Source organism: Chryseobacterium gotjawalense (assembly GCF_030012525.1).
In the GTDB taxonomy this organism is placed as follows: domain Bacteria; phylum Bacteroidota; class Bacteroidia; order Flavobacteriales; family Weeksellaceae; genus Kaistella; species Kaistella gotjawalense.
In genome coordinates this window covers 1,787,471-1,845,141 of the sequence record NZ_CP124855.1, presented here as the reverse complement: position 1 = coordinate 1,845,141, position 57,671 = coordinate 1,787,471, and the positions used below count along the sequence as shown (strand labels likewise).

The window sequence follows — 57,671 nt, the reverse complement described above, 5'->3', positions numbered from 1 at the left end:
GGAAAGTACAGACTGTAATTACTTTCGTAGTTGAACGGGATGGTTCAATTACCGATGTTAAAGCTGACGGCTCTAATAAAACATTTAACGCTGAAGCAGTGAGAACTGTGAAGTCTGTGAAAAATAAATGGTCTCCTGCAAAAATTAATGGTCAAGCTGTAAGATATCGTTACAGATTACCTCTAACAATGCAGTTCGAATAAGATTTTTAATTATACGAATAGAAAAGAGAAGTGAAAGCTTCTCTTTTTTATTTTTTTTGTAGTTTTGTGGGATATGATATTTAATTGGCTTTCCATAGTTGCCGGATTTTTCTATATTTTGTTAGGAATCGTGGTAATAGTTTATAAATTCTTCGTCATCTTTTTAGAACCGAATGTTGCTTATCCATTAGGAGGCTTGTTCGTGCTGTATGGCGCCTTTAGAATAATTCGAGCAATCTATAGAATCAGAGAACAGCGAAATGAAGAATAGACTTGTATTAATGATAAGTATTTTTGTACTGTTAATATCGTGCAAAAAGAAACCGGGTGTTGTTGTAGGTAGTCCGCAGGAAGGTGAAATCACTATGGAAGTAGACGAATCTTTTGCCAGTGTTTCCGAAGCATTGACTGAGCGATATATGGCACTTTATCCCAACACCAAAATTAATTTAAAAATTAAAAAGGAAGATTTTTCTTTTTTAGATTTATTGGAAGCAAAAGTTGACGTGATTGTAATGTCACGGGAATTAAGCAAGGTTGAAAAAAACGCTTACAATAAAGAAACCGGTCTGGATTGGCTTCCGGCAAAATTTGCCGCTGACGCTGTTGTTTTTGTCGTCCCAAAAGATTCTCCCAGAGAATCAATTACCGTGGAAGAAATTAAGCAGGAGCTGACCAATGACAAAAAAAATATTATTTTTGATGGAACCAATTCGAGTAACCTTAATTTCGTTGCTCAGAAATTAAATACTAAACCGGATTTAATAAAGTTTTCTATTATTAATGGTAATAAAAATATAATAGAACAATTGAATAAATTTCCAGATAAAATAGGAGCTATTGGCTTAAATACGATCAGCAGACCTTACGATTCAGAATCCGAGAAATTAAAACAGTCAGTTAAGATTTTGAAGGTTGTTCAGGATAATAAGTCTTTTGAACCGCGGGTAGAAAACCTGATAGACATGTCTTACCCTTTTGCGCGCGTTTTATATTTTCTGACCAATGAAAAGTATTTTGGTTTAGCAAATGGTTTTATTCGGTTCTCCTGTACCCAACTCGGCCAGATTGTAGTTTCAAAAGAGGGTTTACAACCTTACTATATTTTTAAAAGAGAGGTTCAGATGCGTTAAATTTTTTTAAAATTAGCGCTCGCTATCATCACCTGCAGTTTTGGTATAAAAATTGGGTGTTATTGATAGAAGTTTTTACAAACATATTAAACAATTTAAAATGAAAGATATAATGAATTTAACGAAGAAGATTGCTTTCGGGGTTTCAGTTGGTTTTTTGTCCAATTTTGCTTTTGGTCAAACTTTGCAGGAAGGGATTAATAGTGCAGACAGTCACAAGTATGCGCATGCCAGACAGATTTTTACAGAAATGGTTGCAAAATCTGCCACTGCAGACAATTATTTTTATTTAGGAAATTCCTATTTAACCCAGTTTGAACCCAACTTTGAAAAAGCAAAAGAAGATTTCGATAAAGGTTTACAAATAGATAAAAAAAGTAATCTTAATAAAATTGGGTTGGCATCTATTAAATTAGGAAAAGGAGATAAAGCGGCAATAGGCGAAATTCAGAATATTGTGAAGGATTCTAAAGAAAAAGATCCGGAAGTTCTTTACAGGGCAGCAGAAGCACTCACCCTTTTCGGCGGTACGGCCAACGCTGACATGGCAATTGATTATTTAAATAAAGCCATAGAGAAATCAGCTAAGAACGGAACCCCTGCTCATTATTATTATACGCTTGGTGATGCATACCGTTTGAAATTGACAAACAGTCCACAGGTTGCAGGTTCCGCAATGACTGCTTATGAGAAAGCTTTGCCAAGTGCAAAAAATAAAGCTTCTGTATTTACAAGAATCGGAACACTTTGGATGCAAGCCCAGCAGTGGAAACCTGCCAAAGAAAATATTGATAAAGCAATTCTGGCAGATCCAACGTATGCTCCTGCTTATAAAGCAAAAGCTGCTTATGACATCAGATACCAGGAAAATGCATTGGCAACTCAGGATTTGATTAATTATGCAAAATATGCAGATGAAGATCCAGATACCCAATTAGAAATTTCTAAACTTTTCTTTACTAATGAAGATTACGGAAACTCGAAAATGTATTTGGATAAAGTATTCGATAAAGTAGATGATGCTATTAAATATAAATTAAGAGCTTATCTGCAGTATGCTGATGGAGATTATGCCGGTGCAAAAAGCAGCATGGATTCTTTCACTAGCAAAGCGGACAAGTCCAGAGTTAAAACATCTGATGAAGGATTAATAGGTCTTATCGCGGCAGGATTAGCACAGAAAGAAACAGATCCTGTTAAGAAAGCAGCTTTGAATGCAGAAGCGCAACAAAAAATAGCGATTGCAAAAGCAGCTAAAGATGAAACCATGAAGTGGGATGATGAATTAGTGAAAATCAAAGGCGGCGGTGGAGTCAATCAAGCTGCAGTAGATGCAGGCGCGACCAGTCCGGAAATCGAAGCATTGAAAAAACAAGTTGCCGCAAATCCTCAGGATACTGATGCATTGTTCAAGTTGGCAAACGCGTACCAGGAAGTTAAGAACTGGAACGGCGCGATTCTCTCTTGGCAAAAAATGAGCGGATTGTTGCCGGATTGGGCTCCAGCTTATTATAGTCAAGGCTACGCGCAGCAGCAAGCTGGCCATAAAGAATTGGCTAAAATCGCCTACGAGAAATTTATTGCAACTGTGAAGCCTGCAGAAGTTGAAAGCAGCAAAGAGATTCTTTCTTACGCATATTTTGCAGTAGCTTATTTAGATAAGGATAGTAACCCGGCAAAAGCCAAAGATTACGTAAGTAAATCATTGCAGTTAAATCCTACTTATCAGGATGCAATTAATCTGAACAAGCAGTTGAATAAGTAAAATTTAATTGATAATTATACAAATCCCATTCGAAAGAGTGGGATTTTTGTTTTAAACGGTTTTTAGCAAATTCTAAAAAGGGTTATAGATATTATGTTCTTGTTAATGGAAGTTATCTCTTTATCATGTTTAATGACGGTAGAACTTGCGGGTTCCGAATTGCTACTGAAATAATTATTAAAAAAGCACAGGGAATAATGAAGAGACATCACTATTAGAAGTTTATTCGGCTTCTTTTGATTCCAAATCATGGAATACCTATTTTAATAGATTTTTTTTTCTTAAAGACAATCTAATCTTTATATATATATAGTATCTTTTTTTTTTAGGATGTTTCCCAACATTTCCTTGAAACATGGATTGAAATTTTGCCGTATTTAGGTTTTAAGTTGTTATGATGCAAATATCAACGGTCAGACAAGACCGGTCAGCATCTACAATGCTTACTAATGTTAGGATTATCGTGCATTTGCTGCTGTAAAAGTGCTGTCTCAGATAAAGTGGATAACTTTGTGAAGTTGTAGCGTTCTGTCAATCATAGCATTGTAAAAATATTTTCTTCAATATTAATAAAAGTTCACAAAAGAGTTGCGAGATCGTTTAAGTGTGTTTACATTTGCACCACTCTAAAAAACAGAGTAGCGAAGTAGATAGGACAGGTAATATATAGAAAGAATAAGAGGATTAGCTTTCTTTTATTTAATTTAAAAAAAGCTTGTGGATTAACAAAAACTTCTTATCTTTGCAATCCCAAATCGAAAGAGTGGGGAGCGAAGTAGAAGCGGATTGAATGAGGATGAGAGGGTATTAATGGTTACTTAAAAAACTTTTAAATTTCTTCGATAAACATTTGGTCATTAATAAAAAACTTTATACTTTTGCACTCGCAATTCGGAACCAACGACAGAAAGAGTTTCCGGATATAAGCGAAAAGAACAATAGATCATTGACATACAAATAACAACCAAAAAAGTAAGGAAAAACTAAAGCGATAATAACTTTGAGTGAGTCAGACAAACATACAATGGAGAGTTTGATCCTGGCTCAGGATGAACGCTAGCGGGAGGCCTAACACATGCAAGCCGAGCGGTATTTCTTCTTCGGGAGAGAGAGAGCGGCGTACGGGTGCGTAACACGTGTGCAACCTACCTTTATCAGGGGAATAGCCTTTCGAAAGGAAGATTAATACTCCATAATATATGAACAGGCATCTGCTTATATTGAAAACTCCGGTGGATAGAGATGGGCACGCGCAAGATTAGATAGTTGGTGAGGTAACGGCTCACCAAGTCGATGATCTTTAGGGGTCCTGAGAGGGAGATCCCCCACACTGGTACTGAGACACGGACCAGACTCCTACGGGAGGCAGCAGTGAGGAATATTGGACAATGGGTGAGAGCCTGATCCAGCCATCCCGCGTGAAGGATGACGGTCCTACGGATTGTAAACTTCTTTTGTATAGGGATAAACCTTTCCACGTGTGGAAAGCTGAAGGTACTATACGAATAAGCACCGGCTAACTCCGTGCCAGCAGCCGCGGTAATACGGAGGGTGCAAGCGTTATCCGGATTTATTGGGTTTAAAGGGTCCGCAGGCGGACCGATAAGTCAGTGGTGAAATCTCATAGCTTAACTATGAAACTGCCGTTGATACTGTCGGTCTTGAGTAAATTAGAGGTAGCTGGAATAAGTAGTGTAGCGGTGAAATGCATAGATATTACTTAGAACACCAATTGCGAAGGCAGGTTACCATAATTTAACTGACGCTGAGGGACGAAAGCGTGGGGAGCGAACAGGATTAGATACCCTGGTAGTCCACGCCGTAAACGATGCTAACTCGTTTTTGGGGCGCAAGCTTCAGAGACCAAGCGAAAGTGATAAGTTAGCCACCTGGGGAGTACGTTCGCAAGAATGAAACTCAAAGGAATTGACGGGGGCCCGCACAAGCGGTGGATTATGTGGTTTAATTCGATGATACGCGAGGAACCTTACCAAGACTTAAATGGGAAATGACCGGTTTAGAAATAGACCTTTCGCAAGACATTTTTCAAGGTGCTGCATGGTTGTCGTCAGCTCGTGCCGTGAGGTGTTAGGTTAAGTCCTGCAACGAGCGCAACCCCTGTCACTAGTTGCTAACATTCAGTTGAGGACTCTAGTGAGACTGCCTACGCAAGTAGAGAGGAAGGTGGGGATGACGTCAAATCATCACGGCCCTTACGTCTTGGGCCACACACGTAATACAATGGCCGGTACAGAGGGCAGCTACACAGCGATGTGATGCAAATCTCGAAAGCCGGTCTCAGTTCGGATTGGAGTCTGCAACTCGACTCTATGAAGCTGGAATCGCTAGTAATCGCGCATCAGCCATGGCGCGGTGAATACGTTCCCGGGCCTTGTACACACCGCCCGTCAAGCCATGGAAGTCTGGGGTACCTGAAGTCGGTGACCGTAAAAGGAGCTGCCTAGGGTAAAACAGGTAACTAGGGCTAAGTCGTAACAAGGTAGCCGTACCGGAAGGTGCGGCTGGAACATCTCATTTTTGAGACTCTTCGTTAGGAGAGTATAAACAAACAACACGATACGCAAGTATCAGAGCACTTGCTCAAAGTTAGCTTCAGTTTTTTCTTATTTGGACGGTTGATTATTTAAAAATATACCCACTAGGATTAGTAATCAGGGAAAGAGAGACCAGAGATGGGTAGATAATAGATGAGAGACATAAAGTCTAATATCTAAAGTCTAAAAATCTCAAATCTAAATGAAGTCTCGTAGCTCAGCTGGTTAGAGCGCTACACTGATAATGTAGAGGTCGGCAGTTCGAGCCTGCCCGAGACTACTAATAATAAGACGGGAAGGTAAAAGAAGCAAGATAAAAGACGATTTATTAGTCTTTACTCTTTATTCTTTACTCTTCAAAGTCTCATACTAGCGGGGAATTAGCTCAGTTGGCTAGAGCGCCTGCCTTGCACGCAGGAGGTCAAGGGTTCGACTCCCTTATTCTCCACAAGTTATAGGAATATAACGGGAATAGTTACAGAAATGTAACGAAAAGCTTCAAAAAAGAAGCAAGCATAGAAGATAATTACATTACAGATTTAAGAATTATGCCAGGAGGCAGAGCGGACTAAGTAATTAGTAAGTTTGATAGGATCGATACCTATATTATTCACATATTATGACTTTGATTTAAAAGTTACGGAAAGAGCCAAAAACAATTTCTGTTCATCAGGGAAGTAATAAGATACAAGATCATTGACATTAACGATAAGAACATCACAAAGAGAAAACCGAGCACTTTCGAGTGCCGAGTTTAAATAAAACTAGTCTAACAGCAATGTTAGACAACAAAACTGAACTAATATATTATTAGGAAAGAAATCGTTAAGGGCGTATGGCGGATGCCTAGGCTTTCAGAGGCGACGAAGGACGTGGTAAGCTGCGAAAAGCTGCGGGGATCGGCACACACGAATTGATCCGCAGATGTCCGAATGGGGCAACCCGGCTGGTTGAAGACCAGTCACTCTAATTTATTAGAGAGCAAACCCGGAGAACTGAAACATCTAAGTACCCGGAGGAAAAGAAATCGAAGAGATTCCGTAAGTAGTGGCGAGCGAACGCGGATTAGCCCAAAAGTCTTTATATGTTTAGAAGAATGTTCTGGAAAGAACAGCCATAGACGGTGATAGCCCGGTATTTAAAAGGCATACATAGATGATAAATGAGTAGGGCGGGACACGTGAAATCCTGTCTGAATATGGGGGGACCATCCTCCAAGGCTAAATACTCCTGAAAGACCGATAGTGAACAAGTACTGTGAAGGAAAGGTGAAAAGCACTTCGAATAGAAGGGTGAAAGAGAACCTGAAACCGTACGCCTACAAGCGGTCGGAGCCCACAAGTTGGGTGACGGCGTGCCTTTTGCATAATGAGCCTACGAGTTAATTTTACTAGCGAGCTTAAGTACTTCAGGTACGGAGGCGGAGCGAAAGCGAGTCTGAATAGGGCGCTTAGTTAGTAGTATTAGACGCGAAACCTTGTGATCTACCCATGGGCAGGTTGAAGCTTTGGTAACACAAAGTGGAGGACCGAACCGGTTGACGTTGAAAAGTCTTCGGATGACTTGTGGGTAGGGGTGAAAGGCCAATCAAACTGGGAGATAGCTCGTACTCCCCGAAATGCATTTAGGTGCAGCGTTGCGACAAGTTTATTAGAGGTAGAGCTACTGATTGGATGCGGGGGAGTCAAATCCTACCAATTCCTGACAAACTCCGAATGCTAATAAATGTTTCGCAGCAGTGAGGGCATGGGTGCTAAGGTCCATGTCCGAGAGGGAAAGAACCCGGACCAACAGCTAAGGTCCCCAAATCTATACTAAGTTGAAATAACGCGGTTGAACTGCATTGACAGCTAGGATGTTGGCTTGGAAGCAGCCATTCATTTAAAGAGTGCGTAACAGCTCACTAGTCGAGCGGTTCGGCATGGATAATAATCGGGCATAAGTATAGTACCGAAGCTATGGATTTATAATTTTTGAATTATATCTGGTAGGGGAGCATTCTGTTTGCGCCGAAGCAGTGTCGTGAGATGTTGTGGAGCGGACAGAAAAGAAAATGTAGGCATAAGTAACGATAAAGGGGGCGAGAAACCCCCTCACCGAAAGACTAAGGTTTCCTCAGCCATGCTAATCAGCTGAGGGTTAGTCGGGACCTAACGCGAACCCGAAAGGGGAAGTGGATGGATAATGGGTTAATATTCCCATACTTGCTCACACTAAAAAGGGGACGGAGTGCCGTACTTACTGGAGACTGACGGAATAGTCAAGACCTAGCCTTCGGGCGAAGTTGTTGTAGGGAAAGTGCTTCCAAGAAAAGCCGAAGTGAAGCAACTCGTACCAAAACCGACACAGGTAGTCGAGGAGAGAATCCTAAGGTGCTAGAGTGAATCATGGTTAAGGAACTAGGCAAAATAGTCTCGTAACTTCGGAAGAAGGGACGCCAGCAGCAATGCTGGCCTCAGTAAAGAGGCCCAGGCGACTGTTTATCAAAAACACAGGACTCTGCTAAATCGAAAGATGCTGTATAGGGTCTGACACCTGCCCGGTGCTGGAAGGTTAAGGAAGGTTGTTAGCAGCAATGCGAAGCAATTAACTGAAGCCCCAGTAAACGGCGGCCGTAACTATAACGGTCCTAAGGTAGCGAAATTCCTTGTCGGGTAAGTTCCGACCTGCACGAATGGTGTAACGATCTGGGCACTGTCTCAACCATGAGCTCTGTGAAATTGTAGTCTCGGTGAAGATGCCGAGTACCCGCAATGGGACGAAAAGACCCTGTGAACCTTTACTATAACTTCGTATTGACTTTGAATAAACAATGTGTAGGATAGGTGGGAGACTTTGAAGCTGGCACGCTAGTGTCGGTGGAGTCAACGTTGAAATACCACCCTTTGTTTATTTGGAGCCTAACTTCCTAACGGAAGGACATTGCGTGGTGGGTAGTTTGACTGGGGTGGTCGCCTCCAAAAGAGTAACGGAGGCTTTCAAAGGTACCCTCAGCACGCTTGGTAACCGTGCGTAGAGTGTAATGGCATAAGGGTGCTTGACTGTGAGACCTACAAGTCGATCAGGTGCGAAAGCAGGACATAGTGATCCGGTGGTTCCGTATGGAAGGGCCATCGCTCATAGGATAAAAGGTACTCCGGGGATAACAGGCTAGTCTCCCCCAAGAGCTCATATCGACGGGGAGGTTCGGCACCTCGATGTCGGCTCGTCACATCCTGGGGCTGGAGAAGGTCCCAAGGGTTGGGCTGTTCGCCCATTAAAGTGGCACGCGAGCTGGGTTCAGAACGTCGTGAGACAGTTCGGTCTCTATCTATTGCGGGCGTTAGATGTTTGAGAGGGCTTGAATCTAGTACGAGAGGACCGATTTGAACAAACCTCTGGTGTATCAGTTGTTCCGCCAGGAGCACCGCTGAGTAGCTACGTTTGGAAAGGATAAGCACTGAAAGCATATAAGTGCGAAACCTGCCTCAAGATGAGACATCTTTTAAGGGTCGTTGGAGATGACAACGTTGATAGGCTATAGGTGTAAAGGCAGTAATGTCATAGCCGAGTAGTACTAATTACCCGTAGATTTATTGCCTAATTAAGGTACTTGGAAGTGCAACAAGGTTTGCTCTTTGTGAACGTTTTTATCGATTTTTTAGTTAGACTGAAAGAACCAAGATTAAAGAAGCAAGACTGTAATGTCTTTTATCTTTCTTCTATCATCTTTTATCTACTAATAACATATACTGTACATCCTTTTGTACAAAACAACCTTTAGGGTGGTTTTAGCAGAGGGGCTCACCTGTTCCCATTCCGAACACAGAAGTTAAGCCCTCTAGCGCCGATGGTACTGCTAACGCGGGAGAGTAGGTCGCCGCCAGTTTTTTTAAAGCTCATCAATTTATTTTGATGGGCTTTTTTTATGACTTAAACTCATGGAAAAAGTGAAATGAAAGTAGGATGAGCCGTTGTAATCTTAAATTTTTTTATTTTGGCATTGAAAGATTCGGATCAGTATCAAACTTAGGGACTAAGCAAAAATTTTGGATAATCTGAAAAGGAAAAATGATTTGTCTTTTACCCCTCGAAGTTGTAATCTGAAGTTTTTTATTTTCGCATTAAAAGATTCTGCCGACGCATTGGTGCTTCTTTGGTCAAAATAATTGAGAATGTCATTGTAATGATTCATAATGGTCTTCATGAGTACTAAAAATGATTTAAACCCACATTCCTCTACTTCTTTGAACCAATGTGCTAATTTTAGGATTGCTACAGACTTTTGCATATTTTGATTGTAAATTTTCCTCAGCCCGATAAATTATATGCTTCTTCTAAATCAGGATAGTGAGATAACAGTATTTGCGCTCTTTCATTTCGTGTTGATGTCCACTTTTCCCTGATCTTGTAGAGTAAATATCGGCTTCTTGCCAAGAGTTGCTTTCTGGTATCACCATTTTCAAAAATTTCAATTTCAGGAGTTGTATCGGCTGATTTTTTTTAAAGACTCGGCAAAATCCTGTGTTATGAAAGTTCTTTTGGCGATGAGATTCCAATCTCTTAGAATAAAGTTTGCGAATTTTACATCCGTCCATCTTCGGCGTTTATTATTCAGTTTTACGGACTTCCTATGCAAGTGGAAAATTATCCACCGTTATTTCAGGTAGAAAACTTTTTGATTGCAAAGCAATAGAAGAAAACTCTTCAGGAATCTTGTTTTTTTTCTTCAAAATAAAGATGCAATACCTTCTTTATATTATAAAGCCGCAATATCCATGCGTAGTTTCTAGCTTAAAACTCCATCGTTATGTTCTATTATAAAAACTTTTCAAATACCATTCTTTTTGATGGTATTTTAATTTGTTTATAGAGAAAAGTGGTCCATAATTTATTTATGTCTCCAGCACAAATGTGCTTTTTATCCCCTCTCCGGGCTTACACAACTTGTATATACTTTCGGTCGGGGTATCCGTTCCAATTCCTTTCGTGTTAGCTTATCCGATGCTTGCTGCTGTATTTCCAGTTCGATCCCTACCGCAAGAAGTTCCCGGGCTATGCCTTTGCTGCTTAAAAAATTATGTTTTAAGATAAAGTGGATAACTCCATTGAGTTCGTATTTCACTATTAATTAATAAGTTGCATTATTAGTTATTCACATTTTCGAATTAGGTCCGAAATAAGTTGCAAGATATAGATAGTAAGCCTACATTTGCACCACTCTAAAAAACAGAGTAGCGAAGTAGACAGGACAGGTAATATATAGAAAGAATAAGAGGATTAGCTTTCTTTTATTTAATTTAAAAAAAGCTTGTGAATTAACAAAAACTTCTTATCTTTGCAATCCCAAATCGAAAGAGTGGGGAGCGAAGTAGAAGCGGATTGAATGAGGATGAGAGGATTTTAATGGTTACTTAAAAAACTTTTAAATTTCTTCGATAAACATTTGGTCATTAATAAAAAACTTTATACTTTTGCACTCGCAATTCGGAACCAACGACAGAAAGAGTTTCCGGATATACGCGAAAAGAACAATAGATCATTGACATACAAATAACAACCAAAAAAGTAAGGAAAAACTAAAGCGATAATAACTTTGAGTGAGTCAGACAAACATACAATGGAGAGTTTGATCCTGGCTCAGGATGAACGCTAGCGGGAGGCCTAACACATGCAAGCCGAGCGGTATTTCTTCTTCGGGAGAGAGAGAGCGGCGTACGGGTGCGTAACACGTGTGCAACCTACCTTTATCAGGGGAATAGCCTTTCGAAAGGAAGATTAATACTCCATAATATATGAACAGGCATCTGCTTATATTGAAAACTCCGGTGGATAGAGATGGGCACGCGCAAGATTAGATAGTTGGTGAGGTAACGGCTCACCAAGTCGATGATCTTTAGGGGTCCTGAGAGGGAGATCCCCCACACTGGTACTGAGACACGGACCAGACTCCTACGGGAGGCAGCAGTGAGGAATATTGGACAATGGGTGAGAGCCTGATCCAGCCATCCCGCGTGAAGGATGACGGTCCTACGGATTGTAAACTTCTTTTGTATAGGGATAAACCTTTCCACGTGTGGAAAGCTGAAGGTACTATACGAATAAGCACCGGCTAACTCCGTGCCAGCAGCCGCGGTAATACGGAGGGTGCAAGCGTTATCCGGATTTATTGGGTTTAAAGGGTCCGCAGGCGGACCGATAAGTCAGTGGTGAAATCTCATAGCTTAACTATGAAACTGCCGTTGATACTGTCGGTCTTGAGTAAATTAGAGGTAGCTGGAATAAGTAGTGTAGCGGTGAAATGCATAGATATTACTTAGAACACCAATTGCGAAGGCAGGTTACCATAATTTAACTGACGCTGAGGGACGAAAGCGTGGGGAGCGAACAGGATTAGATACCCTGGTAGTCCACGCCGTAAACGATGCTAACTCGTTTTTGGGGCGCAAGCTTCAGAGACCAAGCGAAAGTGATAAGTTAGCCACCTGGGGAGTACGTTCGCAAGAATGAAACTCAAAGGAATTGACGGGGGCCCGCACAAGCGGTGGATTATGTGGTTTAATTCGATGATACGCGAGGAACCTTACCAAGACTTAAATGGGAAATGACCGGTTTAGAAATAGACCTTTCGCAAGACATTTTTCAAGGTGCTGCATGGTTGTCGTCAGCTCGTGCCGTGAGGTGTTAGGTTAAGTCCTGCAACGAGCGCAACCCCTGTCACTAGTTGCTAACATTCAGTTGAGGACTCTAGTGAGACTGCCTACGCAAGTAGAGAGGAAGGTGGGGATGACGTCAAATCATCACGGCCCTTACGTCTTGGGCCACACACGTAATACAATGGCCGGTACAGAGGGCAGCTACACAGCGATGTGATGCAAATCTCGAAAGCCGGTCTCAGTTCGGATTGGAGTCTGCAACTCGACTCTATGAAGCTGGAATCGCTAGTAATCGCGCATCAGCCATGGCGCGGTGAATACGTTCCCGGGCCTTGTACACACCGCCCGTCAAGCCATGGAAGTCTGGGGTACCTGAAGTCGGTGACCGTAAAAGGAGCTGCCTAGGGTAAAACAGGTAACTAGGGCTAAGTCGTAACAAGGTAGCCGTACCGGAAGGTGCGGCTGGAACATCTCATTTTTGAGACTCTTCGTTAGGAGAGTATAAACAAACAACACGATACGCAAGTATCAGAGCACTTGCTCAAAGTTAGCTTCAGTTTTTTCTTATTTGGACGGTTGATTATTTAAAAATATACCCACTAGGATTAGTAATCAGGGAAAGAGAGACCAGAGATGGGTAGATAATAGATGAGAGACATAAAGTCTAATATCTAAAGTCTAAAAATCTCAAATCTAAATGAAGTCTCGTAGCTCAGCTGGTTAGAGCGCTACACTGATAATGTAGAGGTCGGCAGTTCGAGCCTGCCCGAGACTACTAATAATAAGACGGGAAGGTAAAAGAAGCAAGATAAAAGACGATTTATTAGTCTTTACTCTTTATTCTTTACTCTTCAAAGTCTCATACTAGCGGGGAATTAGCTCAGTTGGCTAGAGCGCCTGCCTTGCACGCAGGAGGTCAAGGGTTCGACTCCCTTATTCTCCACAAGTTATAGGAATATAACGGGAATAGTTACAGAAATGTAACGAAAAGCTTCAAAAAAGAAGCAAGCATAGAAGATAATTACATTACAGATTTAAGAATTATGCCAGGAGGCAGAGCGGACTAAGTAATTAGTAAGTTTGATAGGATCGATACCTATATTATTCACATATTATGACTTTGATTTAAAAGTTACGGAAAGAGCCAAAAACAATTTCTGTTCATCAGGGAAGTAATAAGATACAAGATCATTGACATTAACGATAAGAACATCACAAAGAGAAAACCGAGCACTTTCGAGTGCCGAGTTTAAATAAAACTAGTCTAACAGCAATGTTAGACAACAAAACTGAACTAATATATTATTAGGAAAGAAATCGTTAAGGGCGTATGGCGGATGCCTAGGCTTTCAGAGGCGACGAAGGACGTGGTAAGCTGCGAAAAGCTGCGGGGATCGGCACACACGAATTGATCCGCAGATGTCCGAATGGGGCAACCCGGCTGGTTGAAGACCAGTCACTCTAATTTATTAGAGAGCAAACCCGGAGAACTGAAACATCTAAGTACCCGGAGGAAAAGAAATCGAAGAGATTCCGTAAGTAGTGGCGAGCGAACGCGGATTAGCCCAAAAGTCTTTATATGTTTAGAAGAATGTTCTGGAAAGAACAGCCATAGACGGTGATAGCCCGGTATTTAAAAGGCATACATAGATGATAAATGAGTAGGGCGGGACACGTGAAATCCTGTCTGAATATGGGGGGACCATCCTCCAAGGCTAAATACTCCTGAAAGACCGATAGTGAACAAGTACTGTGAAGGAAAGGTGAAAAGCACTTCGAATAGAAGGGTGAAAGAGAACCTGAAACCGTACGCCTACAAGCGGTCGGAGCCCACAAGTTGGGTGACGGCGTGCCTTTTGCATAATGAGCCTACGAGTTAATTTTACTAGCGAGCTTAAGTACTTCAGGTACGGAGGCGGAGCGAAAGCGAGTCTGAATAGGGCGCTTAGTTAGTAGTATTAGACGCGAAACCTTGTGATCTACCCATGGGCAGGTTGAAGCTTTGGTAACACAAAGTGGAGGACCGAACCGGTTGACGTTGAAAAGTCTTCGGATGACTTGTGGGTAGGGGTGAAAGGCCAATCAAACTGGGAGATAGCTCGTACTCCCCGAAATGCATTTAGGTGCAGCGTTGCGACAAGTTTATTAGAGGTAGAGCTACTGATTGGATGCGGGGGAGTCAAATCCTACCAATTCCTGACAAACTCCGAATGCTAATAAATGTTTCGCAGCAGTGAGGGCATGGGTGCTAAGGTCCATGTCCGAGAGGGAAAGAACCCGGACCAACAGCTAAGGTCCCCAAATCTATACTAAGTTGAAATAACGCGGTTGAACTGCATTGACAGCTAGGATGTTGGCTTGGAAGCAGCCATTCATTTAAAGAGTGCGTAACAGCTCACTAGTCGAGCGGTTCGGCATGGATAATAATCGGGCATAAGTATAGTACCGAAGCTATGGATTTATAATTTTTGAATTATATCTGGTAGGGGAGCATTCTGTTTGCGCCGAAGCAGTGTCGTGAGATGTTGTGGAGCGGACAGAAAAGAAAATGTAGGCATAAGTAACGATAAAGGGGGCGAGAAACCCCCTCACCGAAAGACTAAGGTTTCCTCAGCCATGCTAATCAGCTGAGGGTTAGTCGGGACCTAACGCGAACCCGAAAGGGGAAGTGGATGGATAATGGGTTAATATTCCCATACTTGCTCACACTAAAAAGGGGACGGAGTGCCGTACTTACTGGAGACTGACGGAATAGTCAAGACCTAGCCTTCGGGCGAAGTTGTTGTAGGGAAAGTGCTTCCAAGAAAAGCCGAAGTGAAGCAACTCGTACCAAAACCGACACAGGTAGTCGAGGAGAGAATCCTAAGGTGCTAGAGTGAATCATGGTTAAGGAACTAGGCAAAATAGTCTCGTAACTTCGGAAGAAGGGACGCCAGCAGCAATGCTGGCCTCAGTAAAGAGGCCCAGGCGACTGTTTATCAAAAACACAGGACTCTGCTAAATCGAAAGATGCTGTATAGGGTCTGACACCTGCCCGGTGCTGGAAGGTTAAGGAAGGTTGTTAGCAGCAATGCGAAGCAATTAACTGAAGCCCCAGTAAACGGCGGCCGTAACTATAACGGTCCTAAGGTAGCGAAATTCCTTGTCGGGTAAGTTCCGACCTGCACGAATGGTGTAACGATCTGGGCACTGTCTCAACCATGAGCTCTGTGAAATTGTAGTCTCGGTGAAGATGCCGAGTACCCGCAATGGGACGAAAAGACCCTGTGAACCTTTACTATAACTTCGTATTGACTTTGAATAAACAATGTGTAGGATAGGTGGGAGACTTTGAAGCTGGCACGCTAGTGTCGGTGGAGTCAACGTTGAAATACCACCCTTTGTTTATTTGGAGCCTAACTTCCTAACGGAAGGACATTGCGTGGTGGGTAGTTTGACTGGGGTGGTCGCCTCCAAAAGAGTAACGGAGGCTTTCAAAGGTACCCTCAGCACGCTTGGTAACCGTGCGTAGAGTGTAATGGCATAAGGGTGCTTGACTGTGAGACCTACAAGTCGATCAGGTGCGAAAGCAGGACATAGTGATCCGGTGGTTCCGTATGGAAGGGCCATCGCTCATAGGATAAAAGGTACTCCGGGGATAACAGGCTAGTCTCCCCCAAGAGCTCATATCGACGGGGAGGTTCGGCACCTCGATGTCGGCTCGTCACATCCTGGGGCTGGAGAAGGTCCCAAGGGTTGGGCTGTTCGCCCATTAAAGTGGCACGCGAGCTGGGTTCAGAACGTCGTGAGACAGTTCGGTCTCTATCTATTGCGGGCGTTAGATGTTTGAGAGGGCTTGAATCTAGTACGAGAGGACCGATTTGAACAAACCTCTGGTGTATCAGTTGTTCCGCCAGGAGCACCGCTGAGTAGCTACGTTTGGAAAGGATAAGCACTGAAAGCATATAAGTGCGAAACCTGCCTCAAGATGAGACATCTTTTAAGGGTCGTTGGAGATGACAACGTTGATAGGCTATAGGTGTAAAGGCAGTAATGTCATAGCCGAGTAGTACTAATTACCCGTAGATTTATTGCCTAATTAAGGTACTTGGAAGTGCAACAAGGTTTGCTCTTTGTGAACGTTTTTATCGATTTTTTAGTTAGACTGAAAGAACCAAGATTAAAGAAGCAAGACTGTAATGTCTTTTATCTTTCTTCTATCATCTTTTATCTACTAATAACATATACTGTACATCCTTTTGTACAAAACAACCTTTAGGGTGGTTTTAGCAGAGGGGCTCACCTGTTCCCATTCCGAACACAGAAGTTAAGCCCTCTAGCGCCGATGGTACTGCTAACGCGGGAGAGTAGGTCGCCGCCAGTTTTTTTAAAGCTCATCAATTTATTTTGATGGGCTTTTTTTGTGACCTAAACGCAGGAGAATGACTGAATTAGTCGCCAGTTTATCCCGTCGTAAAAGTCGAGATCAGTTTTTTATGTTTTTCTTTTGTAAATCGGTGCTGTGGACGATCTGCTATGTAACTGTTCCAAAAGACATGAAATTATAAAACAGTATTTTTAAAATCTATGTTGAAATTATACTTTGTTATTTTATATTTGTCATGATCTAAATTAATTGATGATGAATGAATTAGGGATCAGTATCAAAACTTGGGGACTACGCAAAAATTTTGGATAATCTGAAAAGGAAAAATGATTTGTCTCTTACCCCTCGAAGTTGTAATCTGAAGTTTTTTATTTTCGCATTAAAAGATTCGGCCGACGCATTGGTGCTTCTTTGGTCAAAATAATTGAGAATGTCATTGTAATGATTCATAATGGTCTTCATGAGTACTGAAAATGATTTAAACCCACATTCCTCTACTTCTTTGAACCAATGTGCTAATTTTAGGATTGCTACAGACTTTTGAATATTTTGATTGTAAATTTTCCTCAGCCCGTCTGATAAATTATACGCTTTTTCTAAATCAGGATAGTGAGAGAACAGTATTTGCGCTCTTTCATTTTGTGTTGATGTCCACTTTTCCCTGGTCTTGTAGAGTAGGTATCGGCTTCTTGCCAAGAGTTGCTTTCTGGTATCACCATTTTCAAAAATTTCAATTTCAGGAGTTTTCTTCTTTTCTTTTGCTTCTGTCAAACAGTTGTTTTCCAATTCAATGGCTTGCCACCGATGTTGTATCCTGAGGTCTTGCAATGCTTCTGTGGCGAGCTTCTGAACATGAAAACGGTCGATGACCTGAATGGCATTGGGAAAACATCTTTTGGCAATGAGTTTCATTGAACCTGCCATGTCGAGCGTGATCTCTTTAACTTTCTGTCGGAATTTTCTGCTGATTTTCAGAATCTGTTCAATGACTTTATCGCTTTGAGTACCTTTAATAATGGCTACGATGCTTCCTTTTTTGCCTTTCGCTTTCTTGGAAGTAAGAACGGTGTATAATTCCCCGTCTGAAAGAGCGACTTCATCTAAAGAAAGCTGGTCAGAGAGGTTTTCAGTATATAAGATCCAGTCTTCAGCGTGTTGTTTTTGATCCCAGTCTTTAAAATCGCTGATGCTTTTTTTATATTGTCTTTGAAATTTCTTTCCATTTACGCCATACATTTCTGCTATGGTCTTACAGGGAAGCGCTTTAGTATCGGCTGATTTTTTTTAAGAACTCCGCAAAATCATGTGTCATGCGAGTTCCTTTGGCGATGAGATTCCAGTCTCTTTGAATAATGTTTGCGGATTTTACATCCGTCCATCTTCGGCGTTTGATATGCAGTTTCACGGACTTTCCGCGCAGTGGAAAATCATCTACCATTATTTCCGGCAGAAAACCCTTTGACTGCAAAGTAAGAGAAGAAAACTCCTTTGGAATCGTATTTTTTTCTTCAAAATAAAGATGTAGCACTTTACTTACTTCTTCGAATTTCACAATCTCAAAATGGTCAATTAAAAATTCAGGTAATAAAAATTTGAGGACTTCTGTTTCATTTAGCATCTAACAAAATTATTAAATTTATCTTTTCTCCCCAAGTTTTGGGATTGATCCTGAATTAGCCACTCTTTTGATTACTGATATCAATAACGCGCATAGATTAGAAAGTGATCCTGCAGAAAAAACTGAGCAAACAATTGAAGACCACTTCGCAGAGATAGAAAATTACGTTAATGGGTTTGCTTCCGGTCCTACCTTTAGCGATCATTGCGGACTGGAATCTCAATTTTTTCCGCCTGCCAATTTTTTTTCCGACGAGGAATTAAAATTGATATGCAGAGCGTTTGAAAAAATGATGATGACCTATAATCTAACCATTGATTATTCTGAAAATGTCCCAATTTCCCTTGTTTATGAGATGATAATTAGAACCTTAGAGTCCAAAACTTCAATCACAAATCATGGAATGCTTCATTTTGATTATTGTTCAGGTTACGCGCCAGATTGCCCTTGGAAGGGATTTTGTCCCTGTTTAGAAATTTAGTACAGAAAAATTTGACGATGATTTGAAAAAATGATTTTAAACCTTTAAATATAATTTAGCTGGAAAACGTGGATGATACAACCACCTTGCTTTCAAGTTAAAACAACACGTAATTTCCGCAAACGTCGGAAGTGAGCAATAAACGGAAACATAGGAATTGCAGTTAAATCATTTCTTATATAGAGCAGGACAATAGCAGTTCTTTTTACGAAAAATCTGCACTGCTGCTTTTGCGCCTAAATTACCACTGGCTTACATAGAAACTTACTTCTTAAATTTAGGGGAATCAATGATGAACCTTTAGAAACAATATTTTGAAATTCAGAGTTTTTCAATATTGATTAAGGAGTAAATAAAAAGTTACCGGCTTCCGACATGCAGAATGCTTATTGTTTTGTGAGGAAAACCAACATAAAACCTTCGCTTAAATATATTTTCATTAATATTAACTGATTTGTAAATGGATAAAATAGCTTTTTTGCTCTTTTCAATAAAATTTCCACAGTATTAAACTTTCATAAAGTCATTATAATTAGCCTGAATAATTACTAACTTTGAGTGATACATTTTTTGTATGTTCAATCCAAACTCCATATCGGCTAACGCAAAATCATTTTTTTCTGAAATAGGAGATATGACTTTATTTGCGGGACGCTTTTTCAAGGAAGTTTTCAAACCACCATTTGAATTTAAGGAGTTTATTCGGCAGTGCTATAATATGGGAAACCGGTCCTTATTACTGGTCGGAGTTACAGGTTTTATTTTGGGACTGGTATTTACGTTGCAATCGCGACCGACTTTGATACAGTTCGGCGCGCAGTCCTGGATGCCGGATATGGTCAGTATTTCGATCGTACGGGAGATAGGACCAGTAATAATTGCCCTGATCTGCGCCGGTCGAATCGGATCGGGAATTGGGGCCGAACTTGGTTCTATGAGAGTTACCGAGCAGATTGACGCTATGGAAGTTTCCGGCACCAACCCTTTTAAATATTTAGTCGTTACGCGAATCGTGGCTACGACTTTTATGATGCCTCTTTTGGTCATTATGGGAGATGCCGTTTCGCTACTGGGTTCTGCCATTATTGAAAATATGAAAGGAGATGTGTCTTATATTTTATATTTCAGCAAAGTTTTCAGTGCACTTAGTTTTAGCGATATTATTCCGGCGACAGTAAAAACATATTTTTTTGGTTTTGCTATTGGTTTGGTAGGTTGTTACAAAGGATACAACTGCTCCAATGGCACTGTAGGCGTAGGAGATGCATCTAATTCTGCTGTCGTTTACACATCGATGCTTTTGTTTATAATTGATTTTATTGCTGTATTTGTAACCGATATTTTTTTTGATGTCTAAATGAATACCGAAAAAAACATAAAAGTCGTCTTAGAGTTGAGAGACCTTCGTAAAAGTTTTGGTGACAATCATGTACTTAATGGTTTCAACCTGAAACTGTATGAAGGAGAAAATTTAGTGGTCATGGGTAAATCAGGAGCGGGTAAATCGGTTATGATTAAATGTCTGGTAGGTTTGATGCAGCCCGATAGTGGCAGTATAACTATTGATGATCGTGACATTACCGCAATGGGACATGACGAATTAGATGTGCTGCGTACTGAGATCGGTTTTCTTTTTCAAGGAAGTGCATTGTATGATTCGATGACTGTTCGCGAAAATCTTGAGTTTCCCTTACGACGTCATATAGATAAAATTAAAAATTTTCAGGGAACCGAGATATTGGTTAGAGAAGCTTTGGGAAATGTCGGTTTAGAAAACGCTATCGATTTGATGCCTTCCGAACTTTCAGGTGGGATGCAGCGCAGAGTCGCATTGGCGCGGGCCTTAATTCTGAAACCGAAAATTATTATGTATGATGAACCTACAACGGGTTTGGATCCGATTACCGCAAAGGAAATCATCCAACTGATGCGAACGGTTCAGGACAAATACCGTACTTCGTCGCTCATCATCACTCATGATGTAGATTGTGCAAGGGTGATCGCCAACCGAATGATTTTGCTGATCGATGGCATTGATTATATTGAAGGAACTTTTGAGGAACTTTCGACTTCTAAAGACGAAAAAGTGCGGGCATTCTTTAAAAACTAAAATTATGGGAAAATCTGGTGAGAAAGTAAAAGTAGGGATTTTTGTTGTCGTCGGAACGGTACTTCTTATTGCAGCCCTATATTTCATTGGTCAGCAACAGCAGATGTTTAGCAGAACGATTAAACTTTATGCTGTTTTTAATAATGTAAATGGTTTACAAGCGGGAAATTATGTTCGTTATTCTGGTGTCAATGTAGGCACGGTGAGCGATATCGATATGGTTGAAAATGGAAAAATAAGAGTTGAAATGTCAATCGCCGCTGAAACGGGACGCTTTATAAAAAAAAATGCAGTGGCGTCGGTTGCTTCTGATGGGTTGGTCGGAAGTATGGTGTTGAACATCGTGCCGGGAAAAGAGGAGAGTGCAAAGGCCGTTGTTTCAGGAGACACCATTCAGGTACGTGTTAGGATTGGGACTGATGAGATGCTTGCTACACTGAGTAAAACAAATAAAAATGCCGCATTATTGACGGAAGATTTATTGAAAATTACGCATAAAATTCTCGTAGGGAAAGGAACATTGGGAATTATGCTCAGTGATACTTTGATGGCGAAAAATATACGACAGTCGGTTTTCGAAGTTGAAAAAACAACTGCCGGTACCTCTGCCGCAATTGGCAAAATAAATACCATTATTTCTAAAGTAGATTATGATCAAAGTGCCGCTTCTGTACTTCTAAGTGACAAAGCATCTGCTGCCCAAATTAAATTAGTTTTTGCCAATCTAGAGAAATCCAGCAATAATATCAATGACCTCACCAAAAAAATGGATGATTATTTTGACAAAATGAAAGCCGGGGAAGGAACGTTAAATTACATTACTCAGAATAAGGATTTGGCGAAAGATATCGATTCAACAATGATTAATATAAAACAGGCTTCCGAGAAACTGAACGAAAATATGGAAGCATTAAAACACAACTTCCTCTTCCGTGGTTATTTCAGAAGGCAGGCACAACAGAAAAAGAAAGATAGCCTTAAAATGATCAATATTAAAAAGAATTAAAATAAGATACTATAATTTTAAAACTACTCAAAATTCTCCGCTGAACCAGACGAGCTTATTTGTAATTCCTTCGAAAAAGAAATTTTTAACGAAAAAATCATCCTCATTATTGCAAGAAAAAAATCTGCGTAATCTTCAAAATCCGCGAGAGATATGAGATTCTTTAAAATCTACTCAATATTCCCCAGTGAATTTTTGTGTCACCAAATTTAATGGGGTTTCCAAATTCACTCCCATTTGAGATTTGAAAACTCATTAATCCAATCGGTAGAATAAAATTAAAACCTAGTCCCAAACTGTATAATTTAGGTTTTAGTTCCAAGTTTTTATTGTGCAGTTCTCCGTACTGGCCGAAGACATCAAAGAATGCCTGATTTCCGACTAGGTAGCGGTATTCGGCAGTTCCGAAATAATAGAAATCAGCGTAGAGCGAATTTTCATTAAATCCCCGAAAAGAATTCCAGCCGCCGAATCGCAATAATTCGTTGACCGCAAAATCGTTTTTGGAATTCAGAAGCGCCGTTTCTCCTCTTAAGTTCAAATAATTATTTCCGGAAATATGAAAGTTTCTTTCTCCCGAAAAGAAATAATTGGTTTGGCTGGCATTGATATTTTCGGCCGTATAATTGGTCGCGATATAATCTGCTTCGGCACGGATACGGGTTTTGAACAGAAATAATTCTAAATCGGATGGTTCGGAATAATCATACCACATTCCAATTCCTTTTTTATCGTAATCTCTTCCCTCAACGTAGAGAGAATCTAGAACGGTGGATGTTTCAAAGGTTCCACGCAATCCAATTTTCTGATTATTCCGCAAATGAAGATAGAAAGCCGGCGTTAATTTTACGTTCGCATAAGTAGAATCCTGCCGGAAAATATTGATCTTGAAATTCCCGCCGATATTCGATTTAAACAGATAGGGAATGTCACTTTGCAGGTCAAAAGTCTGGCCTTTGTCCGGATTCCGCTGCCAGAAAACATTCACGGTTTCGAAACCATTAAACATATTTCTGAAGTTCAGATTCAAACTTCCATTGAAAGTAAATTTTTCCGTTTTATCGTTTCCAAAACCGATTACGCCGTCGAACGAGTTGGATTTTTTCTTTTGCAGAAACAGAAAAACCTGAGTAGAATCTTTAGTGAATAAAGTTTGCGGTGGTTTTTGCAATAATAAAAAAGGATGATTTTGCAAAGACTGTCCTAATCTTGCTAAAGTCGGTTCTTGGTAGCTTTTTCCCTGATATTCCTTTTCTAAATTCTTCACAAAACGTTGCGGAACCTGCTCATAACCTTTCAATACAATACCATTAATTTTCCGTTGGTCGCCTTTAACGACAGAAATCTCAACTTGCGGGATTTCCTCTTTCAGCCCTTTAAATTCGGATTTTACGCGGTTAAAAACAAATCCTTCATTTTTATATTTTGCGCTGATTTCCTTTTTTAAAGAATCTAAATTCCTGGTGAAAAATTCAGGTTTATATTTAAAGTTTTTTACAATTTCACCGGAAAGTTTCACCTGTGCTTCGTTGTAGTTTTTTCCTTTATTAAAGTAGATTTGTGTTGAATTACCTTCTTTGTTTACTTTTTTTATTTCGGTAAAATAGTAATTGTTTTGGGTTAAAGAATCCAGGAATTTCACCGCAGAAGCAGAATCTTTTGCCAACGTTTTTTTGTTGGTCTCTAAGTCGATTAACCAATATTCTTTCACCTGCGCTTTAAAAAGAACACAGGAAAAAAGGAGAAAAAAGTGAAATAGAGTTTTCAATAAAATTGTTTCTTTGTTTGAACTCAATTTGTGGGCGTTTATTATACGTTCAGCAACTATTTTTTTATCTTTATCAAATTAACTGTTTGCAATGAAATGGTGTTTAACTTTGCACTGTTCATTAGTTTTATTTATGAAAAAAATTGGTTTATTTTTCGGGAGTTTTAATCCCATTCACATTGGTCATTTGATTTTGGCAAATTATATTATTGAAAATACGGATATGGATGAGCTTTGGTTTGTGGTCAGTCCGCAAAATCCGTTTAAAGATAAAAAATCTTTACTGAAAGATCATAACCGTTTGGATATGGTGCAGCTTGCTGTGAAGAATTATCCGAAAATGCGGGCTTCCAATGTTGAGTTTTCTTTGCCTATTCCGAGTTATACGATCGATACTTTGACTTATTTACACGAGAAATATCCCGATTATTCGTTCTCTTTAATTATGGGCGAGGATAATTTAAACGGTCTTTCAAAATGGAAAAACGCAGAAACTTTAATTAAAAATCATCAGATCATTGTATATCCAAGAGTTTTTGAGGAGTCGAAAAAAGCGCACGAATATTTACAGCACGAAAATGTTTCTTTAATTAAAGCACCCATCATCGAGCTTTCTGCCACCGAAATCCGCAACATGATTAAAGAGGGAAAGAACGTAAGACCGATGTTACCGCCTGAAGTTTTTGAGTATCTGGACGGGAGTAATTTTTATAAATAGGAAATTTTAAACCACAACAGTCACAAAAGTTTTGTATATCAGCCTTTAAAGTGTGGAAAAATATTTCTTAAGGTTAACAAAAAGCAATGTTGAAAAACAGGAGTTCATCTTATCAATATTATAATTCTTAAATTTGCTGCTTCACTTTAACTAAAGTTTTTTAACAAAGATTTCTATGCATTTTATCGAGAATTTTTTTGCAAAATATAGCCAGGAGCAAATCATTAAATGGTTTAAACAGATTTGCGTCGCCGAAGCCATTTCCTGCTTTCTGCTATATTGCGTTGCCATGGTTTGGAAACGGTATGATCAGGAAGGTTTGTGGCCGACGGTTTTTATTATCATCATCGGAAATATCCACGGATTATTTTTTACACTGTATTTATTACTTTTAATTCCGGCCAGAAAAATCTACACCTGGGACGATGAAGATACCGTATTTGCTTTACTGTCGGCGTTTTTCCCTTTCGCTACGATTTGGGTCGATAAAAAACTGGCGCGGCTTGACAGAGAATAAGCTGATTATCAGTAAATTATTAAAAAGAGCAGAGATTTCTGCTCTTTTTTTGTTTTTTAGGGTAACGTTTTGGTCTGTTTGGTTGTCTTCTATTTGTAGTATCTAAAATATCTAAAATTTTTATTGTTGATTATCAGGTATTTAATCATTTAAATTGAAATCATTTACTACTTTGTATTGCATGATACTAAATAAATGACATATCTTTGCATTGTAATACTACTAAAAAAACTATAACTGAATAAAAGAAGGAAGCAAAAACCAATAACCCAAACTGATAACCTGCTCTAAACTAATAACCCCGCTTCCTTTTTTTTCTTTTTTAAATTAAACGCCATGAAAAAACTCATCATCACCGTCTCGCTACTTACCGGATTTGTTGCTTTAGCACAGGGAACTCAAAAAAATGATTCTGTAAAAGTTCAGGAAATCAAAGAAGTCGTAATGACCAAAAAAGTGTTCAAAAAAGAAAGAGACCGTTTTGTATATGATGTAGCGGCTTCGCCAGTTGCTAAAGGAAATACTGCTTTCGGACTGTTAAAAGAGACTCCTTTGGTTTCTTCTACCGACGATAAAACTTTAAAAATTGCCGGAAAATCCAACGCCGTCATTTACATCAACGGAAGAGTTACGCAGATGGATGCAGAATCTTTGGTTCAATTCTTAAAAAATACACCGGCAGAAAATATCCAGAAAATCGAAGTGATTACCATGCCCGGAAGTGAATATAAAGTGGAATCTTCTGACGGAATTATCAATATTGTTTTGAAAAAGAAGGCCAGCAACGGGCTGAACGGAAGTATGAGAATGAATAATCAGCAAAATTATTACAATTCTACAGGCGCCGGTTTAAGCCTGAATTACCGCAAAGACAAATTAGGAATCAGCACCAACATCAACACCAATGAAAATATAGAGGAGCAATATTATATTTTAAAAAACGGAAATAGCAGCGCTTCCAACCAGTCTGAAGGAAGAGTTACCGATCCTAATAAAAATTTAGGAGGTTATCTGAATATTGATTATCAGTTGAATGATAAGAACAGTTTGGCATTAACGTATAATTCACGGGCGAACAGAAGTTATAATTCTACTGTCAATCTTTTTAATACCACGACCGATTCCATTAAAAATGAAACCGATTATACCTGGACGAGAAGTAAAGAAGATGCCCGTTCTTATAACAATTCCGCGAACTTAAATTACGAGTTGAAGACCGATTCTCTGGGAAGTAAACTGAATCTGAATGTTGCAGGTTTATTGTACAAACGATTTCAAAATTCGAATAATTTCACCATCGCTTCTGATCAAAATGGAAATGATGGTGGAAGGCTTCTGAAAATTTATCAGGAACAGCCGCAAGTCATCCATAATTTTTCGGCAACCGCAGATTATGTTCAGAAGTTTAAAAAAGATTTAACTGTTTCTTTCGGTGGAAACTTCAACAAGACAAAAACCGATAATGACACGAAATACGATACTTACAACTATATTACAAATGTTGTAGATCAGCAACCCAATCATTTTCTATATGATGAGAATATTTTTGGCGGTTATCTTACGGTTGAAAAAGTATTTTCCCCAAAATTCTCCGGTAAATTGGGCGCCCGATATGAGCTGACCAACAGTGAAGGCCATTCTGATAATGCGCAGGATGAAAACCTCAGAAACATCAAAAGAGATTATGAGAAGCTCCTGCCGTATCTGAGTATGAATTATGCCATTAATGACAAGAATACTGTTTCCTACGCCTTTTCCAGCAGAATGAGAAGACCCAGTTTTTGGGAACTCAATCCGGTGCGGAATATTTTAACCGAATTTAATTATACCCAAAACAATCCTTTTGTAAAAGCATCTTCGGTGTATAATCAGGAATTGACCTATATGTATAAAAGTTCTTATTTTCTGATATTAAGTCACAGTTTAACCAAGGATCAGATCACCCAAGTTCCTTTGCAAGGTGTGATTGATGGGAAAAATCAGCTGAGATACATCCGTACGAATTTCGGCGACAAACAGCAGTTGAGCGCGATGCTTGGAATGCAGAAAACTTTCTTTAAAGGCTATTTAACATCGAATTTTAATATCGGTCTACAACGAAATATGAACAATGGAAGTTTGAATCAGGATCCCCTGACAGGCGATATTTTTCCAACCTACGAAAATCATATTGCGTCGAACAGTTTATTGATTCAAACCAATAATAATATCCGTCTCGACAAAAACAAGACCTGGTTTTTAGGCGTGAATTATTTCTATGTGGACCGGCAGCAGATTGAATTGGGCCAACTTCACAGTCTGATGAGTCTGGATTTGAATATTAAAAAAATATGGGATCAATGGACTTTCTCACTTGGATTTGATGATGTTTTAAACACGCACAAAATAGTTATTGAATATTACCAGCAAAACGGTAATTACAATTATCTCAATCAGAATCAATACAGAAGAGGCGTTGAACTGGCCATCGTGTATAACTTCGGAAACCAAAAGGTGAAAAAAGTACGGACAATTGATAGCGCAGATAAAGATATTAAGAACAGAACGAGATAATTTAAATTTTTTCATACTTCATATTAAATTGTAAAAAAAATCCACGACGTTATGTTGTGGATTTTTAATTCAACACTTCAAACAAAAAGCCACTCAATAAAGTGGCTTCTGTTTTATAATAAACTGCAAATTGGGTTGCTTATAAATAAATAATGTGGAAGAGATGTTCCATATTCATCCATAATAACTCATATTAATTCTTCGGCAGGAAAACTTCCGCCAGCATGCATCTTGCGCTTCCGCCACCATTGACTTCGATGGTATTTAAATCAGCATAAATGATTTCGCAGTAATTCTCTATTCTTTGAATTTGGTCCGGCGTCAGTGATTTGTAAGCCGTTTCGCTCATCACTAAAAACTGCGTTCCTTCCCCGTTTTGAACCTGTAACATGTTCCCTGCAAACTGGTGAAGCTGCTCCTCAGAAATTTCAATGACTTCTTTTTCGGTTGATTTGATGACTTCCTGCAATTTTTCTCTTTCCAGTTCATTATCGATACAATCCAGGCAGATTACTACAAACTGTTCTGCAACGCACATCATCACATTGGTGTGGTAAATGGGTAATCTTTGATTTCCGACATTTTGAAACGAATGGAAAACGACCGGCGTATAATCAAACTGCTTACAAAAATCACGGAACAATTCTTCATCTAAACGGAGGGAAACAGAACCGTAGGCGATTTTATAGTCATGGTCGAAAATCATACTTCCCGTTCCTTCCAGAAATTTGTCCTCATTTTCGGGAGATGATAAATCGTCGACTTCCTTAATTATAAAACCTTCATTCCGAATGGTGTCCAAAATATCGGCGCGCCTTTCAACTCTCCGGTTGGGCGCAAACATCGGGTACAAAGCCACTCTTCCGTCTTCATGAAAACTCACCCAGTTATTCGGGAAAATAGAATCCGGGGAATGGGGTTCTAAAGTATCTTTCACCGTAATCACCTGAATTCCTTTTTCTCTAAGTTTTGCAACGAAATTATTGAATTCCTGAAGCGCTTTTTCCTGAATATCGGCTTCCTTTTGTTCGACCTGAAAATAATTGTTTTGAGCAGTTTGGGAATTGTAACCGAAAGCGATTGGTTCTACCATCAGAACGGTATTGGCTGTTTGCATGAATTGTATGTTTTAACAGGGTATTCACCCCTTTGTGTCACAAAAATACTTAAATTTATAGACAATAAAAAACCTATGTTAGAAATTGCCTGTTTTGAAGTTACCTCTGCAGAAACCGCCTGCCAGTCGATGGCGGATCGAATTGAATTCTGTGATAATCTGGAGCTCGGCGGAACCACTCCCGACTTTTACGAATTTTTGCATCTCAAAAGAAATTATAAAATGCCCGTTTATGTGATGATCCGTCCGAAAGGTGGGCCTTTCTTTTATTCTGAAGATGAATTTGTTCAGATGAAAAACAGTATAATCACTTTTAAAGAAGGAGGAGCAGACGGTTTTGTGTTTGGGATATTAACTTCAGACAACGAAATTGACGAAGCCAGAAATAAGGAACTTCTCGAGCTTGCCGGAGAAACGCCGTGTACTTTTCACCGTGCTTTCGACCGGACCGCAGATTTGGAAAAGTCCGTTCAGACTTTAATTAAATTAGGTTTCAAAACAGTACTCACTTCCGGTGGAAAACCAACCGCCATGGAAGGAAAAGAAATGCTGAAAACTTTAATTGAAAAATATTCCGATAAAATCGAGATTCTGATTGGCGGCGGCGTACGCTCAAAAAATATTTTGGAATTGAAAAGATTTACCGGTGGAAAAAGTTTTCATTCTTCTGCGATCAGGGATTATGATACCTTCGTTACAGACGATGAAATCAAAACACTGAAACAGTTGAGTTCGTAAAATCACAATCAACTCATTCAGAAAAAGATAAATTATCTTTTGTTTCTTTTGCGGTAAAAACGGTTGCTAAAAAATAATTATTCCCTCACCAAAGGCATCGTAGAACATCTCAACAAACCGCCCATTTTCGAAATCTCACGATATGGAATTTCTTCCACCGTCATTCCCCATTCGTTTCTCAGGTGATTGTTCATTCTCGTAAATGAAGAGTCGGAAACGACAATTTCCGGAGAAATTGAGAAAATATTCGGATTCATTTCGAACATTTCTTTATCGGTCACATGAAAACAGTTTTCTTCACCGAAAATATCCAGAATCAATAGATAATCGCTTTCATCTACAAAACCGTCTTTATAAATAATGCATTTATCGGTCCCGACAGGATTGAAAGTACAGTCTAGATGTAGGATTCCTTTGTAAGGTTCGCGGTCATTTTTCTTTAATTCAAAATCGAGAATTCTCTTTTTAGGAAAATACTCTTTCAGAATATTGATGGCGTATTCGTTGGTCCGGGCGGTTTTAAAGTTCCTGTAATCTTCAGAAAAACAAGTCCCTATGAAAAGAAAATCGTTCCAGACAATCACGTCGCCACCTTCGATGTGAGCCGTTTCGGGAAGATTGATGATGTCTCTCCATTTCACTTCTTCGAAAATTTTACGATAGGCTTCCTGTTCATCCGCACGGTCGGCAATCACATTAGAAATAATCATTTTATCATCAATAACAAAAGCCACGTCACGGGCAAAAACCTGATTGTAATTTTCGATAATTTCCGGACGGAATACCTGAACATCGTATTTTTTTAGTATTTTTTCAAATTCGTTCATCTCGTGTACGACCTCTTTTTCGGTAGGATAAATTCCTTTCTGAATGGTGTCATAAGATTTTGCATCGTAACTTTCCTCTAAAGTAGGAACGGCTCCTAAAGAATTTGGCTGCCCCAGAACAACCGATTTAAGCCTTCCTGTTTCATTTTTTATATTGAGTTTCATACGATATTGCTGATTTGAAATTTAAAGAAGTAATTAGTTTGCTTTGATATTAAAGAATAGATTTCAAATATAATAAAGATTTTTTTGTCCGTCATCATTTATCTGCTATTTTGTCATTGTAAATGATCCTCAAGAAATTGTTAAAAAATCGGGTCGATAAGGTAAATTTATTTAAAAATATTTAAAATATGGTAATTGTTGTTAATGTTTAGTTAAAGTTGAAACAAACCCCTTTTTACGAATACTGATTTAGCACTAAATTTGTTTAGTAAACAATTAAATATAACGTTTTAAATATTTTATGACGATGAGAAACACCTTAAAAAAACTGATTCCGTATGCAGTAGTAGGAGTAATGTCTGGAGCCACGACCTTTGGCGCATTCAATTACTTTAATGTAAAAAACCATGATTCAGATTTTAATTATTTTGCGCCGAAGACAAGTGATGCAAAATACGCCTCTTTTAATATGGCGGGAGTAGGCGATGACTTTGTGAAAGCTGCCAAAATGACAGTTCCCGCTGTAGTGAGTATCAAAAACTTTTCAAACAAAAAGAGCAGAACAAGTGATCAGGATATGTTTGATTTCTTTTTCAACAATCCTTTTGGCGGAAATCCAAGACAACAGCAACAGGCTCCCCCGTCTAACATGCCGACCGGAATGGGTTCGGGAGTAATCATTTCGCCGGACGGTTATATTATTTCTAATAACCATGTGATTGCCGGTGCGACCAAATTAGAAGTCGTGCTTTCTAATAAGAAGTCTTATGTTGCCAATTTGGTAGGTACGGATCCGACCACTGATATCGCCCTTTTAAAAATCGAAGAAAAAGGATTGCCTTACCTTAATTTTGCAAATTCCGATAATGTAGAAGTTGGGCAATGGGTTTTAGCAGTCGGAAATCCGATGGGTTTAAATTCTACGGTAACCGCAGGGATTATTTCTGCAAAAGGCCGAAGTATCGATTTGCTCAGCCAGCAGTCTAAATCTCCGATCGAAAGTTTTATTCAGACCGACGCGGCCATTAATCCTGGAAATTCCGGTGGAGCGCTGGTTAATCCGAATGGTGAGTTGATCGGGATTAATTCTGCGATCTCTTCCAAAACCGGTTATTATGAAGGATATGGTTTTGCGGTTCCATCGAATTTAGCGAGAAAGGTAGTTGAAGATATCAAACAGTTTGGATTGGTTCAGAGAGGATTTTTGGGCGTTGTGCCTTTGGATCTTTCCGATGAAAGAACTGTTGCCGCCTACAATCAGCAGAAAAAAAGCAATCTGAAAAGTGGTGACGGTGTTTATTTAATTGAAGTTGCTGATAAAGGAGGAGCTGAAGATGCCGGTTTAAGAACCGGTGATATCATTAAAAAGGTAGATAACACGGCGGTTTCCAGTTATTATGACCTGTCCTTTGCGGTAGGAAGTAAGAGACCCGGCGATAAAGTAGCTGTTACTTATTTGCGGAACGGAAAACAAAACACCGTAAATGTGACTTTGAAAGACCAAACAGGAGGAACTTCACTGAGAAGCAAAGCGGATTTAAGCGTTACCGAGAAAATCGGATCTGAGTTCGAACCATTAAGTGAAAAGTTCAAAACCGATTATGGTTTAACCAGTGGCGTTGTTGCCAAAAACGTACAGGATGGCAATGAAATGTCGAAAATCGGAATCGTAGATAATTACATCGTCATCGAAGTGAACGGTAAACCCGTGAATTCCCAAAAAGACATTGAGAAAATTTTGCAGGGTTACAGCGGAAACGTACAGGTAAAATATGTTGACGAAATGGGCAGAATTACGACAAGAGGATTTAAAATGCCTTAACTGGATTGATTAATATTTAAAAAAAACGCAACTTTTTAAAGGTTGCGTTTTTTTTATTTGTTTAGTTTCCGCTGCCGTCTTTTTTTTCTTTCATAAATTACTTCTGTAATCTTGCCGCCCATCCAGGCAAAAGGAAAGAAGGTAAGGAAGATTAAAATTTTATAAAAGGTTGGATGGTACGGGAAAATAATGATATCCAGCATAGCCATAAACAGCAAGATAAAACCTATCAAAATGGCATAAGCCACTTTTGCGTATTTTACAATAATTGCAGTAACAACACCTCCTACGGTCGCCGCAATGCCTGAAGAAATTAATAAGGCTACAAAAAAATAAGGTTTGTGCTCCATTGATTTCAACAGCGTTTCCCATCTTTGAAAAGGGGCATATTCATCATAGGTAATCCACGATGAGTTCAGCCTTATTCCCAGTGAAATAAGAATTGCTGCCACAGCCAGGCCTGTGAGAACTGCAAATGTATTTCTTAGAAAGTTCATTTAAAATTGATGTGCGATCATAGAGATTTCGATGTCTACATTTCTCGGTAAACAGGATACCTGAACTGTTTCTCTTGCCGGGTAACTTTCCGCATTAAGGTAAGAGGCATAGATGTCATTCATCACTGCGAAATCATCCATGTTTTTCAGGAAAATAGTTGCTTTCACCACGTTATCGAAGGTGAGTCCTGCTTCTGTAAGAATCGCTTCTAAATTTTTCATCACCTGATGAGTCGCTTTGTCTATGTCTTCTTCTATTTTGCCAGTTTCTGAATTAAAGGGAATCTGCCCGGAAATATAAAGGATTCCGTTCACCAAATTCGCTTGTGCATAAGATCCAATAGCAGCTGGAGCTTTCGAAGTAGAGATGATCTTTTTCATAAGTAGGTAGTTTTTTTTAAGGTCATATGGAATCGCCTCTCTCTATTTGTGTTTGTTTACAGTATTTGATAATGGCAATTTCATAGGATTGATTTTTGGCAAATATAAAACTAAAGTTTAATTCTTTAAAATTTAAAATGGCGCGTTGGGTTGGGTGAAACTTCGGTCCTTATATTTCACTGCATCACGCAGAATGTTGGCTTTAATTCCGATAAAGAAATCATACACTTTGTACTGTCCATAAGGAATCCAGTTAAAGTTGATGGTAAAACTTCTTTGGTCACGTGAGAATCCTAACTGCGTGGTCGCGATTTCTTTGGTGACAATATCGTAATATAAGTTTCCTGTGATATTCCAAAAAGGCGTTAATTTAATGCTGCCATCCAGCCCTAATGACGCTACATTATTTCCGAATCGGGTTAAGCTTCGGGTGTAACCATACTGTGCATTTATATTTAAAGTCCAGGGTTGCTTAAACCTCGCGTAATGATCTTCATCGAAATAATAATCTTCATTCCGTATTTCTCCTTTAGTTTTATACTTCTTCGCAAGGTCTTCTTTTTCACCAAAGATGGCTTCACTCAATGGATAAGAAAGCTGTGCATTGAAACCCTGTACGCTGAAATGTCCGAAGTTTTCTGTCCTGATGCCGGTTTCACTTCCTGGGGCAAATATAATCTGATAAGGCTCCAGAGTTAAGTTGGTGTTCAGATTCAATTTTTCAAATAAGGTGGTTTGTCCGCTGAAACTAAACAGCGACCATTTATGATTTGGTGCCGCGAAATTGTAATTGGTATTGAAATTTAAACTTTCAAAAATTTTCAGCTTCTTCGTTCCGGTAGAATCCTTTTTAGACTTTACTTTCATCTCTAAATTATTATTGACCGAAAAACTTAACGCCTGTACCAAACCTGAATTAGGTGAACCGATAATTCCTCGGTCAAAAATAGAGTAGGGCGTCATTTCCCCACGGTCATTATAATAATTTTTATAATATCCGAAACTGGCCGCGGAAAAATCCGGCGAATAACTGAAGCCGATCTGTGGCGTCATCATGTGACGAATCGCCTGAATGGATGAATTCTTTTTGAAATTTAACATTCCATACAGAACGGTCTGTAAACTCGTGCTGGTGGAGAACGAAGAATAGCCTGCGATTTTATTGTTTAACAGATCCTCCACTTTATTGGTGAGCGGATTGTAATTTCTGGTCAGTGTTTTGGTGGTTAAAGCATTATCTACATTAGCAGAAACCGAGAACGTGAAAAATTTAGCAATAGTGGTATTGGTTCCTAAAGCAATATTGTTTCTGAGTCCGGTTTGCATTTTATCCCACATGGCTTTGGTAAAAAGCTCGCCCTCATTTGTCTGGACGTAATTGTTAAGGTTCAGTCCTGTATTTACCGTAATGTTTTCTAATAAACCCTGTCTGATTCCCGTCTTTGGTTTGAATAAATAAAACTGGTTGATCGCCACATTCATGAGCGGCAGTTTTAAATCTGATAATCCGGTCGAGAAATTCTGAGAATAAGAAGAAGTTCCTGTAATGGTGACCGGTAAAGTCAGGAATCTTTTAACAATACTGACTGATGAATTCTGTTGCGCGTTGAGGTTGTTTTGATTAAAGGCGTAATTATTATTTACGGTATTATTATAGAACTTGTTGCTCACCACATCCACAGATGCCGAGAAAGTAAGAAACGGATTGGCTTTGGAATCCTGCTGGTGCCGCCACGCAATCCGGTACGTTCCGGTTTTGGAATAATCGGCGAGACCCTTTATTCCACGTACAGTTGTTCCCATATCTGCAGAAAAATTCCCCGTGTATTTGTAGTTCTTTTTATAATTGATTTCCGGTTTTAAATTCCAGCTTCCTTTGGTGTAGAGGTCGGCCAGAATTTTGAAATCAAAATGTTCCCCGATTGGCTGATAATAGCCCAGAGAATTCAGGAAAAATCCAACATCTTCTCTTTCACCAAAACTTGGAATTAAAATCCCTGCGCTTCTTTTATCCGAAAAAGGTAAAATCGCAAAGGGCATAATCAAAGGCGTAGGAACCTGTTCGATATACATCTGAATCGGTCCGGTAATTACCTGCGATTTATTTTTTCCTTTAATTAATTTAATGTTGGGAGCGAGCAAATAGTAATCCGCAATCGTATCTTTTTTCTTAATGAAATATTCGTCGGTGGTGTATTTCCCTCTTTTCATAAAGAAGACCGAGTCGTTATATTTCTTTGTTTTTTCGGCAACGATTACCCCTTCGCTTTCCTCAGTCCGGGCATTGAAGGCGATTGCCTGGCGGGTTTTGATGTTGTAGGTGAATTCGTCGTATTCGTAAGTTTTGCCTCCCTGAATGGCAACTGCTGGTTTTGTAATTTTCCCCAAAGAATCCAGCTCTCCTCTTGCAAAGACCAGCGATTTGTCCCAGTCAATCGAGATGTAATCGGCATCGATGGTCATGTCCTGGTATTTCACCTGCGCATTTTTGTTCAGATAGGTCATCTTTTTTGGGATGTCGTTTCTGGTGCGGTCGGCCTTTGTTTTCACCACTGCCTGCAACTGTTCTTTCTTTAGAATAACCGTATCAGATTTGGGTACAGTCTTATCAACTATCTTATTTCCAGTCAAATTTTGAGCAGGCAGATGTGCTAAAAAATTGTTAAAAATTAGGATAATTAAAACGAGAGGTATATTTTTGAAGCCAGTTTTGACCAAAGTGCTTTTATTCTATTATATATTATATATTGCCGTCAAAATTAATATAAATTTTAAAATTTACCGATGATTACTGATAGTTTTTCTTTTAAAAAATATTTATTCCTTTTTTTCTCTTTGATATTCATTCTTCCCAACGCTCAAAAAAAGTTCACGATTGTCCTGGATGCGGGGCATGGTGGCTCTGATCATGGGGCAAACAGGTATTACAGTGAAGTTGGAACTTTACGGGAAAAAGATGTTACCCTGGCTGTGGTATTAAAATTAGGGCGTATGCTCGAAAAAAACAAAGATTTTAAAATCATATACACCCGGAAAATAGATGAATTTCCGTCGTTGACCGATCGGACTACCTTAGCGAACCGCAGTAAAGCAGATTTATTCGTCTCGGTTCACTGCAATGCAAGTACTAAAACTTCTCCATACGGAACCGAAACCTTTGTGCAGGGTCCAGATCAGAATAAAACAAATCTTGAAGTGGCCAAAGCAGAAAATGATGTGATTTTCCTGGATGAAAAAGACCGCGAGACCTTTGCTTCGTATGATCCGAAATCTCCTGAATCTTTAATTGCGCTTAAAATCCAACAAAGTAAATATTTAGAAAGCAGCCTTCTATTTGGCAGTTTCGTAGAAGGGAATTTTGAAAAAAAGGATCAACGGTTTTCGCGGGGAGTAAAACAACAGAATCTACACGTGTTAAGGTTAAACGCGATGCCTTCTGTTTTAATTGAAACCGGTTTTATCAGTAATTATGACGAAGGAATGTATTTGGCCTCGGATAAGGGTCAAAATGAAATTGCTGAAAGTATTTATGATGCTATTGTAAGTTATAAAAAAGCGATTGAAAGAAATGGAAGCATTGTAAATGTGCCCAAACAACCAGAGAAACCGGCAGAAGTCGCTTTGAAAAATGATTTCAGAATTTTATTGATGTCATCGCCGATGAAGTACAACAGCAGTGATCCGGCTTTAAAAGGTCTGAATTACGTTCTTACGATCAAAGATAATGATTTGTATAAGTATTATTATAGCGTCACAAATCTAGCGTCTGTAAGAGATAGTAATTTAAAAACCGTGAAAGATGCGGGATTTAAGAATGCTGTGCCGATATCATTTATACCCAATCAGAAATTAGGCATTGGTTATTATACTTTAGAAGTTGCGGTGAGTGATCAGAAATTGAGTGCTAATTCTGCGGTGCTCAATACCTTGAAAGACGTGATCCGAACCAAGGAAAACGGCAAGTTCTACTATACTTACGGCAAGTTTTCCAGCTTAGAAGAAGCGGTGAAAGTGCAGAATGATCTGGAGGGAAAAGGAATTAATAATTCGGTGATTCAAAAAATTTCAAGATAATTTTGAAAAAGTGTTGCAGGATTAAAAACTAATTTCTATTTTTGCAGTCCTCAAAGCAAAGGCCTATTCGTCTAGTGGTAAGGACTCAAGATTTTCAGTCTTGCAACAGGGGTTCGATTCCCTTATAGGCTACTAAAGATGAAAGTTTTTGAAAAGTTTATTAAAAAAGATTTTGTAATTAAAAAAAGATTATTATCTTTGCACCCAAGTTTTAAGAAGATATGGCAAATCATAAATCAGCTCTGAAAAGAATCAGACAAAGCGAAAAAAGAAGAGTAATAAACAGATATTACCACAAGACTGCTAGAACAGTTTTGAAAGTATTGAGAAATGAAGAAGATAAAGCTGCCGCTACGTTACAGTTGCCATCAGTAATCTCTTTGTTAGACAAGTTGGTGAAGAAAAACATCATCCACAAAAACAAGGCAGCCAACCTTAAAAGTAAGTTGACTAAGCACGTTAATAAATTAGCGTAATTATATAAAAAACAAAGACGCACTGGCCCGTTCGTCTATCGGTTAGGACCTCAGGTTTTCATCCTGGTAAGAGGGGTTCGACTCCCCTACGGGCTACCAAGCTTCCGAAATTAATTTTTCGGAAGTTTTTTTATGGTCTATTTTGAGGGTTTGAGTTGAAGAAAAGTCATAGAGTTTCCTTTAAAACTTAACATGATAATCAATGGTATTCTATTCCTGTATAGTATGCTTTAAACCGTTCCACAAAAAACTCCTGCATCAACTGCAGAAGTTTTATTTATTTTGATCAATGAGAGTATGCATAGAATTACTGTTTCATTTCACTAGCGGTAAAATTCTTCTCTTTCAATGATTCCTGATACAGTTTTTCTGCACTCCATTTTGCATGGCGGGACGGTACGATTTTAAATCCTTTGTTCTGGGAGTACACTTTGGTGAATTCTGCGCCAAAAAAGATGAGCATACAGGAGTAATTAATCCACATCATAATTAAAACGATTGTACCTGCGGTCCCGAAAACGGAAGTTGGTTTCAGTTCTGAAAAGTAAAGACTGAGCAAAAATTTCCCGATGGTAAAAAGAACCGCCGTAAGAAATGCGCCCGGCCAAACTGCTTTCCATGAAATTTCTGCATCCGGAAGAACTTTAAACATAAAAGCGAAAACCAGGATGACCAGGATAAATCCAGACAAATAATTCACCGTCTCCATTAAAACATAGGTTTCAAATCCTAACCGAAACATGATGAAATTATTCAGCAAGCTGATCAGGGAAGAAAGAACCATCGTAATCATTAATAAAAAACCAATCACGATAATCATTCCCAGAGAATTGGCGCGGTCGAGTAAAAATTTGATAATGGCTTTTTTCGGTGCTGCTTCTACATCCCAAAGTTTATTTAAGGATTTTTGAAGCTGAAAGAAAACGGTCGTTCCACCGTAAATGAGGGAAGCGACTCCCAGTGCTTTCATGAAGATATTCTGCCGGTCTATCAAGGCTCCTGCAACCATATCCTCGATGCTTTGGGCGGCATCCTGTCCCATCACACTGTTGATTTGGTGGCTGATTTCACCACGAATGGCTTCTTCCCCGAAAAAGTTTCCGGCAATCCAAATAATGATGATCAATAATCCCGGAATCGAAAAAATCGCATAATAGGCTAAACTTGCAGCGTCTTTACCCGCCGGCGAATTATTCCATTCGGTGAAGGTTTCCATTAAAGTCTTCCAGAAAAAAGTTAACTTCTTCATAACATTATCTTTTTTTAGAGTAAAACACTTATTTTTTTAACCATAGAGTTACCAAAGAATACTTCAAAAAGTAATGTGGTCCAGCTTTTTTCATTAAATTATCAGAAAGGATAACCAATTGCTATATTCAAAATCAAATTGTCTTTTCTCCAGGCGCTGCTTCCAAAATCAATTTTATCAAAAGTCCAGCGGTCGCCTTCATCATAATAAGGAATGCGGAGTGGCATGGTCAAATCGAGTCTTAAAATCAAGATTGAAAAGTCAAGTCTTAATCCAACGCCGGCACCAACTGCGATTTCTTTTACAAAATCTTTAGAAAATTTCCCACCAGGACGGGTAAGATCTTCATTCACGAGCCAGACATTTCCAGCATCAGCGAATACGGCGGCATTCAGAAATTTATAAATATTCGCCCGGTATTCTGCATTCAGTTCTAATTTAATGTCTCCAGACTGATCAAAAAAGAAAGACGCATTTTGAGTTCTTGGATCATAACTTCCCGGCCCTAAAGTTCGGGCACGAAAGGCACGGATACTATTGCTTCCGCCCACAAAGAACTGTTTTACGTAAGGCATTGTAATTGAATTTCCATAAGGATATCCAATGCCCGCAATAAATCGGGTAGCGATGGTACTTTTATTATTAATTTTTCGATAATATCTGAAATCATGTTCCATCTTCGCATATTGACTGAAAGGAATGTTGAATAATTCTTTTTCTTTTCCTGCTTTTGCATCGGCGCCAGTCACTAAACCGGTGATTGTTCCTGCCAAATCCGCACTTCCTTTATAATAGAAAGTGTTCTTTTTCGGAAGCATCGTATTGGTATAGGTGTAACTGTAAGTGGGACCAAAAATCAATTGTTTGTCAATCACTCTTTGAAGTGAAGGATTTGCGATAATCTCGTTTGCCGGATTTCCATTGATCTGTTCCAAATACTTCTCTGTTACCTTTTGTGGGGCGACAACAGTTACATCCAAAATTTTTAATTCATGTTCCTTTCTTTCGTTTTCTTTCCAAAGATATCCGTATGAAGTCGTGAAACTGTGCAAAGTATACAATTGAGTTCGGCTCAGATATTCATAACCGATATTGATGTTCGTTCTCGGAACATAAGCACTTGAAGAATGAAATTTAAAAGGCGCTACAATTCTCGGAATAGAAAGTTGCGCATTGGCACCGACTCTGACAATATTGTTCGCATCTTTTGGACCGCCGACCTGAATATCTGCTGCGCCATAAATGGCGGCTTTTAGCTGTTCTGCGCCACGGAAAAAATTCCGGTGAGTCCAGTTCAGATTGACTTCTCCACCGGTATAATTGGCGGAATTGGTTTTTCCTAAAGTTTCTAAACGCAACGACTGAAACGGTCTCGGTGTCAAAAGATAATACGCATCAAATTGATGATTTAATGAATCTGAAACGATAAACTCATTTTTTACAAACTTAAAAACGCCTAAACTGATCAGTCGGTTCAATGAAAGATTATGGTCTGTTCGGTTGTACAGATCTCCTTTGTCAAAATAAAGCGTACGGTCGAAAATTTTCGGTTTGAATTTGTTTTTAGGATCGATGATGTGAATGTTGTTGTACATTTCTACAGAATCGGTATTATAAGGGATTCCGTATTTTCCCAGTTTTACGTCTCTAATATCATAATCTGCAAAAACGATGGTTTTGTCTATCGTGAACTGGTCTTTTGCCAATGCCGGAGTATTGTTTTTCAGTTTTACGAAAAGTTCAACTTCTGGTTTTTTGGTCACGGTACTGTCTGCCTGAACGATAATGTTATCAGGACTGAAATAATAAAAACCACGGTTTTTTAAATGGGCATTAATTCTTTCACGTTCTGCTTTGATTACGGCTAAATCGAAAGGGTTTCCTGCTTTCAGAAAAGTTTTATCCTTTACCGACTGGATTTCTTTGTTAATTTCAGTAGAATCTCCCGGAAAATTAACCTTGCTGATCAAATATCTTGCACCAGGTTTTAAGGTGTAAATAACCTGCGCTTTTTTATTTTTAGAAATGGTGTCTGATGATGCTTTTGCATTAAAAAAACCTTTGTTTTCAGAATAATTTACGACGATTTTTTTATTGAATTCCCGATCGACATCACCTAGCAAAACTGGTTTTTCTCCGATTTTATATTTCAGCCAGTAACCAATTCCTTTTTGCTTTTTAGGCTCTTTAGTGATATTATAAATATAAAGTTTAGGCCTTAAACCCAAAAAAGAAGAATTCGGTTTCGGGCGAAGTTGCTCCTGAAGTGCTTCTTTTAAATTTGATTTTTCTTTTTTTGAGAGCGTATCATTTTTAATGTTGATTTTCGCGCCGGTGTATAATAGTTGACCTTCCTGCAGAAATTTAGTATTGCTACAGGATGAAATTAGGAATGCCAAAGAAAGTGTCGTAACTATTTTATAATAAGAGCTGTTCAGTTTTATCATTATTTTGAAGACGTATTTTGTTTTCGGTAATTTTTATTTTTCCTGGAACGTTCGAATATTTCCCTGAATTTATCGTAATCTAAAGTGATGATAAATCCGACTCCGGTTTCGATAATCTGACCTTGCAAGGCGACCTGATAATCGTTTTTCCGGTATGCCCTCAACATGTATCTGCCGTTTTTAGAAAGACTGTAATCCAAAGTAATATCGCCTGCGATATTGGTCATCTGTTCATTTTGTCTGGCATCACCTTCCAAAGCGAAATTGTTTCCCACGGTCACTTTCAGGCGGTCATCAAATAATCTTTTCGTCAGACCAACATTCAGATCGGTTCTTTCATTTTTATTACCGCTGGAATAATCTTCTGTAGATTCCAAATCAAAATTCAATTCTACACCACCAATTAAATCAGAAGCCAAATTATTCAGCTGATCCGATAAAATACGGCTCACACTTTGTTTCGCTAAAGTAGAAGCCGATAAACCGGTTTCACTTTGGAAAGGATTTTCACCCACGAATCTGTTTAAAAGAAGCAAGGCAAAAACCTGTTTATTCATTTCAGATTCCTCGCGCCGCAACTGATCCAGTTTCGCCGTTGTATTGTCAATCACTTCAGAAGAGACGGAATTGTTTTCCTTAGAAGTGGTGATGTCAAAAGTAATCACGGGTTTCAGCAATTCACCTTTCATGATCAATAAGGTGTTGAACGGTATTCTTTGCTTATACTGATTGAGTTCGCTGGCGGAAGCAGTCGTTAATTGCTGCTGCAATAAATCGAGTGGTGCCGCATCCGTTTTATATACCGCGGTAATGTCCAGATTCGCCGTCATCGGTTCGCCTGTCCAGGTAATGGTGCTTCCTTTTTCGATTTCAAATTTTCTTTTCAGTAAACTTACCGACATTTCGTACGCTCCTTTTTCAACCTGGTAAATGCCGACTAAAGTTGTTTTTCCCGAAGGATCGATGCCGCCCGTTAGCTGTGCTTCTCCCTGAAGTTTTACAAAATCACCGTTTGCCTGATCGATAATTAAAGAGATTTTCGCGTCTTTAACGACCTCGATATTCACGTTCACGTCCATTCCTTTAAATTTGCTTTGGTCGGTTAGCGAATCTGCTTTAATGGTTTTCTGCAACGCGATTTGATCCTGATCAATAAACTCTACAATGCCTTCGCGATCCTGTAAAGCTGGCGAAGATTGCGGTAAAACAAAAGTGAAATCTGTTTTATCGGTCACTTTTAAATTTCCGTCAACCTTTGGTAAATCCAAATCTCCACGGATTTTTAAATCGGCATTCATCGCGAGAACGCCGTACATCATTTTATCGTTATTTTTTTCAGAATCTACCACTTTAAAGTTTCTTGCATTCACGTCTAAATTAAAGGCAAAATCTGTATACGTTTTGGTAAGCACTGATCCATCAATGACAATTGCATTTCCGGATTCATCTTTAATTTTAAAGTCATTAAAATCAATTCCGCGATTCGTGAATTTGATTTCATCATTAATGTTTTTAAAATTACTGCCCAATTGGGTGAGACCTAAACCGACATTATTAAATTTAATACCGCCCAAAATATTTGGTTTGTCGGTTTTACCACTTATTTTTAAATTTCCGGAAAGATAACCTTCAGCCTTTTCAATAGCATTCATTGAAAATCCCTGAACCGTTTTCATTTGAAGTTGATTCATGTTGAGGTTCATATCCAAAATGCTGGATTTGGTGTTGAAAGTTCCTTCGAGTTTTAGATCATTGTCAAAGCCGGACAGTGAGATATCTGCACGAATTAAGTCTGCAGATTGGTTATTGGCTTTAATTTCTAAATTTCCAGCCGGACTACCGTAAACATATAAATCAGTCACATCAATATCTGATGTAAAAGTCATATTATTTTGCAAGTCGCGGATTTGCGCAGTTCCATTAATATTCCCTTTTGCCAGAAGCGAATCTTTTTTAATGAGTTCCGTTATCGTTTCAATCTTGAAATTTTTAATGTCAATATTGAGCGGACTGTTTGGGATATTGGTTTCCGATTGCACGCTGATTTCACTTCCGTTATTAGAAATTGTAAAATTATTGGCTAAGATTCCTTTGCTGCTTAACTGCAAATAATTATCCGGCGAAACCTGCCAATTATCGTAATTCAATGTTAAGCCATCAGGGTTTAAACTGATCTTGGTGAGGTCGCCCATCTTTTCAACATTTCCTGCAATCAGAAATTTAGTGGCATCTTTTTCATCTTTTGTAGAAGCGTTGTAGGTGATGAGATTGTCTTTAATGTCGCCATTTAAACTTAATTTCATTAAAGCAATTTTTTCATTTTTAAAGTCTGCCAGTTTCACATCATAAACCAAGGCGTCATTCAGATTATTAATGGTTAAAACGCCGCCGCTGATTTTATTGGCACCGTAAGTTACTTGCGGAATTTGTCCATTGACTTCTAACTTTCTGGAATCGGCATCGTAATTTCCAACCAAAGTGATCGGTTCAAATTCTGTTAATTCAGGAACAAATTTTCGAAGTAAATTATCATCTTTAATTTTAGCATTAAAAGTAAAAAACTGGTTAGGATCGATTTTTTCAACTTTCGTTCCCGGCTTTTGAAACTGATAATATTGGTTAATGGTGTTTTGCAACGAACCTAAAATTTGCGTCAATTTATATTTCCCTGTCAAATCGATGTCAGCAATTTGAGATTGAAGCGTAATTTGATTTTGATCTGCGGTGGAAACAGCTTTTAGAAAAACTTCCTGTAAAGCAAAAATATCTTTCGTATCAGAAATTGCAAAATTTTTCAAATTCAGATATCCGTTCGGCGCATCGGGATTTAAACTGGTGAAATCGCCGTCGATATCTCCGGCCAAAATCATTTGATCTTCGTAGAAACCGAGTTTATGTAAATCCAATTTTCGGATCGTTCCGTTCACTTTAATGGTGGGTTCTTTTTGCGTAAAATTACCGGAAGCCAATAATTTCAAGTCCGCATTTGGATCTTTAGAATCGAGGTTGACAACATAAGCGCCACGATTTACTTTTCCGTTCAGCGCCATATTCTGGTAAGTATAACCTTTGTAAGCGACCGATTTGATGTTTCCTGACAAATCAGCATTCGCTTTATTCGGATCGAAACCTTGTCCTTTCACCGCGATTTGTCCGGTAATGGAACCCAAATCTTTATTCTGAATAATCTTGCCGATTTGTAAATTTTGGAGGTTCGCCTGAACATCGTAGCGTTCCTGATTTTTCCATTTCATATCGACTGACGCACGAATTCCGGCGTTACCTAAAGTAGAAGTTATGACTAGATTTGTATTGACAATCTGAGTGGTTCCTTTCGCTTTTCCCGCAATTTTAAAATGAGAAGGCAGCGTAATATTATTTGGAATCGTATTTTTTGGAACTATATTATAAATAGTTTTTGCGGAAGATGAAAGTTCCCGAACTTGTAAATCATAATATAAATGATCAGGATTCATGGCATTTTTAATGGTTCCCGACGCCTGCACTTTTAATTGGTCGATTCCCGAAAGTTGCAGGTTTTGAATCAATAAATCATTAACTGTTCCTTTTAATCTGGCATCAATATTTAGAATCGCATTCGGATATTTATTGAACGGAACGGTATTTCTTAAAGTGGGAGCGAGCATTAAAATATCTGAAAAACCCACTTTTGATTTTTGAATATTGGCTGCAATTTTCACCGCGCCGGGATTGGCAGAAAGCTGTTCAATCGAATTATAATGCAGAACAAGTTCATCCCTCAAAACCGTCTTCGGAGTTTGCAGATACAGATCTTTCAAATAAGCCTGTTGATCTTCAAACACAAAATCGGTTGTGAATTTCTGAATATTCAAACCTCGGTTTTCTTTGATTTCTGCCGATTTTACCGTTCCGGCAAAAGTGCCGTCTTTCATTTTGAAATCAGAAAGATCGAGATCCATTTTAGAAAAATTCAGGTGATTGAAATCCATTCCCGATCTTGTTTTGGCGATCGCCGTGTTATCGTAAACCACTTTTACATCGTCTAAAACTAATTTATTTAATAGTAGCGCTAATGATTTTTCGTCAGTTGAGGTTGAAACTTTTTCTTCTTTTTTTGGACTGGCATTTTGAGCAGGCAGAAATAATTTGGCATTGATGTCTGCTCCTTTTAAATAAAGGTTTTCAATTCCGAAATTGCGGTGCTCTAAATCGAGTTGATTTATTTTTGTGCTTAATTCTTTGAAAATAACTTTCGCAAAAGTTTTGGTATTGTCGTCGCCATAATCAATATTGAAATTGGTGAGTTTAATTTTATTTAAACCTAACTTCAAAGGGCTTTGTTTTTGCAAAGAGTCAACTTTTTCTACGACTTTATTGGCAACTTCTTCTACTAAATCCTGTTTCAATTTCAATCGCAGTCCATCCATATTGATATCATTCACTGCGTAATTATTTTTTTCGAGATCGAAAGTTTTTACGCCCGTGTCGAATGATTTAAAGTAAAGATTAATATCATTTCGGGATTGATTATCAATAAATGAAATCCCAATATCTTTAAGTTTTATTTTATCCAAAGAAATAATAAACGGTTTCGAAGGCGTTTTTTCTTCATCTTTGGTAGCAAAAGCATCGATGATGTAATCGAAATTAAAAGTACCGTTTTCGTTGCGGACTACATTTGCTTTTACACCTTCTAAACTGACAGAAGTAATATCAGCCGTATTTTTGAGAAGTTTCGGAATATTTAACCCGACATCCAGTTTTCGGGCAAATAAAAGAGTGTCTACTTTTTGACCTTGTAAATACAGATTTTCCATCACCAAACTATTGGGAAAGCTGATGTAAACGCGGTCTAAAATCACTTTGGTTTTTATTTTTTTTTCCAGATAATTCACCAGTTTTCCTTTGGCAAAATTCTGAACAGAAGGGAATTGTAAACTGAAAACCAGGACCATCAATAACACCAGAAAAGAGGTGATGAAGATTCCGGTGTATTTTAAAATCCTACGATAAATATTCACAAATTAGAGTTTGAGGTGATTACAAAAATACATTTTTCTATAGGAGGGATAATCCACGAAACGTGCGATGCTCCTGTTTTACGAAAAATGGGGATGAACCAGTTTTTTTTGTAACAATTATTAAGCCTAAAAGCCTATATTTTCTGTAAAACCATATCTTTGTAAAAATTTCTACATGAGAATTTTAATATTGAACGGCCCTAATCTCAATCTTTTGGGAACCCGCGAACCGGAAATTTACGGAAGCGTTTCTATGGAACAATACCTCGAAAACTTAAAGCAAGAATTTCCGCAACATGAAATTCTCTATTATCAATCGAATATTGAAGGGGAAATTATCAACCGTCTGCAAGAAAATGATTTTGAGAGTCTGGTGATTAATCCCGGCGCATTTACCCATTATTCCTATGCGATCGCCGATTGCCTGAAAAATATTTCGCAACCGAAAATAGAAGTTCATATCAGTAATATTTACAAAAGAGAAGAGTTCCGCCAGAAATCCGTCACGGCTGCAAATGCGGATGGGATTTTAAGTGGTTTCGGAATGAAAGGATATCGATTGGCAATCTTGAGTTTGCATTAGGGGATTTCATTTTTTTCCCAAAAAGAATTCTCAGAAAATCATTTCTTAAACTATACCAACCTTTTCATCATTATTGCTGGCAGCTTGTCACCTAATTCTGATATTCCTCATACTCATTCCATTGTGATTCGTCGAAAGAATGGCTGTCTTCTGCGAGAAGTTCTGCCTCCCGATCCAGGTGCTCTGTCATCGTAAAAGTTACTTTGTCGCTCAACTGATCTTTTGCTAATTTGCGCGTCATCGCTTTATCAATCACCATAAATCTTTGCCCTAACCTTCTGGCAGCATAAGCCCGCATTCCGGTTGCTTTCAAAATATCAACGGCCATATCTACAGCGGTTCCTAACGTTTCACGGTAAATATTTTCTACACCGTTATTGATGAAATCGTATGCGTCAAGACGGTTTTTTGCTCGGACGTAAATTTTCAGTTGTGGAAAGTGTTCGCGCGCATATTCGAGAATAAATTTATTTTTTTCAGGACTGTCCAGACACAGAATTAAAAGGTCTGCAGTTTCTGCACCCGCGGAACGCAGAATTCCCGGCTTGGCGGCATCGCCAAAATATACTTTAAATCCTTTGGAACGGAGAAGGTTAATACGTTGCGGATCATTATCCAAAACAGTTGCACTAATTCCATTCACCCGTAACAGTCGCCCAACGGTACTGCCGAAATGCCCAAAACCTACGATAATGATTCTTTGTTGTTTAATCGGACCTTCCATTTCAGGCATTTCATTTTTTACATCGTGAATGCGGGGTTCAATGAACTTATCATTAATGAGTAAAAGAATAGGAGTTACACACATGGTAATCGCGGTGATTGCCATTAACTGTGCGTTGAGTTTTGGGTCAAATAAATAGAGTTTTGTAGAATAATTAATCAAGACAAAGGCAAACTCTCCAATTTGTGAAAGTCCAAAAGCGACCAATAGATTTTCATGAAGTTTTAATTTGAATAATTTTAAAACACCTACGAGCACAACAAATTTCACAATTAAAACAACAATAATTGTTGTGAAAATAAACATCGGATCTCCCATAATGACGTGGAAATTTATTGTAGATCCCACACTCACGAAAAATACGGCCAAAAGTAAACCTTTGAAAGGATCAATCTGGCTTTCAAGCTCATGCCGGAATTCGCTGGTTGCCAACATTACCCCGGCGATAAATGCCCCTAATGCCGGGCTTAATCCTACAGCATGCATTAACTCAGAAACGCCAATGACCAGGAAAAGGGAAGAGGCGGTAAGTAATTCATTCATTCCGGAACGGGAAACATACCGGAGGAACGGAACGAAAATATAACGTCCTAATATAATCAAAGCAACTACCCCTAAAATAATCGAAAACGGTTGCAGCCAGTCGGGGAGATATTGTAAAAGTAACTGGTTCTCGTCTGTATCTGATTTTTTAGCAATAACCGGCAAGAGCGCGATAATTGGGATTACAGCAATATCCTGAAAAAGAAGAATGGAGAAAGAGGCTTCACCAACATCAGTTCTGAAAATGTTTTTCTCTTTTAAAGTCTGCAAAACAATCGCTGTGGAAGATAAACTAAAACATAAGGCGGCCACCAATGCCTGATCCTTACGCCAATCTGCCAGGTAAAAAATCAAAAATAAAAGGGCAACGGTGATGGCCATTTGTCCTAATCCCATCCCGATTATTTTCTTTCGGATTTTCCAGAATTTTTTGGGTTCTATTTCCAGGCCAACCAGAAAAAGCAGCATGATTACACCGAATTCTGTGGCTTGCATAATGTCATTGGAGTCGTTACCGGTCAATTTTAAACCAAAAGGGCCAATGATTATTCCCCCCAATATATAACCAATCACCGCACTTAATCCCAGTTTCCGAACCAGTGGAACCATTACGATTGCAGCACCTAAAAAAATTAAGGCTGTTTGGGTTAATGAACTTTCATTCATGATGTTTCTAAAGTTTTTGTAATGTTATGACAGATTTTTTTTAACTGTTCTTCTTCCAAATCATCTGATTCGTAAACGGCAATGATTTCTTTTACCTCAATTCCTGTCACCTCTAAACATAATGCAAGCGGTCTCATCAATTCTTCAATAGTAGTTTTATACAATCCGTCTTTCTGGTAATTTTCTTCTTTTGCTCCAATCGTTACTATAATGATAGCGTCTTTATTCATCAGTGGATGATCATTTTCATCCTCAGCTTTCCAACTCATATCGAAAACTTCGTCAATCCAGAGGCGGAGCAGTGGTGGCAGGCCAAACCAAATTAAGGGAAAGTGAAAAACCAGCCGTTCATATTCTCTTATTCTTTTTCTTTCTTTGAAAGTCGCGATATGAAAATCCGGGTACTCTTCGTATAAATCTTTAAAAGTCAGTAGGTCAGAAGTCTCATACGCTTTGATAAGTTCAATATTCGTGGTCGAATATTCAAAATAAGGATGGGCAAATATGGCCAGCGTTTTTTTCACAATTTCAATTTTTATAAAAATAGTGAAAAAATAAAAAAAATCTCTATTTATTGAAGATAAACTTTATTATTTTTGAAAAATGAAGGTAATTAATGTGGTTTCGAAAGAGTCGGTTTCAGAGTTTCTGAACTTTCCAAAACTCCTTTTTAGGAAAGATAAAAATTATATCCGGCCTCTGGATCAGGACATTGAAAACGTATTTGATGCCAGGAAAAATAAATTTTTCCGATTCGGCGAGTGTATGCGTTTTCTCTTTAAAAATGATGATAATGAAACCGTCGGAAAAATTGCAGTTTTCATTAATAAAAAATACAAACAAGATCAGCCCACGGGTGGAATAGGCTTTTTTGACTGTATCGATCATCAGGAAACCGCGGATTTTATTTTTGATTTTGCAAAAGAATGGTTGCAGCAAAAAGGAATGGAAGCGATGGATGGACCGATCAATTTTGGGGAACGCGATAAATTTTGGGGCCTTTTGATCGAAGGGTTTTCAGAACCACTTTACGGGATGAATTATAATCCGCCATATTATCAGTCGCTTTTTGAAAATTATGGATTTAAGATATTTTTCAATCAATTATGTTTTGGCAGAAAAATTCATGATCCGGTTGGAGATGATTTTTTAGCAATGCATCAGAGAGTTTCGAAGAATAAAAAAATTAAGGCAAAACCCCTTCAGATCAAATTTTTGGAAAAGTTCGCGAAGGATTTTACGGAAGTTTACAATCAAGCGTGGGCAAATCATGGAGAAGGAAAGCAATTGACGGAAATACAAACGGTGAAAATGTTTAAAAGTTTAAAACCTGTTATCAATGAACATATTTCCTGGTTCGTCTATGAAAATGAAAAGCCCATCGCCATGTGGATGAATATTCCGGATTTGAACCAATGGATTAAATTCTTTAACGGAAAATTCGGATTTCTTCAGAAACTCGTATTCTTAATCATCAAGAAATTCAGAAAGAATAAAAAAATGGTAGGGCTGGTTTTCGGAATTATCCCGGAATGGCAGCGAAAAGGGATCGACGGATTTATGATTTGGGAAGGAACGAAACATTTTCGTGAAACCACCGCTTTTGAAGATTATGAAATGCAGTGGATTGGAGATTTCAATCCTAAAATGATTAAGATTGCCGAGAATCTGGAAACAAAAGTCACCAGAAAACTGGCGACTTACCGTTATCTTTTTGATGAAACTAAAGAATTTAAAAGACAGGAAACGGTCTAGCTTAACCTGTAAAAAAAAATCAGTTGAATTTCACATCACGGATACTCAGAAAATAAGTTACATTTCCTTTCCAGTGATTTTCTTCTGCAGTGAAGGCGATGTCGAAAGTTTTCTGTCTGAATTCATCCGCATATTTTCCTAACTTAAAACCTACGCATTCGATGTTTTTGCCGGTAGAATCTTGTTTGATGAAAAATTTAAGATGACTGTTTTCTTTCCCCATTGTTTTTACATAACCCGAAAGTTTTTGATTTTTTAGAACCAAAACAGGTTTCATATTATCCGGACCAAATGGTGCAAGTTTTCTGTGGAAATTAAAGAAATCTTTGTTCAGGTCATCAATTTCCACAACGGCGTCAATTTTTATGCTTGGTTCTTTCTGATGCTCCTGGATTTTCTCTGCAACTACTTTTTCGAATTTTTCTTTGAATAAATTTAATTTCTCCTTTTCCATAGAAAGTCCTGCAGCAGCTGGATGACCTCCGAATTTTAGAAATAAGTCAGAACATTCTTCCAGAGCATTGTGTACGTCAAAATCTGAAACCGAGCGGGCAGAAGCAACAATTTCGCCATTATTTCCATCTGCAAAAACAACCGTAGGTTTGTAGTAAGTCTCCGTTAATCTGGAGGCGACAATTCCGATCACGCCTTTGTTCCAATCGGCACCGTAAACGACGGTTGAAAAATTGGCGACCTGCCCGCTGGTTTCTACTTGTAACAGTGCTTCGGTGGTACTGCTCATGTCCATTTCCCGGCGGGAATCGTTTAAATTTACAATGTCATTTACGATTTGGGTTGCATGTTTCAGATTGTCGGAAACCATTAATTCCACTGCGGCTTTCCCGTGCGAGATCCGTCCGGCGGCATTGATTTTGGGAGCAATTTCGAAAACGATATTGGAGATTTCAAAAGTGGCGAGTTTATCTTCGGGAATTAGCATCCGCAGTCCCAGATTTCTGGACTTTCTTAATATTTTTAAACCTTGTTTTGCGAGAACCCGGTTTTCGCCCGACATTGAAACGATATCTGCCGCAATAGAAATCGCGAGCAAATCGGTCAATTCAAAAAGTTCGGCTTCAGGGATTTTATAAAGGGTGTTCAAACCCTGACAGAGTTTGAAACCTACGCCACAACCCGAAAGTTCTTTAAAAGGATATCGGCAGTCTTTCCTTTTCGGATCTAAAACTGCCACGGCATCAGGGATTTTTTCGCCCGGTAAATGATGGTCACAAATAATGAAATCAATTCCCAATTCTTTAGCATAATCTATTTTGTCGAGTGCTTTGATTCCGCAGTCAAGTGCTATGATGAGAGAGAAACCGTTTTCTTTAGCGTACTCGATTCCTGCTTCAGAAATACCGTAACCTTCAATATTTCGGTCCGGAATATAATAATCCAGGTATTTTTTCTCTACAATTTTACTGAGGTACAGATACATCAGAGCAACTGCGGTGGTCCCGTCAACATCATAATCGCCATAGACCATGATTTTTTCGCCGTTCTCGATCGCTGTTGCAATGCGGTCTACGGCCAATTGCATATCCTTCATCAGGAAAGGATTGTGGATGTCGTTGAGGTTGGGTTTGAAAAATTCTCTTGCTTTTTGATAATCATCGATGCCACGAAGGACGAGGATTTTGGATTCAAAAGTTCCAAATCCAAGAGACGAGCTTATTCCGTCGACAATATCCTCATCGGGTTCGGGTTTGTAAATCCATTTTTGACTCATAATCTCACAAAATTAGGGAAAAAAGTTGGATGCCGCGGTGGGACTCGAAAGAAAAAACCGCTCAATTTCTTGAACGGTTTGTTTTTAAATATACGGGAAAAGATATTCTAAGAATACATTTGCTGTTGTAATTCTTTCACTTTCTTATCTTCTAAATACTCATCGTAGGTCATCTCTCTATCAATAATTCCTTTCGGAGTTAACTCAATAATACGGTTACAGACCGTTTGCAACATTTCATGGTCATGAGAAGACAACAGAATATTTCCTTTAAAGCTAACCAAAGAGTTGTTTAAAGTGGTGATACTTTCCAAATCCAGGTGATTGGTCGGTTCATCCATCAAAAGGATATTGGCACGTTGCAACATCATTCTACTGAACATACATCTCATTTTTTCCCCTCCTGAAAGAACGGTACAGGATTTTAAGGCTTCGTCTCCGGAGAAAAGCATTTTCCCTAAAAATCCGCGCATATATTCTTCGTGACGCTCTTCATCATTCTTTGTAAATTGTCTTAGCCAATCAACCAAGTTGATGTTTTCCTGAAAGAAACTGGTATTGTCAAGTGGCATGTAAGATTGGTTCGTGGTAATTCCCCAATTGAATGTTCCTTTATCAGCTTCTGTATTTCCGCTTAAAACCTGGAAGAATTCGGTAATTGCCAGGGAGTTTTTAGAAATCACGGCTACCTTATCTCCTTTCTTTAAATTCAAATCGATTTTAGAGAAAAGTAATTCGCCATCTTTGGTTTTTTCTAAATCTTTAATTTCCAGAATTTGATCACCGGCTTCACGTTCTGTGTCAAAAATTATCGCAGGATAACGTCTGGATGAAGGTTTAATGTCTTCAATATTTAGTTTGTCGATCATCTTCTTACGAGCGGTTGCCTGTTTTGCTTTTGCTACGTTGGAAGAGAACCGGGCGATAAAGTCCTGCAATTCCTTTTTCTTTTCTTCGGCTTTTTTATTGGACTGCTGACGCTGTCTTGTCGCCAATTGCGATGCCTGGTACCAGAACGAGTAGTTTCCGGTATATAAATTAAGTTTAGAATAATCTAAATCTCCGATGTGTGTACAAACGGTATCCAGGAAGTGACGGTCGTGAGAAACTACAATTACCGTATTTTCGTAAGTTGATAAGAAATCTTCTAACCAGGCGATGGTTTCGATATCCAAGTCATTGGTTGGCTCATCCAGAATCAGAACATCTGGGTTTCCGAACAATGCCTGTGCAAGAAGCACTTTTACTTTGTTCTGGTTTTCCAGTTCTCCCATCATCTGATAGTGCATATCGTCTTTGATGCCGACATTAGAAAGCATCGTCATCGCGTCGGATTCAGAGTTCCAGCCGCCCATTTCGTCATAAATTACGCCAAGTTCACCCGCTTTAATTCCATCAGCATCAGAGAAATCTTCTTTTGCGTACAGCGCGTCCATCTCTTCTTTGATTTTGAACAATACTTTGTTCCCTCTTAAAACGGTGTCGAGCACGGTAAAATTATCGTAAGCAAAGTGATCTTGCTCTAATACAGACATTCTTTTCCCCGGTTCAAGAGAAATAGAGCCTGTTGTGGGATCTTGTTGTTTGGTTAGGATTTTCAGGAAAGTCGATTTACCGGCACCATTAGCACCAATAATTCCGTAGCAATTTCCTTTCGTAAACATAATATTTACCTCGTCAAAAAGTACTCTTTTTCCGAATTGTAAAGATAAATTAGATACTGTTAACATATAGTTTTGTAAATTTGATGCAAAATTACGAAAAGAAATCGGGTTTAATACATTGTTTAAAAAGTGTGAATTTAAACGCAGCGAAATTGATAATGACTGGCCCGATCTAAAATTCTAAAGTGTTATGTTAATATTTTATAAAATTTAACAGATTAAATAATATCAAATTTACCATCAAAATGAAAATTGAAAAATCAATTGCAATCTACAATAAAAGAGCACGCTTTGAATATGAGCTTTCTGAAGAAATAGAAGCAGGCATGGTACTTACGGGGACAGAGATTAAATCATTGCGGTCATCGAAAGCGAGTATCACCGAGTCCTTTTGTCAGTTTATTGATGGTGAATTGTATATCATAAATATGATGATTGATGAGTATAAATTGGGAACTTTTTATAACCATAAGACGAAAAGGGAACGGAAGTTGCTATTGCACAAAAGGGAGTTGCAAAAGTTTGAAAAGAAACTGAAAGATGCTGGTAATACGATAATTCCTTTAAAACTTTATATAAATGATAAAGGAAAAGCCAAGGTTCTTATTGCTCTCGGTCGTGGAAAAAAACTCTTTGATAAACGCGAAAGCATAAAAGAAAGAGAAAACAAGCGAAATCTCGACAGAATATTAAAGAAAAGTTAAAAAAAGACCAAAAATCTTTGTTTATGAAGAAAATTTATATTTATTTTGCATTATCAATTATTTAATCATTTAATTCTATGAAAAATCTAAAATTAGGAATTTCAGCATTGGCACTTACGATTGCCTCTACTGTTTTCGCTCAGACTACCAGCAACCCGTGGTTAATCGGGGTTGGTGCTCACGGAGTAAATCATGCTGCGGCAGGAGGAAGTGTGGGAAAAGTTTTCTCAACTGCTTTTGGCGGTAGTGATAACGGTCAGTTGTATAACATGAACAATTTTACAATTACACCTCCACTTTCAAAATTAACAGTTGCAAGAAACTTAAGCAAGTACTTTGTTCTTGACTGGCAAACCTCTGTGGGGAATGTTGACAACAAGAAAATCGGAATGGGGAAAGAATTTTTCCTAATGACTGGTTTAGGTCTTCAATTTAAATTCAATGGTCTTTGGAATGAAGATTCTTGGTTCGATCCATATTTGAGAGCTGGTGCCAATTATTTGAGACATGACTATACCGGACAAGCAAATGCGGTTGACAAAGATGGTAAAAACATCGGAGCTAATCATTTTGCTCTTGCTACTGGAATCGGATCTAATTTCTGGGTTACTAAAAGCTTCGGTTTAGGTGTTCAGGGAGATTACGTTTCTACGCCAGGAGATAAATCTAGTGTTGCTAACTTTTGGCAAGCTTCTGCATCTTTATTATTTAGATTCGGAAATACAGATAGAGATAAAGACGGAATTCCTGATAAAGATGACAGATGTCCTGATACTCCAGGTTTAGCGCAATTCCAAGGTTGTCCTGATACTGACGGAGACGGAATTCCAGATATCGATGACCAATGTCCAGATGTTGCAGGTCCAGTTGAAAACAACGGTTGTCCTTGGCCAGATACTGACGGAGATGGTGTTCTAGACAAAGATGACGCTTGTCCAGATGTTGCAGGTCCAGCAGAGAACAATGGTTGTCCTTGGCCAGATACTGACGGAGACGGAATCTTAGATAAAGATGACGCTTGTCCTACAGTTTTCGGACTTAAAGAATACAATGGTTGTCCTAAGCCTCAAACAGCTTATGCTGATGAAGCGACAGGAGCATTGAAAGGTATTTTCTTCAACTTTGATAAAGCGACTATTAGACCAGAGTCTAACGAAAGATTGAATCAAGCTGCAGAAATTATTAAATCTTCTAACGGTGGAACATTCCTTTTAACTGGTGAAACAGATAAAAAAGGTTCTGAAGCTTATAACTTGAAGTTATCTAGACAGAGAGCTGCTGCGGTAGTGAATGCTCTAGAAGCAAGAGGGGTTTCTGGAAACCAATTGAAATCTAAAGGTGTAGGTGAAGCTAACGCTACCGTTCCTGAAAACGCATCAGATGCTGAAAGAATGGCTGACAGAAAAGTAGTTGTTACTGCTGTTGACAGAGAAGCTTTTGAAGCAATGGACAAATCAGATTTACCAGTTGTTAAGAAAAAAACAGTTGTTAAAAAGGCTCCAGCTAAAAAGAAAAAATAATTAAATTATTTTTCTAAATAATAGACACCCTCGAATTTCGAGGGTGTTTTTTTGTAAACAAAATCGTATTTTTGTAATCATTAAAAATCAAATAATATGGGACGCGCATTTGAATATAGAAAAGCTTCTAAGATGGCCCGCTGGGATAAAATGGCCAAAACGTTTTCTAAAATTGGTAAAGATATCGCTCTTGCGGTAAAAGCAGCAGGGCCGGATCCTGATACTAATCCTGCATTAAGAAGATGCATCCAAAATGCTAAAGGTGCTAATATGCCCAAAGATAACGTGGAGCGTGCAATTAAAAAAGCAAGCGGCGCTGATGCGGAAAATTATGAAGAAATTACCTATGAAGGTTATGGACAGGGTGGAGTTGCTTTTTTTATAGACTGTACAACGAATAACCCTACGAGAACTGTCGCCAATGTTCGTGCAATATTCAATAAATTTGACGGGAATCTGGGCAAGAACGGAGAGTTGGCTTTCATCTTTGACCGCAAAGGGATTTTCTCTCTGGACCGTTCTTTAATTAAATTGGATTGGGATGATTTCGAAATGGAAATGATTGATGGCGGCGCAGAAGAAATAGAACAGGACGAAGATGAAGTTTTCATCACAACGGCGTTTGAAGATTTCGGATCGTTATCTCATAAATTAGACGAACTGGGTATTGAACCCAAAAGTGCGGAAATTCAAAGAATCCCAAATAACACCAAAGAAGTTTCGCAAGAACATTTTAAAATAAATATGAAAATGCTGGAGCGTTTCGAAGACGATGATGATGTACAGAACGTATTTCACAATATGGAAATTACAGATGAGTTAATGAATTCGCTTTAAGCAAAGGTTGCTAAAGAATTTCTTTTCACTATCTTTTATAGTCTTTTTTTAAACAACACAGACAAATTTTCCATCTTAGATTGGATTATAAAAAAAACCAAAACTAAATTAACAGTTTTGGTTTTTTTGTAATCGGTATTTTATCAACTTATTTCAACACATTAACTTCTAAAAAGCTGTCTCCATAAACTTTAATAAATGCTTTGGTATAATCTTCTTTTACTGCAAAATTTGGATTCTCTAAAAACTTCTGTGGATTAACTGCAAACAACGGAAACCACGTGCTTGAAATCTGAACCTGTATTTTATGTCCTTTTTTGAACGTATGCAGAACATCCTGCAATTTCACTTCTACTGCAGTTTTTTCATTGGGAACCAATGCTTCCCCTTTCTCTCTCGAATTTCTGAATCTTGCCGGCATAATTTCACTGCGAACCATTTGGTGATAATTGCCATAAACGACACCGTCCTTTTTTTCTTTCGGTACAAAATCCTGCGGATAAACATCGATTAATTTTACCACAAAATCAACGTCATTAGAAGTCGTTGAGAAATTAAGTTTTGCTAGAATCTCACCGGTCAATGTAAGATCGTCTGTCAAAATATCGGTTGTAAAAGTTAAGACATCCGGTCTTCCCACGGCAAAACGCTGATCTTCACTCATGTAATTTCTCGGAGTGAAACCATTGAAATCTTTTATATTTTCTGAGCTTACCACGGGA

The 57,671-nt window shown here is 38.7% G+C and carries 36 protein-coding genes, 6 tRNA genes and 6 rRNA genes (2 of these 48 running past the window's edge); 31 read left to right on the top strand and 17 right to left on the bottom strand.

The window, feature by feature from the left end; genetic code table 11:
• The 8 genes from QGN23_RS08395 to rrf (QGN23_RS08360) form a co-directional block, all read left to right on the top strand.
• Window positions 1-203: the end of an energy transducer TonB gene (locus QGN23_RS08395; RefSeq protein WP_282903881.1), read on the top strand. 637 nt of this gene lie to the left of the window's left edge; the window shows 203 of its 840 coding nt (coding positions 638-840); its start codon lies off the left edge, out of view; it ends in the stop codon at window positions 201-203.
• 260 nt (window positions 204-463) lie between these two features.
• Window positions 464-1,336, top strand: a complete 873-nt coding sequence (locus tag QGN23_RS08390; RefSeq protein WP_282903880.1) for a PstS family phosphate ABC transporter substrate-binding protein — start codon at window positions 464-466, stop codon at window positions 1,334-1,336.
• Between the two features lie 100 nt (window positions 1,337-1,436).
• Complete coding sequence (locus QGN23_RS08385; protein WP_282903879.1) at window positions 1,437-3,101, top strand: tetratricopeptide repeat protein; 1,665 nt, start codon at window positions 1,437-1,439, stop codon at window positions 3,099-3,101.
• A 1,021-nt stretch (window positions 3,102-4,122) separates the two neighbouring features.
• Window positions 4,123-5,639, top strand: a 16S ribosomal RNA gene (locus tag QGN23_RS08380).
• 223 nt (window positions 5,640-5,862) lie between these two features.
• Window positions 5,863-5,936 (top strand) — tRNA-Ile (locus QGN23_RS08375).
• A 94-nt stretch (window positions 5,937-6,030) separates the two neighbouring features.
• Window positions 6,031-6,104: transfer RNA gene (locus QGN23_RS08370), tRNA-Ala, on the top strand.
• A gap of 367 nt (window positions 6,105-6,471) precedes the next feature.
• Window positions 6,472-9,236: ribosomal RNA gene (locus QGN23_RS08365) — 23S ribosomal RNA — on the top strand.
• A gap of 180 nt (window positions 9,237-9,416) precedes the next feature.
• Window positions 9,417-9,524, top strand: a 5S ribosomal RNA gene (gene rrf, locus QGN23_RS08360).
• A gap of 147 nt (window positions 9,525-9,671) precedes the next feature.
• Here the strand turns inward: rrf (QGN23_RS08360) and QGN23_RS08355 are convergent.
• On the bottom strand, window positions 9,672-9,926 hold the full coding sequence (locus tag QGN23_RS08355) for a transposase (protein ID WP_282903878.1): 255 nt from the start codon (window positions 9,924-9,926) through the stop codon (window positions 9,672-9,674).
• Between the two features lie 1,326 nt (window positions 9,927-11,252).
• Between QGN23_RS08355 and QGN23_RS08345 the strand changes: the two genes are divergently transcribed.
• The 5 genes from QGN23_RS08345 to rrf (QGN23_RS08325) all read left to right on the top strand — a co-directional run bounded on the left by QGN23_RS08345 (window position 11,253) and on the right by rrf (QGN23_RS08325) (window position 16,654).
• Window positions 11,253-12,769, top strand: a 16S ribosomal RNA gene (locus tag QGN23_RS08345).
• 223 nt (window positions 12,770-12,992) lie between these two features.
• Window positions 12,993-13,066 (top strand) — tRNA-Ile (locus QGN23_RS08340).
• A 94-nt stretch (window positions 13,067-13,160) separates the two neighbouring features.
• Window positions 13,161-13,234: transfer RNA gene (locus QGN23_RS08335), tRNA-Ala, on the top strand.
• A 367-nt stretch (window positions 13,235-13,601) separates the two neighbouring features.
• Window positions 13,602-16,366: ribosomal RNA gene (locus tag QGN23_RS08330) — 23S ribosomal RNA — on the top strand.
• A 180-nt stretch (window positions 16,367-16,546) separates the two neighbouring features.
• Window positions 16,547-16,654 (top strand): 5S ribosomal RNA (gene rrf / locus QGN23_RS08325).
• The 16S, 23S and 5S rRNA genes sit together here with 4 tRNA genes alongside, the layout of an rRNA operon.
• 294 nt (window positions 16,655-16,948) lie before the next feature.
• On the opposite strand, the gene QGN23_RS08320 is transcribed toward rrf (QGN23_RS08325), so the two are convergent.
• The gene (locus tag QGN23_RS08320) at window positions 16,949-17,893 is read right to left on the bottom strand and encodes an ISAon1 family transposase (protein ID WP_282903876.1); all 945 of its coding nucleotides are present in this window, start codon (window positions 17,891-17,893) and stop codon (window positions 16,949-16,951) included.
• Between the two features lie 28 nt (window positions 17,894-17,921).
• A complete protein-coding gene (locus tag QGN23_RS08315; RefSeq protein ID WP_282903875.1) occupies window positions 17,922-18,275 on the bottom strand; it encodes an ISAon1 family transposase N-terminal region protein in 354 nt (117 codons plus the stop codon).
• Between the two features lie 67 nt (window positions 18,276-18,342).
• Between QGN23_RS08315 and QGN23_RS08310 the strand changes: the two genes are divergently transcribed.
• The 4 genes from QGN23_RS08310 to QGN23_RS08295 all read left to right on the top strand — a co-directional run bounded on the left by QGN23_RS08310 (window position 18,343) and on the right by QGN23_RS08295 (window position 21,872).
• Entirely contained in the window at window positions 18,343-18,756 is a 414-nt protein-coding gene (locus QGN23_RS08310) for a hypothetical protein (protein ID WP_282903874.1), read from the top strand.
• Between the two features lie 634 nt (window positions 18,757-19,390).
• Window positions 19,391-20,113: an MlaE family ABC transporter permease gene (locus QGN23_RS08305; protein WP_282903873.1), complete on the top strand. Its 723-nt coding sequence runs from the start codon at window positions 19,391-19,393 to the stop codon at window positions 20,111-20,113.
• Window positions 20,114-20,866 (top strand): ABC transporter ATP-binding protein, encoded by a 753-nt coding sequence (locus QGN23_RS08300; protein ID WP_282903872.1) that lies wholly within the window; start codon window positions 20,114-20,116, stop codon window positions 20,864-20,866.
• Window positions 20,867-20,870: 4 nt separating this feature from the next.
• Window positions 20,871-21,872: an MlaD family protein gene (locus tag QGN23_RS08295; protein WP_282903871.1), complete on the top strand. Its 1,002-nt coding sequence runs from the start codon at window positions 20,871-20,873 to the stop codon at window positions 21,870-21,872.
• Window positions 21,873-22,035: 163 nt separating this feature from the next.
• On the opposite strand, the gene QGN23_RS08290 is transcribed toward QGN23_RS08295, so the two are convergent.
• Window positions 22,036-23,640 (bottom strand): BamA/TamA family outer membrane protein, encoded by a 1,605-nt coding sequence (locus QGN23_RS08290; RefSeq protein WP_282903870.1) that lies wholly within the window; start codon window positions 23,638-23,640, stop codon window positions 22,036-22,038.
• Between the two features lie 133 nt (window positions 23,641-23,773).
• Here QGN23_RS08290 and nadD point away from each other — a divergent pair, with 133 nt between their 5' ends.
• The 3 genes from nadD to QGN23_RS08275 all read left to right on the top strand — a co-directional run bounded on the left by nadD (window position 23,774) and on the right by QGN23_RS08275 (window position 27,428).
• Window positions 23,774-24,358, top strand: coding sequence for a nicotinate (nicotinamide) nucleotide adenylyltransferase (gene nadD, locus QGN23_RS08285; RefSeq protein WP_282903869.1), 585 nt, complete (start codon window positions 23,774-23,776; stop codon window positions 24,356-24,358).
• 175 nt (window positions 24,359-24,533) lie between these two features.
• A complete protein-coding gene (locus tag QGN23_RS08280) occupies window positions 24,534-24,875 on the top strand; it encodes a DUF3817 domain-containing protein (RefSeq protein WP_282903868.1) in 342 nt (113 codons plus the stop codon).
• A gap of 336 nt (window positions 24,876-25,211) precedes the next feature.
• The gene (locus QGN23_RS08275) at window positions 25,212-27,428 is read left to right on the top strand and encodes a TonB-dependent receptor domain-containing protein (RefSeq protein WP_282903867.1); all 2,217 of its coding nucleotides are present in this window, start codon (window positions 25,212-25,214) and stop codon (window positions 27,426-27,428) included.
• 193 nt (window positions 27,429-27,621) lie between these two features.
• Here the strand turns inward: QGN23_RS08275 and ctlX are convergent, their stop codons facing one another.
• A complete protein-coding gene (gene ctlX / locus QGN23_RS08270) occupies window positions 27,622-28,545 on the bottom strand; it encodes a citrulline utilization hydrolase CtlX (protein WP_282903866.1) in 924 nt (307 codons plus the stop codon).
• Window positions 28,546-28,620: 75 nt separating this feature from the next.
• Here ctlX and QGN23_RS08265 point away from each other — a divergent pair, with 75 nt between their 5' ends.
• A complete protein-coding gene (locus tag QGN23_RS08265) occupies window positions 28,621-29,283 on the top strand; it encodes a copper homeostasis protein CutC (RefSeq protein WP_282903865.1) in 663 nt (220 codons plus the stop codon).
• A 77-nt stretch (window positions 29,284-29,360) separates the two neighbouring features.
• Here QGN23_RS08265 and QGN23_RS08260 read toward each other — a convergent pair whose 3' ends face one another.
• Window positions 29,361-30,275 (bottom strand): dimethylarginine dimethylaminohydrolase family protein, encoded by a 915-nt coding sequence (locus tag QGN23_RS08260; protein ID WP_282903864.1) that lies wholly within the window; start codon window positions 30,273-30,275, stop codon window positions 29,361-29,363.
• 307 nt (window positions 30,276-30,582) lie between these two features.
• On the opposite strand from QGN23_RS08260, the gene QGN23_RS08255 reads away from it, so the two are divergent.
• Window positions 30,583-32,097: a trypsin-like peptidase domain-containing protein gene (locus QGN23_RS08255; RefSeq protein WP_282903863.1), complete on the top strand. Its 1,515-nt coding sequence runs from the start codon at window positions 30,583-30,585 to the stop codon at window positions 32,095-32,097.
• 53 nt (window positions 32,098-32,150) lie between these two features.
• Here the strand turns inward: QGN23_RS08255 and QGN23_RS08250 are convergent, their stop codons facing one another.
• The 3 genes from QGN23_RS08250 to QGN23_RS08240 all read right to left on the bottom strand — a co-directional run bounded on the left by QGN23_RS08250 (window position 32,151) and on the right by QGN23_RS08240 (window position 35,693).
• The gene (locus QGN23_RS08250; RefSeq protein WP_282903862.1) at window positions 32,151-32,594 is read right to left on the bottom strand and encodes a hypothetical protein; all 444 of its coding nucleotides are present in this window, start codon (window positions 32,592-32,594) and stop codon (window positions 32,151-32,153) included.
• Entirely contained in the window at window positions 32,595-32,975 is a 381-nt protein-coding gene (locus QGN23_RS08245) for a Rid family detoxifying hydrolase (RefSeq protein ID WP_282903861.1), read from the bottom strand. It lies immediately after the preceding gene.
• 132 nt (window positions 32,976-33,107) lie between these two features.
• Window positions 33,108-35,693: a putative LPS assembly protein LptD gene (locus tag QGN23_RS08240; protein WP_282903860.1), complete on the bottom strand. Its 2,586-nt coding sequence runs from the start codon at window positions 35,691-35,693 to the stop codon at window positions 33,108-33,110.
• A 66-nt stretch (window positions 35,694-35,759) separates the two neighbouring features.
• Between QGN23_RS08240 and QGN23_RS08235 the strand changes: the two genes are divergently transcribed.
• From QGN23_RS08235 to QGN23_RS08220, 4 genes are all read left to right on the top strand, one after another.
• Window positions 35,760-37,049, top strand: a complete 1,290-nt coding sequence (locus QGN23_RS08235) for an N-acetylmuramoyl-L-alanine amidase family protein (RefSeq protein WP_282903859.1) — start codon at window positions 35,760-35,762, stop codon at window positions 37,047-37,049.
• Between the two features lie 60 nt (window positions 37,050-37,109).
• Window positions 37,110-37,181, top strand: a tRNA-Glu gene (locus QGN23_RS08230).
• An 89-nt stretch (window positions 37,182-37,270) separates the two neighbouring features.
• Entirely contained in the window at window positions 37,271-37,525 is a 255-nt protein-coding gene (gene rpsT, locus QGN23_RS08225) for a 30S ribosomal protein S20 (protein WP_133438901.1), read from the top strand.
• 24 nt (window positions 37,526-37,549) lie between these two features.
• Window positions 37,550-37,624: transfer RNA gene (locus QGN23_RS08220), tRNA-Glu, on the top strand.
• Window positions 37,625-37,832: 208 nt separating this feature from the next.
• On the opposite strand, the gene QGN23_RS08215 is transcribed toward QGN23_RS08220, so the two are convergent.
• The 3 genes from QGN23_RS08215 to QGN23_RS08205 form a co-directional block, all read right to left on the bottom strand.
• Window positions 37,833-38,774: a YihY/virulence factor BrkB family protein gene (locus QGN23_RS08215; RefSeq protein WP_282903858.1), complete on the bottom strand. Its 942-nt coding sequence runs from the start codon at window positions 38,772-38,774 to the stop codon at window positions 37,833-37,835.
• A gap of 101 nt (window positions 38,775-38,875) precedes the next feature.
• Window positions 38,876-41,221 carry a translocation and assembly module lipoprotein TamL gene (tamL, locus tag QGN23_RS08210; protein WP_282903857.1) on the bottom strand — a complete coding sequence of 782 codons (2,346 nt, stop codon included), beginning with the start codon at window positions 41,219-41,221 and terminating at the stop codon, window positions 38,876-38,878.
• Complete coding sequence (locus QGN23_RS08205) at window positions 41,221-46,158, bottom strand: translocation/assembly module TamB domain-containing protein (protein WP_396127353.1); 4,938 nt, start codon at window positions 46,156-46,158, stop codon at window positions 41,221-41,223. The genes tamL and QGN23_RS08205 overlap by 1 nt, the downstream gene beginning before the upstream one ends.
• A gap of 241 nt (window positions 46,159-46,399) precedes the next feature.
• On the opposite strand from QGN23_RS08205, the gene aroQ reads away from it, so the two are divergent.
• On the top strand, window positions 46,400-46,807 hold the full coding sequence (gene aroQ, locus QGN23_RS08200; protein WP_282903855.1) for a type II 3-dehydroquinate dehydratase: 408 nt from the start codon (window positions 46,400-46,402) through the stop codon (window positions 46,805-46,807).
• 91 nt (window positions 46,808-46,898) lie between these two features.
• On the opposite strand, the gene QGN23_RS08195 is transcribed toward aroQ, so the two are convergent.
• On the bottom strand, window positions 46,899-48,740 hold the full coding sequence (locus tag QGN23_RS08195; RefSeq protein ID WP_282903854.1) for a monovalent cation:proton antiporter-2 (CPA2) family protein: 1,842 nt from the start codon (window positions 48,738-48,740) through the stop codon (window positions 46,899-46,901).
• Window positions 48,737-49,264 carry an NAD(P)H-dependent oxidoreductase gene (locus QGN23_RS08190; RefSeq protein ID WP_282903853.1) on the bottom strand — a complete coding sequence of 176 codons (528 nt, stop codon included), beginning with the start codon at window positions 49,262-49,264 and terminating at the stop codon, window positions 48,737-48,739. The genes QGN23_RS08195 and QGN23_RS08190 overlap by 4 nt, the downstream gene beginning before the upstream one ends.
• Before the next feature lie 79 nt (window positions 49,265-49,343).
• On the opposite strand from QGN23_RS08190, the gene QGN23_RS08185 reads away from it, so the two are divergent.
• On the top strand, window positions 49,344-50,495 hold the full coding sequence (locus QGN23_RS08185) for a hypothetical protein (RefSeq protein ID WP_282903852.1): 1,152 nt from the start codon (window positions 49,344-49,346) through the stop codon (window positions 50,493-50,495).
• A gap of 19 nt (window positions 50,496-50,514) precedes the next feature.
• On the opposite strand, the gene recJ is transcribed toward QGN23_RS08185, so the two are convergent.
• Together recJ and QGN23_RS08175 are read right to left on the bottom strand one after the other, a co-directional pair.
• Window positions 50,515-52,224 carry a single-stranded-DNA-specific exonuclease RecJ gene (gene recJ, locus QGN23_RS08180; RefSeq protein WP_282903851.1) on the bottom strand — a complete coding sequence of 570 codons (1,710 nt, stop codon included), beginning with the start codon at window positions 52,222-52,224 and terminating at the stop codon, window positions 50,515-50,517.
• Between the two features lie 107 nt (window positions 52,225-52,331).
• On the bottom strand, window positions 52,332-53,954 hold the full coding sequence (locus QGN23_RS08175; RefSeq protein ID WP_282903850.1) for an ABC-F family ATP-binding cassette domain-containing protein: 1,623 nt from the start codon (window positions 53,952-53,954) through the stop codon (window positions 52,332-52,334).
• A 179-nt stretch (window positions 53,955-54,133) separates the two neighbouring features.
• On the opposite strand from QGN23_RS08175, the gene smpB reads away from it, so the two are divergent.
• The 3 genes from smpB (at window position 54,134) to QGN23_RS08160 (ending at window position 56,949) form a co-directional block, all read left to right on the top strand.
• Window positions 54,134-54,592: an SsrA-binding protein SmpB gene (gene smpB, locus QGN23_RS08170; RefSeq protein WP_282903849.1), complete on the top strand. Its 459-nt coding sequence runs from the start codon at window positions 54,134-54,136 to the stop codon at window positions 54,590-54,592.
• Window positions 54,593-54,669: 77 nt separating this feature from the next.
• Window positions 54,670-56,112 (top strand): OmpA family protein, encoded by a 1,443-nt coding sequence (locus tag QGN23_RS08165; RefSeq protein WP_282903848.1) that lies wholly within the window; start codon window positions 54,670-54,672, stop codon window positions 56,110-56,112.
• 96 nt (window positions 56,113-56,208) lie between these two features.
• Window positions 56,209-56,949, top strand: a complete 741-nt coding sequence (locus QGN23_RS08160; protein WP_282903847.1) for a YebC/PmpR family DNA-binding transcriptional regulator — start codon at window positions 56,209-56,211, stop codon at window positions 56,947-56,949.
• 148 nt (window positions 56,950-57,097) lie between these two features.
• Here the strand turns inward: QGN23_RS08160 and QGN23_RS08155 are convergent, their stop codons facing one another.
• Window positions 57,098-57,671, bottom strand: partial view of a CocE/NonD family hydrolase gene (locus tag QGN23_RS08155; protein ID WP_282903846.1) — the 3' portion only. It continues 1,283 nt past the right edge of the window; 574 of the gene's 1,857 nt are visible here — the last part of the coding sequence; the start codon falls outside the window, past its right edge; the stop codon is at window positions 57,098-57,100.

Bases quoted from the DNA above. Each gene is read 5' to 3' on its own strand.
- QGN23_RS08255 (WP_282903863.1), top strand. From the start codon at position 30,583: ATGAGAAACACCTTAAAAAAACTGATTCCGTATGCAGTAGTAGGAGTA.
- QGN23_RS08275 (WP_282903867.1), top strand. From the start codon at position 25,212: ATGAAAAAACTCATCATCACCGTCTCGCTACTTACCGGATTTGTTGCT.
- nadD (WP_282903869.1), top strand. From the start codon at position 23,774: ATGAAAAAAATTGGTTTATTTTTCGGGAGTTTTAATCCCATTCACATT.
- QGN23_RS08385 (WP_282903879.1), top strand. From the start codon at position 1,437: ATGAAAGATATAATGAATTTAACGAAGAAGATTGCTTTCGGGGTTTCA.
- QGN23_RS08260 (WP_282903864.1), bottom strand. From the start codon at position 30,275: ATGAAACTCAATATAAAAAATGAAACAGGAAGGCTTAAATCGGTTGTT.
- QGN23_RS08320 (WP_282903876.1), bottom strand. From the start codon at position 17,893: ATGTATGGCGTAAATGGAAAGAAATTTCAAAGACAATATAAAAAAAGC.
- QGN23_RS08315 (WP_282903875.1), bottom strand. From the start codon at position 18,275: ATGCTAAATGAAACAGAAGTCCTCAAATTTTTATTACCTGAATTTTTA.
- QGN23_RS08235 (WP_282903859.1), top strand. From the start codon at position 35,760: ATGATTACTGATAGTTTTTCTTTTAAAAAATATTTATTCCTTTTTTTC.
- tamL (WP_282903857.1), bottom strand. From the start codon at position 41,221: ATGATAAAACTGAACAGCTCTTATTATAAAATAGTTACGACACTTTCT.
- QGN23_RS08250 (WP_282903862.1), bottom strand. From the start codon at position 32,594: ATGAACTTTCTAAGAAATACATTTGCAGTTCTCACAGGCCTGGCTGTG.
- recJ (WP_282903851.1), bottom strand. From the start codon at position 52,224: ATGAGTCAAAAATGGATTTACAAACCCGAACCCGATGAGGATATTGTC.
- QGN23_RS08305 (WP_282903873.1), top strand. From the start codon at position 19,391: ATGACTTTATTTGCGGGACGCTTTTTCAAGGAAGTTTTCAAACCACCA.
- QGN23_RS08265 (WP_282903865.1), top strand. From the start codon at position 28,621: ATGTTAGAAATTGCCTGTTTTGAAGTTACCTCTGCAGAAACCGCCTGC.
- ctlX (WP_282903866.1), bottom strand. From the start codon at position 28,545: ATGCAAACAGCCAATACCGTTCTGATGGTAGAACCAATCGCTTTCGGT.
- QGN23_RS08185 (WP_282903852.1), top strand. From the start codon at position 49,344: ATGAAGGTAATTAATGTGGTTTCGAAAGAGTCGGTTTCAGAGTTTCTG.
- QGN23_RS08205 (WP_396127353.1), bottom strand. From the start codon at position 46,158: ATGGTCCTGGTTTTCAGTTTACAATTCCCTTCTGTTCAGAATTTTGCC.
- QGN23_RS08160 (WP_282903847.1), top strand. From the start codon at position 56,209: ATGGGACGCGCATTTGAATATAGAAAAGCTTCTAAGATGGCCCGCTGG.
- QGN23_RS08300 (WP_282903872.1), top strand. From the start codon at position 20,114: ATGAATACCGAAAAAAACATAAAAGTCGTCTTAGAGTTGAGAGACCTT.
- smpB (WP_282903849.1), top strand. From the start codon at position 54,134: ATGAAAATTGAAAAATCAATTGCAATCTACAATAAAAGAGCACGCTTT.
- QGN23_RS08195 (WP_282903854.1), bottom strand. From the start codon at position 48,740: ATGAATGAAAGTTCATTAACCCAAACAGCCTTAATTTTTTTAGGTGCT.
- QGN23_RS08215 (WP_282903858.1), bottom strand. From the start codon at position 38,774: ATGAAGAAGTTAACTTTTTTCTGGAAGACTTTAATGGAAACCTTCACC.
- QGN23_RS08245 (WP_282903861.1), bottom strand. From the start codon at position 32,975: ATGAAAAAGATCATCTCTACTTCGAAAGCTCCAGCTGCTATTGGATCT.
- QGN23_RS08355 (WP_282903878.1), bottom strand. From the start codon at position 9,926: ATGCAAAAGTCTGTAGCAATCCTAAAATTAGCACATTGGTTCAAAGAA.
- aroQ (WP_282903855.1), top strand. From the start codon at position 46,400: ATGAGAATTTTAATATTGAACGGCCCTAATCTCAATCTTTTGGGAACC.
- QGN23_RS08175 (WP_282903850.1), bottom strand. From the start codon at position 53,954: ATGTTAACAGTATCTAATTTATCTTTACAATTCGGAAAAAGAGTACTT.
- QGN23_RS08280 (WP_282903868.1), top strand. From the start codon at position 24,534: ATGCATTTTATCGAGAATTTTTTTGCAAAATATAGCCAGGAGCAAATC.
- QGN23_RS08295 (WP_282903871.1), top strand. From the start codon at position 20,871: ATGGGAAAATCTGGTGAGAAAGTAAAAGTAGGGATTTTTGTTGTCGTC.
- rpsT (WP_133438901.1), top strand. From the start codon at position 37,271: ATGGCAAATCATAAATCAGCTCTGAAAAGAATCAGACAAAGCGAAAAA.
- QGN23_RS08165 (WP_282903848.1), top strand. From the start codon at position 54,670: ATGAAAAATCTAAAATTAGGAATTTCAGCATTGGCACTTACGATTGCC.
- QGN23_RS08390 (WP_282903880.1), top strand. From the start codon at position 464: ATGAAGAATAGACTTGTATTAATGATAAGTATTTTTGTACTGTTAATA.